40 protein-coding genes and 6 tRNA genes are annotated in these 42126 nt (G+C 69.0%); 37 read left to right on the forward strand and 9 right to left on the reverse strand.

What is annotated here, in order from left to right; translation table 11 throughout:
* Positions 1-56: 56 nt before the first annotated feature.
* The gene (locus tag D7W82_RS15510; RefSeq protein WP_120619101.1) at positions 57-854 is read right to left on the reverse strand and encodes a TatD family hydrolase; all 798 of its coding nucleotides are present in this window, start codon (positions 852-854) and stop codon (positions 57-59) included.
* A 139-nt stretch (positions 855-993) separates the two neighbouring features.
* Between D7W82_RS15510 and D7W82_RS15515 the strand changes: the two genes are divergently transcribed.
* The gene (locus D7W82_RS15515) at positions 994-2451 is read left to right on the forward strand and encodes a PD40 domain-containing protein (protein ID WP_120619102.1); all 1458 of its coding nucleotides are present in this window, start codon (positions 994-996) and stop codon (positions 2449-2451) included.
* Between the two features lie 350 nt (positions 2452-2801).
* Here D7W82_RS15515 and D7W82_RS15520 read toward each other — a convergent pair whose 3' ends face one another.
* A complete protein-coding gene (locus D7W82_RS15520) occupies positions 2802-3050 on the reverse strand; it encodes a hypothetical protein (RefSeq protein ID WP_120619103.1) in 249 nt (82 codons plus the stop codon).
* 366 nt (positions 3051-3416) lie between these two features.
* On the opposite strand from D7W82_RS15520, the gene D7W82_RS15525 reads away from it, so the two are divergent.
* A complete protein-coding gene (locus D7W82_RS15525; RefSeq protein WP_120619104.1) occupies positions 3417-4379 on the forward strand; it encodes a bifunctional oligoribonuclease/PAP phosphatase NrnA in 963 nt (320 codons plus the stop codon).
* 11 nt (positions 4380-4390) lie between these two features.
* On the opposite strand, the gene D7W82_RS15530 is transcribed toward D7W82_RS15525, so the two are convergent.
* Positions 4391-4984: a nucleoside triphosphate pyrophosphatase gene (locus tag D7W82_RS15530; protein ID WP_120619105.1), complete on the reverse strand. Its 594-nt coding sequence runs from the start codon at positions 4982-4984 to the stop codon at positions 4391-4393.
* A 105-nt stretch (positions 4985-5089) separates the two neighbouring features.
* On the opposite strand from D7W82_RS15530, the gene D7W82_RS15535 reads away from it, so the two are divergent.
* Both D7W82_RS15535 and D7W82_RS15540 read left to right on the forward strand, forming a co-directional pair.
* Entirely contained in the window at positions 5090-6355 is a 1266-nt protein-coding gene (locus D7W82_RS15535; protein ID WP_120619106.1) for a metallopeptidase family protein, read from the forward strand.
* Between the two features lie 9 nt (positions 6356-6364).
* A complete protein-coding gene (locus D7W82_RS15540) occupies positions 6365-7543 on the forward strand; it encodes a class I SAM-dependent rRNA methyltransferase (RefSeq protein WP_120619107.1) in 1179 nt (392 codons plus the stop codon).
* A gap of 33 nt (positions 7544-7576) precedes the next feature.
* Here the strand turns inward: D7W82_RS15540 and D7W82_RS15545 are convergent, their stop codons facing one another.
* Together D7W82_RS15545 and D7W82_RS15550 are read right to left on the reverse strand one after the other, a co-directional pair.
* On the reverse strand, positions 7577-8074 hold the full coding sequence (locus D7W82_RS15545; RefSeq protein ID WP_120619128.1) for a caib/baif family protein: 498 nt from the start codon (positions 8072-8074) through the stop codon (positions 7577-7579).
* Positions 8075-8102: 28 nt separating this feature from the next.
* The gene (locus D7W82_RS15550; protein ID WP_233587605.1) at positions 8103-8663 is read right to left on the reverse strand and encodes a hypothetical protein; all 561 of its coding nucleotides are present in this window, start codon (positions 8661-8663) and stop codon (positions 8103-8105) included.
* 34 nt (positions 8664-8697) lie between these two features.
* Between D7W82_RS15550 and D7W82_RS15555 the strand changes: the two genes are divergently transcribed.
* The 4 genes from D7W82_RS15555 (at position 8698) to D7W82_RS15570 (ending at position 13356) form a co-directional block, all read left to right on the forward strand.
* A complete protein-coding gene (locus D7W82_RS15555) occupies positions 8698-10764 on the forward strand; it encodes an ATP-dependent helicase (protein WP_120619108.1) in 2067 nt (688 codons plus the stop codon).
* A 167-nt stretch (positions 10765-10931) separates the two neighbouring features.
* Complete coding sequence (rplM, locus tag D7W82_RS15560; protein ID WP_043321175.1) at positions 10932-11378, forward strand: 50S ribosomal protein L13; 447 nt, start codon at positions 10932-10934, stop codon at positions 11376-11378.
* A gap of 8 nt (positions 11379-11386) precedes the next feature.
* Positions 11387-11788 (forward strand): 30S ribosomal protein S9, encoded by a 402-nt coding sequence (gene rpsI, locus D7W82_RS15565; protein WP_120526842.1) that lies wholly within the window; start codon positions 11387-11389, stop codon positions 11786-11788.
* A 143-nt stretch (positions 11789-11931) separates the two neighbouring features.
* Positions 11932-13356: a type IV pilus twitching motility protein PilT gene (locus D7W82_RS15570; protein WP_120619130.1), complete on the forward strand. Its 1425-nt coding sequence runs from the start codon at positions 11932-11934 to the stop codon at positions 13354-13356.
* A 30-nt stretch (positions 13357-13386) separates the two neighbouring features.
* Here D7W82_RS15570 and D7W82_RS15575 read toward each other — a convergent pair whose 3' ends face one another.
* Positions 13387-14124, reverse strand: coding sequence for a hypothetical protein (locus D7W82_RS15575; protein ID WP_120619109.1), 738 nt, complete (start codon positions 14122-14124; stop codon positions 13387-13389).
* A gap of 36 nt (positions 14125-14160) precedes the next feature.
* Between D7W82_RS15575 and D7W82_RS15580 the strand changes: the two genes are divergently transcribed.
* The 14 genes from D7W82_RS15580 to D7W82_RS15645 all read left to right on the forward strand — a co-directional run bounded on the left by D7W82_RS15580 (position 14161) and on the right by D7W82_RS15645 (position 23155).
* Positions 14161-14667: a regulatory protein RecX gene (locus D7W82_RS15580; protein ID WP_120619110.1), complete on the forward strand. Its 507-nt coding sequence runs from the start codon at positions 14161-14163 to the stop codon at positions 14665-14667.
* 12 nt (positions 14668-14679) lie between these two features.
* Positions 14680-15450 carry an outer membrane protein assembly factor BamD gene (locus D7W82_RS15585; protein WP_120619111.1) on the forward strand — a complete coding sequence of 257 codons (771 nt, stop codon included), beginning with the start codon at positions 14680-14682 and terminating at the stop codon, positions 15448-15450.
* Positions 15447-16151, forward strand: coding sequence for a hypothetical protein (locus tag D7W82_RS15590; protein ID WP_120619112.1), 705 nt, complete (start codon positions 15447-15449; stop codon positions 16149-16151). Before D7W82_RS15585 ends, D7W82_RS15590 begins: the two co-directional genes overlap by 4 nt.
* A gap of 37 nt (positions 16152-16188) precedes the next feature.
* Positions 16189-16911 (forward strand): lipopolysaccharide assembly protein LapB, encoded by a 723-nt coding sequence (locus D7W82_RS15595; RefSeq protein WP_120619113.1) that lies wholly within the window; start codon positions 16189-16191, stop codon positions 16909-16911.
* 37 nt (positions 16912-16948) lie between these two features.
* Entirely contained in the window at positions 16949-17893 is a 945-nt protein-coding gene (locus D7W82_RS15600) for a DUF4388 domain-containing protein (RefSeq protein WP_120619114.1), read from the forward strand.
* Between the two features lie 12 nt (positions 17894-17905).
* On the forward strand, positions 17906-18970 hold the full coding sequence (gene selD / locus D7W82_RS15605) for a selenide, water dikinase SelD (RefSeq protein WP_120619115.1): 1065 nt from the start codon (positions 17906-17908) through the stop codon (positions 18968-18970).
* A 63-nt stretch (positions 18971-19033) separates the two neighbouring features.
* On the forward strand, positions 19034-19840 hold the full coding sequence (locus D7W82_RS15610; RefSeq protein WP_120619116.1) for an N-acetylmuramoyl-L-alanine amidase: 807 nt from the start codon (positions 19034-19036) through the stop codon (positions 19838-19840).
* Positions 19841-19888: 48 nt separating this feature from the next.
* The gene (rph, locus tag D7W82_RS15615) at positions 19889-20593 is read left to right on the forward strand and encodes a ribonuclease PH (RefSeq protein WP_120619117.1); all 705 of its coding nucleotides are present in this window, start codon (positions 19889-19891) and stop codon (positions 20591-20593) included.
* Complete coding sequence (gene rdgB, locus D7W82_RS15620; RefSeq protein WP_120619118.1) at positions 20590-21180, forward strand: RdgB/HAM1 family non-canonical purine NTP pyrophosphatase; 591 nt, start codon at positions 20590-20592, stop codon at positions 21178-21180. Before rph ends, rdgB begins: the two co-directional genes overlap by 4 nt.
* Positions 21181-21251: 71 nt before the next feature.
* Positions 21252-21325: transfer RNA gene (locus D7W82_RS15625), tRNA-Pro, on the forward strand.
* A gap of 39 nt (positions 21326-21364) precedes the next feature.
* Positions 21365-21438 (forward strand) — tRNA-Arg (locus D7W82_RS15630).
* 94 nt (positions 21439-21532) lie between these two features.
* Positions 21533-21606: transfer RNA gene (locus D7W82_RS15635), tRNA-His, on the forward strand.
* Positions 21607-21621: 15 nt separating this feature from the next.
* Positions 21622-21695: transfer RNA gene (locus D7W82_RS15640), tRNA-Arg, on the forward strand.
* 236 nt (positions 21696-21931) lie between these two features.
* Positions 21932-23155 (forward strand): serine protease, encoded by a 1224-nt coding sequence (locus D7W82_RS15645; RefSeq protein ID WP_158617670.1) that lies wholly within the window; start codon positions 21932-21934, stop codon positions 23153-23155.
* 93 nt (positions 23156-23248) lie between these two features.
* Here the strand turns inward: D7W82_RS15645 and D7W82_RS15650 are convergent, their stop codons facing one another.
* Positions 23249-24529 (reverse strand): hypothetical protein, encoded by a 1281-nt coding sequence (locus D7W82_RS15650; RefSeq protein ID WP_158617671.1) that lies wholly within the window; start codon positions 24527-24529, stop codon positions 23249-23251.
* Positions 24530-24824: 295 nt separating this feature from the next.
* Positions 24825-25907 carry a phage recombination protein Bet gene (gene bet, locus D7W82_RS15655; RefSeq protein ID WP_120619121.1) on the reverse strand — a complete coding sequence of 361 codons (1083 nt, stop codon included), beginning with the start codon at positions 25905-25907 and terminating at the stop codon, positions 24825-24827.
* Positions 25908-26240: 333 nt separating this feature from the next.
* Here bet and D7W82_RS15660 point away from each other — a divergent pair.
* The 15 genes from D7W82_RS15660 (at position 26241) to D7W82_RS15730 (ending at position 41937) form a co-directional block, all read left to right on the forward strand.
* A tRNA-Lys gene (locus tag D7W82_RS15660) sits at positions 26241-26313 on the forward strand.
* A 130-nt stretch (positions 26314-26443) separates the two neighbouring features.
* Positions 26444-26525 (forward strand) — tRNA-Leu (locus tag D7W82_RS15665).
* A 104-nt stretch (positions 26526-26629) separates the two neighbouring features.
* Positions 26630-27907 carry a trigger factor gene (gene tig, locus D7W82_RS15670; protein ID WP_120619131.1) on the forward strand — a complete coding sequence of 426 codons (1278 nt, stop codon included), beginning with the start codon at positions 26630-26632 and terminating at the stop codon, positions 27905-27907.
* Positions 27908-27954: 47 nt separating this feature from the next.
* Entirely contained in the window at positions 27955-28575 is a 621-nt protein-coding gene (gene clpP / locus D7W82_RS15675) for an ATP-dependent Clp endopeptidase proteolytic subunit ClpP (RefSeq protein ID WP_120619122.1), read from the forward strand.
* A gap of 232 nt (positions 28576-28807) precedes the next feature.
* A complete protein-coding gene (gene clpX / locus D7W82_RS15680; RefSeq protein WP_014394869.1) occupies positions 28808-30091 on the forward strand; it encodes an ATP-dependent Clp protease ATP-binding subunit ClpX in 1284 nt (427 codons plus the stop codon).
* A 185-nt stretch (positions 30092-30276) separates the two neighbouring features.
* Complete coding sequence (locus D7W82_RS15685; protein WP_233587607.1) at positions 30277-32463, forward strand: prolyl oligopeptidase family protein; 2187 nt, start codon at positions 30277-30279, stop codon at positions 32461-32463.
* A gap of 194 nt (positions 32464-32657) precedes the next feature.
* Positions 32658-35111, forward strand: coding sequence for an endopeptidase La (gene lon / locus D7W82_RS15690; RefSeq protein WP_120619123.1), 2454 nt, complete (start codon positions 32658-32660; stop codon positions 35109-35111).
* Between the two features lie 53 nt (positions 35112-35164).
* Positions 35165-36946 carry a peptide ABC transporter substrate-binding protein gene (locus D7W82_RS15695; RefSeq protein WP_370451003.1) on the forward strand — a complete coding sequence of 594 codons (1782 nt, stop codon included), beginning with the start codon at positions 35165-35167 and terminating at the stop codon, positions 36944-36946.
* A 102-nt stretch (positions 36947-37048) separates the two neighbouring features.
* Complete coding sequence (locus tag D7W82_RS15700) at positions 37049-37933, forward strand: ABC transporter permease subunit (protein ID WP_120549145.1); 885 nt, start codon at positions 37049-37051, stop codon at positions 37931-37933.
* On the forward strand, positions 37930-38742 hold the full coding sequence (locus tag D7W82_RS15705; protein WP_120619124.1) for an ABC transporter permease subunit: 813 nt from the start codon (positions 37930-37932) through the stop codon (positions 38740-38742). The genes D7W82_RS15700 and D7W82_RS15705 overlap by 4 nt, the downstream gene beginning before the upstream one ends.
* Before the next feature lie 65 nt (positions 38743-38807).
* Complete coding sequence (locus D7W82_RS15710) at positions 38808-39257, forward strand: response regulator (RefSeq protein WP_014394875.1); 450 nt, start codon at positions 38808-38810, stop codon at positions 39255-39257.
* A gap of 60 nt (positions 39258-39317) precedes the next feature.
* Positions 39318-39863, forward strand: a complete 546-nt coding sequence (locus tag D7W82_RS15715) for a YqgE/AlgH family protein (protein ID WP_120619134.1) — start codon at positions 39318-39320, stop codon at positions 39861-39863.
* On the forward strand, positions 39863-40120 hold the full coding sequence (locus D7W82_RS15720) for a BolA family protein (RefSeq protein ID WP_120619125.1): 258 nt from the start codon (positions 39863-39865) through the stop codon (positions 40118-40120). The genes D7W82_RS15715 and D7W82_RS15720 overlap by 1 nt, the downstream gene beginning before the upstream one ends.
* A gap of 17 nt (positions 40121-40137) precedes the next feature.
* Positions 40138-40455: a Grx4 family monothiol glutaredoxin gene (grxD, locus tag D7W82_RS15725; protein WP_120619126.1), complete on the forward strand. Its 318-nt coding sequence runs from the start codon at positions 40138-40140 to the stop codon at positions 40453-40455.
* 81 nt (positions 40456-40536) lie between these two features.
* Positions 40537-41937, forward strand: coding sequence for a DUF2914 domain-containing protein (locus tag D7W82_RS15730; RefSeq protein ID WP_233587608.1), 1401 nt, complete (start codon positions 40537-40539; stop codon positions 41935-41937).
* On the opposite strand, the gene D7W82_RS15735 is transcribed toward D7W82_RS15730, so the two are convergent.
* Positions 41918-42126 (reverse strand): 16S rRNA (uracil(1498)-N(3))-methyltransferase (locus tag D7W82_RS15735; RefSeq protein WP_147439348.1); only part of this gene is annotated, 209 nt, incomplete at its 5' end. The two genes, D7W82_RS15730 and D7W82_RS15735, sit on opposite strands and share 20 nt — an antisense overlap.

The raw sequence follows: 42126 nt of genomic DNA on the forward strand, positions 1-42126 counted from the left end.
GGGGGTGGGGGCGGGCTGCGGGTTCATGAAGGGCTCCTCTATCACGCGACGCTCGCCTACCGCGAAGGGGAGGGGAAAGCTTCCCGGAAGAGGCGCCGGGCGTTCTCGGTCGTCCGCTGGGCGAGCGCCTCCACCGGCTCCCCCAGCGCCTGCGCCATGCCCGCGAGGATGTGGGGCAGGTAGCCGGGTTCGGAGCGCTGCCCCCGGAAGGGCGTGGGCGCCTGGTCCGGCGAGTCCGTCTCCGCCACCAGCCGGTCCGCCGGAATCACGCGCAGGGCGTCCAGCGGCTTGCGCGCCTCCGCCCAGGTCACCGGGCCCGCGAAGGAGAAGTGGCAGCCCTTCTGGATGTAGAAGCGCGCCAGCTCCGCGCCGCCGCTGTAGCTGTGCATCAGGATGCCGGCCTCCGGCCAGGCCTCCGCCTTCAGGAACTCCATCAGCGCCGGGTGCAGCCGGTGGCAGTGCATCAGCACCGGCAGCCCGTGCTTGCGCGCCAGGGCCAGGTGCCCGCGCAGCACCGCCAGCTGCCGCTCCAGCGGGGCGCCGGGGAGGGACGGCCCGTCCAGGCCGCACTCGCCCACCGCCACCGCGCCGCCCCGTGACAGCAGCGCGTCCAGCCGCTCCAGGTGCGCGCCGTCGTCCTCCGGCGGCAGGTCCGGCAGGAACTGGGGATGGATGCCCAGCCCCACCTGGATGCGCGCGTCCTTGCGCGGCAGCGCGAGCAGGGGCTCCCACGTGTCCGGGCCCACCGCGGGGATGATGATGCCGTGCAGCCCCGCGGCCCAGGCGCGCGCGACAACGCTGTCGCGGTCCGGGTCGAAGCGCGAGGCGTCCAGATGGCAGTGCGTGTCGATCATTGAGCACCCTTCTTCGCAGACCCGTTCAATCACTGACAGCCCTGGATGCCGTGCCCTTCGAGGCGCCCCGGCACCCGTGAGCGCGAAGCTAAGACGCGCCCACTGACTTTGGATCCATCGCGATCGTGGAGGTGTGGGAATGACCAGGCGAGTGGTGTTGGGGGCGTTGTTCGGGGCGCTGACGGTGCTGGGCACGGGCTGTGGCGACGAGTGCGTCGACCAGTTCGACTGCCGTGACAAGGGCGCCCCTCCGGCGGGCCAGCAGTGGACCTGCAACGCGGACAACACGTGCGAACTGCAGAACCTCACGCCCCAGCCGGAAGAGGACGCGGGCACGGAGGTCGACGCGGGCACGGAGGTCGACGCGGGCGCGGAGGTCGACGCGGGCACGGAGGTCGACGCGGGCACCGAGGACGCCGGGACGGAGGTCGACGCGGGCATGAACGTGGCCAAGGGCGATGCGTGCACCGCGTCCACGGACTGCATGGCGGGCCTGCGCTGCGAGGCCGCCACCTGTCAGTCGCTCCACATCGCCGTGACGGGCAACGACGGCGGCACGCGCGCGCTGGTGACGGAATACGACGTGCCGGGGATGACGTCGCTCAGCGCCGACGGCGTCGCCAGCGCCTACCCGCGCTTCGGCCCGGACGGCGCCCAGGTGGCCTTCGTGCAGGGTGACGTCACCGGCGCCGCGGGTGAGCTCGCGGTGCGCCCCGTGCCGCTCACGGCCGCCGCGCCCACCGTGCTGACCACGGGCACGGCCGCCGGCGGTGCGCGCATCCGCTACATGGAGTGGGAGCCGGGCAGCCTCATCGCCTGGGTGCGCGGCAGCACGGGCATCTCCACCATCGCGGCGACGGGCGGCTCGCCCGCGCAGGCCACCGTCAACGGCACCTTCCCGGACTGGGCGCCCGACGGCACGAGCTTCGCGTACAGCGCCGCGAGCAATGGCATCTCCATCTCCACGGGCAGCGGCACGCCGACTCCGCTGGCGGGCTCGCCCACCTCGGGCGAGCAGCCGCACTACAACCGCACCACCTCGCAGCTGCTCTTCCTGGCCAACCCCGAAGGCACCACCGTGAACTTCGGCGCGGAGGCCACCCCGGTGCTCAAGCTGTACTCGCTGCCGGTGACGGGCGGCGGCGACCCGAAGCTGCTCGCGGGCACCTCGACCCGGCCCGTGGAGGGCGGCTCGGTCGACTCGTACATCGCGAACCCGAACTGGTCGCCGGACGGCAAGTGGGTGGCGTACGTGCGCGCGAACTTCCTGCTCGTCGGCAACGCGGCCACGCTGTGCGGCAACGTTGGCGCGGAGCTGTGCGGCACCGACCGGGGCAACGACATCTACGTGCAGGGCGTGGACAGCTCGGGCGCGAAGGTGGGCGAGCCGGTGCTCTTCGCGGAGAACGCCACGCTGCCGTCGTTCTCCCCGGACGGCAGCCTCGTGGCCTATGTCCTGGGCGGTCAGCTCGTCGTGAGGGGCATCGACCCGGCCACGGGCCAGCCCGCCGCCACGGCCATCACCCACCCGAAGGACACGTACACGGTGCTGACGAGCGAGGGTGACGACCACCGCCCGCGCTGGCAGCCCCGCTAATCCCAGCCGTCCCAAGCCCCGCGAACCGGGGCTTCCCGGCCCGTGTTCCCCGTTTCGCAAGGGAACACGGGCCGTCGTGTTTCAAGGGCGAAGCGCGCCGCACACCCGGCGCGAAGTGACGAACGCGGGCAGTCCAGGGTCCGGATGAACCCCGAGCGGATCCATTACCCGGTCCAGCCAATCCAGGTTCCAGGACGAAAAGGGAGGGAGAAGGGCTCCACCCGCGCTCACGCGAAACGCGGCACCTGGTGGAGGAAGGCTGACAGCCGTGTCGCGACGGCTCCGCGCCCGCGCGCTCCAGGGTGATGGAGCACGGCCTGGGCTTCGCGGGCCGGGACGCGAGCGCTCTTTCAGCCCACGACGACGATGCGGCGGCCCAGCGCGCGGGTCATCTGCGGGGACGTGACGAGCTCCAGCACGCCGCTCATCTCTCCGCCCGCAGTGTCGAACGCCGCCGCGATGACCTCGCCCACGGTGAGCTGGGCCTTCTGGGCCGCCACCCGCGCGCGCTTCGCCGTGCGACGCAGCGCGGGCATCACCCGCCGACCCTGCCGCCGCACCGTGCCACCCTTCGCCTTGCCTGCGGTCCGCTTCGCCATGGTTCCTCCCGCCACTGCCGACACGCGGGTGAGTACCTCGTCGGTCTGACACCATGCAGGCGGGGTGCCAGGGCTCAGCCTCCCCGTCAGGTTCCTGAATCCAGGGGTTTTCCTCGCGGGTAGCGGGTTTCCGAGGGGCGAGCGGGCCTTCCTTTTTTCAGCCCTTCAGGGTCGTTCCTCGTTCTGTCGAGTTTTTCGTTCATCCAGTGCGGTGATTTCCACGCATCGTTCAATGGCGCGCACCTCCCTGCGGTCATGCGACGACAGGGCTGGGTCGGGTGTCACCCCCTGGCCACAGCCCCTGCGGGCAGGCGACCACGGTGCGGTTGGGACGCGGCGGGGCTTTGGGGTAGAGGGCGGGCGCCCATGCGAGTCCAGGTCCTCTTCCACGACAACTGTTTCGACGGCGCGGCCAGCGCCGCGGTCTTCACCCGCTTCTACCGGGAGCGCGTGCGCGCGGACGCGACGTTCAGCTACCGGGGCCTCGCCCACAAGCCGGGGGCGGAGGGAATCGACCCGGCCGTCTTCACGGGCGACGAGAACGTCATCGTCGACTTCCGCTACAGCCAGGATGCGCGGCTCACCTGGTGGTTCGACCACCACGCCTCCGCCTTCCAGCAGCCCGGCGACGAGCCCCACTTCCAGCGCGACACCAGCGGCAAGAAGTTCCACGACCCGCATCGCAAGAGCTGCACGCTGTACCTGGCGGACGTGGCGCGCGAGCGCTTCGGCTGGGACGCGTCCCCGCTGAAGGACCTGCTGTACTGGGCGGAGATCATCGACGGCGCGCAGTTCCCCAGCCCCCAGATGGCGGTGGCGCTGGAGGAGCCCGCGCTGCGCATCATGACGGTGCTGGAGGCCACGAAGGACGACACGCTCATCCCGGAGGTCATCCGGCGCATGCAGACGGAAGGCCTGGCGGACATCGCCGCGTCGCCGCTCATCGCCGCCCCGCTGGAGCCGCTGCTCTTCCGGCACCAGCGCAACATCGACCTGGTGCGTGAGAAGGCCCGGTACGAGAACGGCGTCGTCCACTTCGACCTGGTGGACGAGGGCGTGGACAGCCTCAACAAGTTCATCGCGTACGCGCTCTATCCGGACGCGCGCTACACGCTGTGGGTGGGCAGGGGCGCGTCGCGCGCCAAGGTCTCGCTGGGCTCCAACCCGTGGAAGCCCCAGACGCGCAAGCACGACCTGTCCGCCATCGCCGGCCGCTACGGCGGGGGCGGCCACCCGGTGGTGGCCGCGGCGAGCTTCAAGGCGGACCAGGCGGACAAGGCCCGGGCCGCGTACCAGGAGATTCTGGCGGAGCTGTCCGGCCCGCGCTGAAGCGCCAGGGCCTAGGCCGGAGCCTGACGGCGGGCGAAGAGGTCGAAGCCCGCCTGCCGCAAGAGCCGCACCACCGACAGCATGGGCAGCCCCTGCACGTTGGTGCGGTCGCCCTCCAGCTTCTGGAGCAGCGCCTGCCCGCGGCCCTCCACGCGGTAGCTGCCCGCGCAGCCCTCCCACTCGCCGGTGTCCAGGTAGCGCTCCAGCTCCTCTGGCGGGACGGGGAAGAACGTGAGGCGCGCGTCCTCCAGCGTCTCCGAGTGATGGCCGCCCGGCCCCAGCAGGCACACGGCGGTGTGGATGACGTGGGTGCTCCCCAGCAGGCGCTGAAGCTGGGCGCGCGCCGCGTCCCGGTCCTGGGGCTTGCCCAGCACGTCGTGGCCCACCTCCACCAGCTGATCCGCGCCCAGCACCCAGGCCTCCGGGTGGCGCTCCTGCACCGCGCGGGCCTTGCGCACGGCGAGCATCCGCACGGCCTCGTCGGCGGGCAGGCCGGCGGGGACCTGCTCGTCCACGTTGGGGGCCTCGGTGCGGTAGGGCACGCCCAGCCCGTCCATCAGGGCCCGGCGCGCGCTGGAGGTGGAGGCCAGGATGAGTTCGCTCATGGGAGGCCAGAGGGTAATGCAGCCGGGGAGGGGATGGGACCCCTCGGGCGGGCAGGCACGTCCCCGCTTCCTGTGCATGGGGTGGATGCCATAGCCTCCCTGGCCATGTCGCGGCGCGGTCTGCTCGCTGTCTGTCTCCTCCTGCTCGCCTCCTGCAAACGACCCCCTCCGGCGGACGCCGACGCGGGCACGGATGCGGGCACTGCCACGTCCGCCGTGGCGGCTGACGCGGGCACGGATGCGGGAGCGCTCGCGGAAGGCCCCCTGGACGCGGGCCCCCATCCTTCCGTGAAGCGCCCGGACGACGCGGTGGCGGAGGTGCACCCGCTGGCGGTGTGTGACGCTCGGGGCGGAGCCCCCCTGGACGCGGCCCGCGACTACTACGACGCGGGCCACTACGAAGAGGCGCTCTCCTGCGCCGCGCAGGCCGCCGCGCTGGAGCCGGACCTCGCCGCGGCCCACGCGGAACGGGGCTCCGCGCTGGCCGCGCTCAACCGCGAGCCGGAGGCGCAGCTCGCCTACGCCCGCGCGCTGGCCATCGACCCGGGGGACGCGGACGCGCTCCTGGGCGCCGCGCACCTGTACGCGGTGCAGCTGCCCTCCACGCGCGAGCGGGACGAGCTGGGCGCCCTCTACGCCGAGCGCGGCCTGTCCCAGCCCTCCACGCCCCCGGAGCTCGTGCCGCCGCTGGCGCTGGTGGCCGCCATGGCCTTCAACGACCTGGGGCAGGCTGACCAGGCGTTGGATCGCGCCGCCATCGTGCTCGCCCGCGAGCCGGGCAACGCCGAGGCGAAGTACGAGAAGGCCCTGGCCCTCTTCGAGCTGTGCCGCTTCCGCGAGGCGAAGGCGGCCTTCGTGTCGCTCCTGAAGGACAAGGACCGCGCGGCGCACGCGTACCAGCACCTGGGCCTGCTCCTGGAGCGCGAGGGCCAGTGGGCCAGGGCGGACGAGCACTTCCAGAAGGCCCGCGCGCTGGAGCCCGAGGACTTCCCTCCGCCGCCCCTGCCTTCGGCGGACGAGTTCAAGGCCCAGGTGAAGCGCGCGCTGGCGGACCTGCCCGCGGACATGCGCCGGGACCTGGAGGGCGTGCCGGTGGCCACGGAGGAGATTCCCTCCGAGGACGACCTGCTCGCCAACCAGCCGCCCCTGTCGCCCACCATCCTGGGCCTGTTCCGGGGGCCGTCCCTCCAGGAACCGTGCGACGGCTCGGAGACGCCCTGCCGCTCGGTGGCCCTCTACCGGCGCAACCTGGCCCGCGCGGTGCGCACGCCCGAAGAGCTGCGCGAACAGATTCGCGTGACACTGCTGCATGAAATCGGGCATCTGCGCGGGGAAGACGACGAGGAACTGGCCGCGCGCGGCCTGGAGTGAGCTCAAGACATGCCTTCTCTTCCCACCGCCCGGGTCAGCCTCAAGGGCGCCAAGACGCTGCGTCGCGGCACCCCCTGGGTGTACCGCACGGAGCTCACCGAGGCCCCCGCCACCGACACGCCAGGCGCCGTGGTCGCGGTGGTGGATCCGCAGGGAAACCCCATCGGCCAGGCGCTCTACGCCCGCCGCTCCCCGCTCGCCCTGCGGCTGCTCACGCGCAAGGGGCCGAATGAGGAGAAGGTGGACGACGCCTTCTTCATCCGGCGCCTGGAGGCCGCGCTCGCCCGCCGCGCCGTGCTGCCGGGGCGGGACGGCCTGCGCCTGGTGCACGGCGAGGCGGACCTGCTCCCCGGCTTCTTCGTGGACCGCTACGGCCAGGGCCTCACGGTGCAGACGCTGTCGGAGGGCATGGACGCGCGCAAGGAGATGCTCGCGCGCGCCCTGGTGGAGAGGACGGGCGCAAGCCATGTCGTATGCCGCGACGACGCCTCCGGCCGCGACTTCGAGAGCCTGCCCCGCGAGGTGCGCCTGCTGCACGGCGAGGGCGCCGCGCGCTTCACCTACCACGAGGGCGACAACCGCTTCGAAGTGGACCTCTTGGGCGACATGAAGACGGGCGCGTTCCTGGACCAGGTGGACAACCACCTGCGCGCGGGCGAGCTGGGCCGGGGCGAGGCGCTGGACTGCTTCAGCTACCACGGCGGCTTCGCGCTCGCGCTCGCGAAGCACTGCACGTCGGTGCTCGCGGTGGAGCAGGACGCGAAGGCCGCCGCGCGCATCCAGACCAACGCGGAGGCCAACGGCCGCGCCAACGTGAAGGTGGAGAACGGCAACGCGTTCGACGTGCTGCGCCGCTTCGACCAGGAGGGCCGCCGCTTCGACACCATCGTCCTGGACCCGCCCGGGCTGGCCAAGCGCCGCGAGGGTCTGGCCACCGCGCTGCGCGCCTACCACGAGCTCAACCTGCGCGCCCTGCGCTGCCTCAAGCCGGACGGCCTGCTCGTCACGTGCTCGTGCTCGGGGAAGCTGGACCGGCAGGGCTTCGAGTCCATGGTCCTGGACGCCGCCGCGGACGCGAAGCGCCCGGTGCAGATTCTGGAGCGGCGGGGCGCCGGCCTGGACCACCCGGTGCTCGCGGGCCTCGCGGAGACGGAGTACCTCAAGGCCCTCTACGTGCGCGCCCTGTAAGGCCGGGCGCGGCGGGGCGGGGGGCTGGACTGCTTACGGGATGCCCAGCTCCTTGCGCAGCCGGCCCACGACCTTGAAGTACTCCGTGCGGGAAAAGCCCACGTTGAGGATGTGGAAGTCCTTCTTGGACAGCCCCACGCACCCGAAGCAGTAGTTGCAGTCCTGCAGGTTCTTGCTCATCACCACGTACGCGCTGCTGGAGCAGTTCTCGCTCTGCACGCAGTAGGCGCACGCGTGGCAGTTCTTGCACTCCACGCAGTGCGAGCAGTTGGTGCACAGCTCGCACCGCGTGCAGTGCGTGCACTGGTGGCAGCTGTCGCAGTCCTTGCAGAACATGCAGTTGGCGCAGCGCTGGCAGCCCTCGCACGCATAGGAGCCGGGGTTGCCCGGGTCCACCGCGTAGCTCTTGGACAGCTTCTGGAACTGATCCATGAACTCGCGCTTGCCCAGCGACGACACGCCCAGGCGCGCCGCCTTCTCCTGCTCCAGCAACTCCTGGGTCGTCTGGGGCCGTGACCCCTTGTCCTTCACCGCCACAAACGCTCCTTGAAGTCTTGAATCACTGCAGCCGGGCCAGCCCGGCCAGGTCGATGCCTCGCGCCACCCGCCGCACCTCCACGGTGCTGGGGAAGCCGCGGCTGGTGACGGCCACCACGAACCGCTCACCCACCAGGAGGTTCGCCTCCGCGACGGCCTCGTCCGCGTCATAGCGCACGAAGCCCACGGCCTCCTTCCACTGGATGGGCGCCGTGGGGTCGCTGGCTGCCCGCCCGCGTGCCTTCTGCGCCGCCTCGCGGATGGCCTGCCCCAGCTTCAGCCCCATGGTCGTGTCCACGATGCGCACCTTCACCTCGCGGCCTTCGCCTCGGGTGTAGGTGCGCTCCGCCTCCGACACGGACACCTCGCCGTACTTCCCCGTGGAGCCCGCGGTGGCACCCACCGTGAAGCCCTCCAGCGACTCCGGCAGGAACGGCGCCAGGTCCTTGAAATACACGCACGGTGCGGCGGTCGTCACCACGTCGCGCGGGGTGGGAGAGGTCGTGCGTTCGTCGTCAAGGCATCCGCCGCCCACGCCGAGCGCGAACGATGCGATGGCCAGCCGGAGGAAATAGTCGCGCACGAGCGAATCAAAGGGTATCCCTGGCCCGCGCGCAATGGACCTTTCGAAGCTCAATCCTCCTCAGCGCGAGGCCGTGGTGACGCTCCAGGGCCCCCTGCTCGTGCTGGCAGGCGCTGGCAGCGGGAAGACGCGGGTCATCACCCACCGCATCGTCCATCTGCTCAACGAGCGGCCGAACCACATCATGGCCCGCAACATCCTCGCGGTGACCTTCACCAACAAGGCCGCCACGGAGATGAAGGAACGCCTCATCCACATGGCCGGGCCGCGCGCCCAGGGCGTGCTGGTGTGCACCTTCCACGCGTTCGGCGCGGAGGTGCTGCGCGAGGACATCCACCGGCTGGGCTGGCCCAAGAAGTTCGCCATCGCGGACATGGGCGACCAGCTCTCCATCATCCGCCGCGCCATGCGCGACAAGCGCATCGACGACCGCGCCTTCGACGCGCGCAAGGTCCTCACCCTCATCTCCAAGGCGAAGAACTCCGGTGAGGCGCCCCAGCCCAAGCCGGAGGGGATGGGGGACGACTACGACCTCATCACCTCCATGGTCTTCGCGGACTACCAGCTCGCGCTCAAGGCGCAGGGCTCGGTGGACTTCGACGACCTGCTGGTGCTGCCCGCGCGCCTCTTGCGCGAGCACCCGGACCTGCACCGCAAGTACACGGCCCGCTTCCAGTACCTCCTGGTGGACGAGTTCCAGGACACCAACCACGCGCAGCTGGACCTGCTCAAGCTGCTCGCGGGCGAGTCGCGCAACGTGTGCGCGGTGGGCGACGACGACCAGTGCATCTACTCCTGGCGCGGCGCGGAGGTGCGCAACATCCTGGACTTCGACCGGCACTTCCCGGGCGGCAAGGAGGTGCGGCTGGAGCAGAACTACCGCTCCTCCCAGCGCGTGCTGGACGCGGCCAACGCCGTCATCGCCAAGAACCCGGAGCGCAAGGACAAGCGCATGTGGACCGACCGCAAGGGCGGCCCGCTGGTGAAGGTGGTGGCGTGCCCCAATGATGAAGAGGAGGCCCGCTTCATCGCGCATGAAATCCAGAAGCACATCTCGCTTGGCGTCCCCGCGGACGACATCGCGGTGCTCTACCGCACCAACGGCCAGGCCCACCCGGTGGAGGAGATGCTGCGCGAGAAGAACATCGCCTACGAAGTCGTGGGCGGCAGCGAGTTCTTCGACCGCAGCGAGGTGAAGGACGTCATCGCGTACTTCAAGGTCCTGGCGAACAAGCTGGACGAAATCTCCCTCATGCGCATCGTCAACGTGCCCTCGCGCGGCATTGGCGACGTCACCATGGAGCGGCTGCACGCGCACTCGCGCGCGGAGGGCGTGACGCTCTGGACGGTGATGCGCCGCGCGGACACCTATGACGACCTGCCCGCGGGCGCGGGCGGCAAGGTGCTGGAGTTCGTGGAGATGGTGGAGCGCTACCGCGACGCCTTCGCCCAGACGCCCCGCCTGTCGGAGGCCACGCACAAGCTGCTGGAGGAGATTGGCTTCCGGGAGGCCACCCGCGCCAAGGCCGTCTCCGGCACCGCCGCGGACAAGAAGCTCAAGGGCGTGGATGGGGTGCTCGCGTCCCTGGAGAAGTTCGAGAAGCGCGAGGGCCCCAAGGCCAGCCTCCTCACGTACCTGAACCGCCTCAGCCTGGACACGCGCCAGGAGGAGGAGGACGTTCCGGGCCAGAACAAGCGCGTCACGCTGATGTCCCTGCACGCCTCCAAGGGCCTGGAGTACCGGCTCGTCTTCTTCATCGGCATGGAGGAGGACCTGATGCCCCACGGCGGCATGCAGGGCGAGGCGCAGAACCTCGAGGAGGAGCGCCGCCTCTGCTACGTGGGCATCACCCGCGCCAAGGAGCTGCTCTACCTCACCCGCTCCACCGTGCGCGTGAAGCGCGGCAAGGAAGTGCCGCGCACGCCCTCCCGCTTCCTGGAGGACCTCCCCCCGGACGCCTTCGAGATCGTGGACATGGACGCGCCGCGTCAGGGTCCTCCGGATGAGAAGGAGAAGAACTTCTTCGCGAACCTGAAGGAGCGCTTCAAGAAGCCTGGCGCCGGCAGCCCGGGCCCTGGCACCCCTGGCCGGGCACCGTGAGGGGTCCCCCGTACGCCCAACCTTGACTTGATCCCGCCGTCCTACTAGGAGGGTCAGCCTTTCCGGGCTTCTGTCGGAGTTCAGGCGGAGGACCCGCGGTTGGTTCGCACGAGCACGCGACCCCTGGCATGCACCTGGGCGTCGCGCCGAAGTCTGGAGTGCACGAAATGTCGCAGAAGACCTACAGCGCCAAGGCTGGGGACATCAAGCGCCAGTGGCACGTCATCGACGTGTCCGACAAGGTGCTTGGTCGCGCCGCCAGTCAGATCGCCACCCTCCTGAAGGGCAAGCACAAGCCGACGTACACCCCGTCCATCGACACGGGTGACCACGTCATCGTCATCAACGCCGAGAAGGTGAAGGTGACGGGTACGAAGGAGACGGACAAGCAGTACTACCGTCACCCGTACGCCGGTTTCCCGGGTGCCCTGAAGATCACCAACCTCCAGAAGCTGCGCCAGCGTCACCCCGAGGACATCATCCTCAACGCCGTGCGCCGCATGCTGCCCCGCAATGCCCTGGGCCGTCAGATGATGACGAAGCTCAAGGTGTATGCTGGTGACACCCATCCGCACACCGCGCAGAAGCCGGTGGCGTTCAAGGTCGAGGCGTAAGAACAACCATGGCGATCAATCCTGAACTCGGTTTCTACGCCACGGGCCGCCGCAAGGAGGCCACCGCTCGCGTCTGGGTGCGTCCTGGCAACGGCGCTGTCGTCATCAACGGCCGCGACATCAACGAGTACTTCGGCCGTGAGACGTCGAAGATGGTGCTCAACCAGCCGCTGGAGATCCTGGAGCAGAAGGGCAAGCTCGACGTCACGGTCAACGTGCGCGGCGGCGGCCTCTCCGGCCAGGCCGGTGCCATCCGTCACGGCATCGCGCGCGCGCTGTGCGCCTTCAACCCGGAGTTCCGTCCGGCGCTGAAGAAGGCCGGCTTCCTCACCCGCGACGCCCGCGCGGTCGAGCGCAAGAAGTACGGCCAGCCCGGCGCCCGTCGTCGGTTCCAGTTCTCCAAGCGCTAATCACGCTTGCCGGCCAGTTGTCCGGCCGTTCGTCGGCGGGGGTTTCCTTCGGGAAGCCTCCGCCGTCGTGCTTTGCGGGCAAGCGGGTGGGCGTCGCCCCGTCGCGACGCGCGGGGGCGTTCTGCTACCATCCGGACACCCTCATGGAACTCAACGAAATCCTGCAGATCGCCCTGCGCGGCGGAGCCTCCGACATCCACCTGAAGGCGGGCCTGCCGCCCATGTTCCGCGTGGATGGTTCGCTGGTGCCGCTCAAGGACGGCCGCCGCCTGCCCCCGGAAGAGGTGGCGCGCATGGCGTTCGGCATCATGAACGAGTTCCAGAAGGAGAAGTTCAAGGTCAGCAACGAGGTGGACCTGGCCTACGGCGTGCCGGGCCTGGGCCGCTTCCGCGTGAACGTCTTCCAGCAGCGCGGCACGGTGGGCGCCGTGCTCCGCGTCATCCCCTTCAAGGTGATGACGATGAAGGACCTGCTGTTGCCCACGGTGCTGGAGAAGGTGTGTGGCGAGGAGCGCGGCCTGGTGCTGGTGACGGGCACCACGGGCTCCGGCAAGTCCACCACGTTGGCGGCGATGATCGACTACATCAACTCCAACGAAACCAACCACATCATGACCATCGAGGACCCCATCGAGTTCCTCATCCGCGACAAGCGCTCCATCGTGAACCAGCGCGAAGTGGGTGTGGACACGATGAGCTTCTCGCAGGCGCTGAAGTCCGCGCTGCGCCAGGACCCGGACGTCATCCTGGTGGGCGAAATGCGCGACCACGAGACCATCGAAACGGCGCTCCACGCCGCGGAGACGGGCCACCTGGTGATGTCCACGCTGCACACGCTGGACGCCACGGAGACCATCAACCGCATCGTGTCCGCGTTCCCCCCGCACCAGCAGAAGCAGGTGCGCCTGCAGCTCTCCAGCGTGCTTCGCGGCGTCGTGAGTCAGCGTCTGGTGCCGCGCGCGGACGGCAAGGGCCGTGTGGCGGCCGTGGAGGTGCTGCGCGTCACCGCGCGCGTGCGCGAGCTGATTGAAGACAAGGACCGCACGAAGGAGATCCACGACGCCATCTCGCAGGGCACGGACTCCTACGGGATGCAGACGTTCGACCAGTCGCTGATGAGCCTGGTGCGCAACGGCCTGGTCACCTACGAAGAGGCCCACCGCCAGGCCAGCAACCCGGACGACTTCGCGCTGCGCTTCTCCGGCATCAGCGGCACGTCCGACTCGAAGTGGGACGCCTTCGACGCCAAGGCCGGCGACGAGCGGCCCATCCCGGGCTCGCAGTCCTTCGCGCAGAAGGGCGCGCCCACCCAGGCGGCCCCGATGGCGCCCACGCCCACGCCCGCGCCGGTGCCCCAGGCCCCGCGTCCCGGAGCGCCCATGGCCGCCCGGCCCATGACGCCTCCGCCCGGCGTCGCGGCGCCGCGTCCCGCCACCCCGCCGCCCGGCGTCGTCCAGGGCCGGCCGCTGCCTCCGCAGGTGGCGGCCCGTCCGCCCACGCCCGCCCCGGTGGCCGCGCCCGCTCCGGCGGCCGGCGGCGACGACGACTTCCAGATCGAACGCTTCTAGGAATCCCGGCGCGAAGGGGGAGGGCGCCGCTCAGGCGTCGTCGTCCCCCAGCTGCGCGCGCAGCCGGGTGAGGCGCATGGGCCCGATGAGCCCCTGGTGCGCCAGCGTCTGGAGCAGCGACACGGTGGCGCGCACGCGCGCGTCCTGCACCTCGTCGGACTCCTGGATGACCTCGTTGTCGAGCAGCGTCTCCAGGTGCTCCGGGTTGATGGACGTGGGCCCTTCCGACCAGGCGATGTCGAACAGCGCGCGCGCCATGTGCTCGCGCGCCTTGCGGTCCGCGTCGTTGGGCGCGGCCTTTGCGAACGCGAGGAACAGCGCGTCCACGGACTCCTTGGACAGCGCGGCCAGGGCGGGCACCTCACCCAGGGACTCCTTCACGTAGTCCGCGTCGAAGCTGTCCACCTCCTGCTCGTAGCCGAAGGCCTCCTCCAGCAGGATGGACGCGAGGAAGGCGTCGGACTCCTCGTCGCTCGCGCCTTCTTCCTTCAGCGCCTCGCGCGCCTTCTGCGTCGCGGCGGACAGGGACTCGTCCTGAGTGAGCGCGCGGGCGGCGGCGTGCGCGGCCAGGAGCACCAGCGCGGCCTGGGCGTCGGAGGACAGCGCGCGTCCGCTCACGCCCAGCAGCATGGCCTTCTGCTTGGGGTTGGCGTCCGAGGCTGTCACGAAGTGCTGCTCCTCTGGAGTCAGCGGTTCACCCGCCTTCTCCTTGCGGAGCGTTTCCCTGGCGGCGTCTGCGGTGAGGAAGCGGGCGAGGATGGGGTGCATGGCGAAGGCCTGTTACCACATGGTAGGGACTCCGCGATGGTTGACGAGCCCGAAGGCCCCGAGGCTGTCCAGCGCGCCACCGACGCCTGCCTGCGCCTGCTCAAGGCGCGTGGCCGCAGCCGGCATGAACTGACGCTCGCGCTGGAGCGCAAGGGCTACCCCGGATCCGTGCGCGACGCGGTGCTCGCCCGCCTGTCGGAGTGGGGCTACCTGGACGACGCGAAGTTCGCGCGTGAACGCGCCCAGGCCCTGCTGGGCAGGGGCAAGCTGGGCCCCCGCGCCGTGCTCCAGCGGCTCCAGGCCCACGGGCTGGAGGGCACGCAGGCGCGGCGCGCGCTGTCGGAGGCGAAGGACGCGGTGGGCTTCGACGCGCTGGAGGCCGCACGGCAGGTGCTGGAGCGCCGGCGCCTGGCAGGCCGCCCGCTGGACGCGAAGGAGCAGGCCCGCGCGGGGCGGCTTTTGCTCAGCCGGGGTTTCGCGCCGGACATCGTGACCCGGCTGGTGGGAGAAGCTTCGCTGGACCCCTCCGGGCAGGACGAATAGTTTGGGGGCGTGATGCGCTCCGTCGTCCTCGTCCTGTCCGCCCTGATGTTGTCCGCCTGTGCCGCCCTCTCCGCGGGGCCCGCGGGCGAGCCTGACTACGCCACCATGGCCGCGGAGAACCTGGCGCTGGGCGAGGCCGCGCTGGAGGACAACGACTACTTCAAGGCGGAGAAGTACTTCGACCACGTCCGCACCAAGTTCCCCTACCTGGAGGCCGCCCGCGAGGCGGAGCTGAAGCTGGGGGACCTGGACATGGCCCGGGAGATGTACCCGGAGGCGCGCGAGAAGTTCGACTCCTTCATGCGACTGCACCCCACGCACCCCAAGGTGGACTACGCCGCCTACCGCGCGGCCTTCTCCTACGTGCAGGAGTTCCCCTCGGAGTTCTTCGCCCTGCCGCCTTCCTACGAGAAGGAGCAGAAGCCCATGTACGACGCGCTCCGGGCCATGAACGTCTTCCTGCGCGAGTACCCGGATTCGCAGTACGTGAAGGACGCCACGGTGCACCGGGATGATGCCAAACAGCGCCTGGCGCGCCATGAGCTGTACGTCGCGTCCTTCTACGCGAAGCGCGAGCGCTGGAAGGCCGTGGCCCAGCGTCTGGAGGGGCTGCTCAAGAACTATCCGGGCACGCCGCTGGAGGAGGAGGCCCTCTTCGACCTCCACAACGCCTACGTGAAGCTCAACGACACGGAGCGCGCGCAGAACACGCTGAAGGAAGTCCTCAAGCGCCTGCCGGGCACGCCCGCCGCCCAGCGTGCCCAGAAGATGCTGGGCTCGTGAGGCGCTCGGAGGACTGGGGCCGGCTGGGGGGCATCGGCATCGCCGCGCTCGCCGCCGCCTGCGTCCTCCTGTTCCTGGGCTCGCGCCTCCTGGGCGCCGCGGCCGGGCCGGAAGCGGAGATCATCACCACCCTGAAGCAGGCCGAGCACGACGGCGTGTCCCTGCCCGTGCCCGGTGCCCAGGCTCCGCTCGTCTCGCGGAAGCTCCAGTACGCCCGCATCTCCGTCTCCGTGGCGCCGGACGGCCAGCGCGCGGAGGCCTTCGCCACGCTGGACTTCGAGGGCGTGCTGGGCGCCACCACGGTCAGCACCGCGGGCGTGGAGGTGGTCCCCTTCACCCGCGCGTCCGGCCGGTGGAAGCCCGAGTCCTCGGTGGCGCCCCGGCTGGTGGCGATGGTGGCGGCGCTGGAGGCGCGGCGGCAGGCCCTGGCGCAGGGGCGGCCGGAGGCGCTGTCACGGCTGGCGGGCCCGGGAGGGGACGGCGGGGCAGGCCGGACGTGGGCGGAGGTGGCCCCCTTGAGCAAACGGCGGCTGACGGCCCAGGCGTGGTACGCCCGGCTGGAGCGGGACGAGGTGACGGTGACGGAGCACTACCGGGTGGAGGGAGACCTTCCGGCCCGGCCGGTGGACACGCGGGGCGAGCGGCCGCTTTTGCTCGTGCGCGAGGGCGATCAATTCTTGTTTTCGCCCGGGCTGATGTAGGCTTCCCGAGGAGGCAGGGGCCCGCGCGGGCCGAGTCATGGACGAAGCCCTCAAGCAGCTACTGACCCTCGGGCGCGGCTCCTTCGAGAAGAAGCAGTACGCCCAGGCCGAGCAGTTCTTGACGAAGGTGGTCGAGCAGAATCCGACCTTCGCCGACGTCTACAACATGCTCGGCATCATCTACCACGACCAGGGCCAGTTCGCCCGGGCGCAGCGGGCCTTTGAGTCCGCGCTGCGGCTCAACCCCGCGTACACCGAGGCCGCGCTCAACCTGGCGGTCATCTACAACGACATGGGGAAGTACGCGGAGGCGAAGGAGGTCTACCAGGCCGCCTTGTCCCGCCAGAAGGGCGCCCCCGGCGAGCTGGACCCCTACGTCATGAAGAAGGTGGCCAACATGTACGCCGACATCGGCGACGTGTTCGCCTCCAGCGGCGTGTGGCAGAAGGCCATTGAAGAGTACCGCCGCGCGCTGGCCCACTTCCCGGAGTTCGTGGACATCCGGCTGAAGCTGGGCAACGCCCTGCGTGACGCTGGCGACAACGCGGCGGCCCTGGCGGAGTACGAACAGGTCATCGCGCAGAATCCGTCGTACATTCCTGGACGGATCAACTATGGAATCGCCCTGTACTCGGCGGGACGCCGTGACGAGGCGGTGAAGGTCTGGGAAGACGTGCTCGTGCGCAGCCCCGGCAACAAGAGCGCGCAGATGTACCTCAACCTGGTGAAGGACCCGGGGAAGGCGGAAGTGACGGGTTGAGCACCATGGCAACTTCCATCATCGAGGTCGCGGCACCGTGAGCACTCCTGGCGGTACGGCGAAGTCCTTTGCCCTCAAGTTCATCTCCGGGAAGTACCAGGGCGGTGAGTTCCCGCTGAAGGCCAACAAGCAGATCGTCGTCGGACGGTCGAGCGAGTTGGACATGGTGCTGGTGGAGGACATGGTCTCGCGCAAGCACGCGAAGATCTTGTTCTCCGACGGAGCCATCACCATCGAGGACCTGGGGTCCACCAACGGCACCTTCGTCAACGGCGAGAAGGTCAAGCAGGCCAAGCTGAAGGAGGGGGACCGCATCCTCATCGGGACCTCCATCCTCAAGCTCGTGCACCAGGGCGCGGAGAGCGCCCCGGTGGACGAGAGCGTCGTGAAGCAGAAGCTGGAGGAGGCCGCCGCCGCCCAGGCCGCGCGGACCACCAAGGCCAGCTCCATGACGGGGAAGATTGAGGAAATCCCCCTCCCGGACCTGCTCCAGCTCTTCCACACGTCCAAGAAGAACGGCGTGCTCGTGGTGAACAACGCCCACGAGGGCCGCATCTATCTGCGCCAGGGCCGCGTGTACTACGCGGTCATCGACGACAACCACAACCTGGGCCCGCAGAAGAGCTTCAACCGCATCGTCACCTGGGAAGAGGGTGACTTCGAGCTGCGCCCCGCGGACACGCAGGAGTTCATGGTGGAGCTGGACTCCTCCACCGAAGCGCTCCTGATGGACGCCCTGCGGCAGCTGGACGAGTTCAAGCGCCTGCAGCCGAACCTGCCGCCCATGGCCACGGCGCTGCGCATCGCGCAGCCGCTGACGGCGCCCTTGAAGGAACTGACGCCGGAGCACCTGGACGTGCTGCAGCTGGTGCACAACCACGGCTCGCTGGGCGGCGTGCTGGACCACTCGGACGGCGACGACGTGCTCACCGCCGAAACGGTGGTGCAGCTCATGAAGCGCGACTACGTGCGCGCGGAGTAGGGCGGGAACACCATGGCGGGCAAGAAGCCGGCGGCGCCGAAGAAGCGCCTCACGGAGATGAGCCACTGCGCGGGCTGCGCGGCGAAGCTCAAGGCGGGGGACCTGGCCACGGTCCTGGGCGGGCTCAAGGGGGCAGGGGCCCACCCCCGGGCCCTGGTGGGCTTCAACACGAACGACGACGCCGCCGTGTACCAGGTGGCGCCGGGCATGGCCGTGGTGGAGACGGTGGACTTCTTTCCGCCGCTCGTGGACGACCCGTTCCAGTTCGGCGCCATCGCCGCGGCCAACGCGCTGTCGGACATCTGGGCCATGGGCGCGAAGCCGCTGTTCGCGCTCAACCTGGTGTGCTTCCCGGACGAGCTGCCGCTCAAGACGCTGCAGAAGATTCTGGCGGGCGGCCAGTCCAAGGCGGACGAGGCGGGCATCCCCATCCTGGGTGGCCACAGCATCCGCGACCCGGAGCCCAAGTTCGGCATGGCCGTCACTGGCGTGGTGCACCCGAAGAAGGTGCTCACCAACGCGGGCGCGAAGCCGGGGGACGTGCTGCTGCTCACCAAGCCCGTGGGCACGGGCATCGCCACCACCGCCATCAAGCGGGGGCTCGCGTCCAAGGCGCTGACGAAGCGCGTGACGGCGCAGATGGCCACGCTCAACAAGGCTGCCGGTGAGGTGTTCGCGTCGGGCGCCTTCAAGGTGAACGCGCTCACGGACGTGACGGGCTTCGGCCTGTTGGGCCACCTGCTGGAGATGATGAACGGCGCGAAGACGCGCGCGGCGGTGGACCTGGAGCGCATCCCGCTCATCGCGGAGGTGCCCGCGCTGGCGGAGGCCGGCGTCATTCCGGGCGGCACGAAGACGAACCTCGCCCACGTGAAGAAGCAGGTGACGTTCCCGGAGGGGCTGCCGGAGCACATCCAGTGGCTGCTCGCCGACGCGCAGACCAACGGCGGCCTCCTGGCCAGCGTTCCCGCGCGCCACGCGCTCAAGGCCCTCCAGGCGCTGGAGAAGGCGGGCGTGGACGCGGCCCTCATCGGTGAAGTGCAGGCGGGCCGCCCCGGCATCGACGTCATCGGCTGAAGCACACTCGCCCGGGAGCGGATTTCGCCTCCGGGCCGGGCCTCCGCTAACATCCCGGCGCGAATGTCGCCGCGCCGCTTCCCCCTCTACCTCCCCCTGCTCGCGTGCCTCCTGCCGGCCCTCGCCGGAGCGGGGGAGCGCGGCGCGCGCATCGTCATCGACCCGGGACATGGCGGAGCGAAGGAGGGCGCGAAGGGGCCCGGGGAGCTCTGGGAGAAGGAGGTCGCGCTCCAGATTGCCCAGCGCCTGCGCGAGAAGCTGGAGGCCGCGGGCAGCGAGGTGTTCCTCACGCGCGAGCGCGACACGCTGATGGCGCTGTCGGAGCGGGTGGAGTTCTCCAACATCCAGCGGCCGGACCTCTTCCTCTCCATCCACGCCAACTCCATGCCCACGAAGCGGCTGCGCGAGCGCACCGAGGGCATCGAGACGTACTTCCTCTCCGCCAACGCCTCCGGTGAGGCGGCGCGCGCGGTGGCGGACCGCGAGAACGCGGAAGCACCCACGGCCCGTGCGGCGCGGGGGCACTCCACGCTGGCCTTCATCCTGGATGACCTGGCGCGCACGGAGGCGCACACGGATGCGTCCCGGCTGGCCTACGCCATCCACCCTCGCCTCATTTCCAAGAGCGGCGCGGCGGACCGGGGCGTGCAGCAGGCGCCCTTCTTCGTGCTCACGGGCGTGGAGGCGCCGGCGGTGCTGATTGAAGTGGGCTTCATCTCCCACCCGCAGGAGGGCGCGCGGCTGGGGAAGGCCGCGTACCAGGAGACGCTGGCGGAGGCCATCGCGGACGGGGTGTTGGCCTTCCTCCGGGAGACGCGCCGGCGGGACTCCTCGCCCTCGCAACCGGTGGCTGGATCCACCGCGCCCTGATAAAGCGTGGGGGCTTCGCCTGTCCCTCCCTGTCAGGAGCCTTCCCTCGTGCGTTCGTTCAACCGTGGTGCGCTGGACCTCCGGCCTGTCACCCTCACGCCCAACGTCAACCGCTACGCGGAGGGCTCCGTCCAGGTGGAGTTCGGCCACACCAAGGTGCTCGTGACCTGCTCGGTGGAGGACCGCGTCCCGCCGCACCTGATGGGCAAGGGCAGCGGCTGGGTGACGGCCGAGTACGGCATGCTCCCGCGCGCCACGCACACCCGCGGCGCGCGCGAGGCCGCCAAGGGCAAGCAGTCCGGCCGCACCATGGAGATCCAGCGGCTCATCGGCCGCGCCCTGCGCGCGTCGGTGGACCTGCAGGCGCTGGGCGTGCGCACGTTCACGCTGGACTGTGACGTCATCCAGGCGGACGGCGGCACGCGCACCGCGTCCATCACCGGCGCGTACGTGGCGCTGGTGCTGGCCATGCGCTCGCTCAACAAGCCGGGCATCCTGAAGGGCCTCACCCCGCTGGCCGCGGTGTCCGTGGGCGTGGTGAACGGCGAGGTGCGCGTGGACCTGGACTACGACGAGGACTCCACCGCGGAGGTGGACCTGAACCTCGTGGCCACGGGCGACGGCCGCATCGTGGAGGTGCAGGGCACCGCCGAGCACAAGCTCTTCGACCGCAAGTCGATGGACGCGATGCTGGACGGGGGCCTGGCCGCCATCCAGCAGCTCGCCGCCGCGCAGGCGAAGGTGTTGGGATGAAGCCGAAGCTGCTCTTCGCCACCGGCAACGCCGGCAAGCTGCGCGAACTGCGCGCGCTCGTGGGCGACGCGGTGGAGGTGGTGTCCCTCAAGGACCTGCCCCCCGTGCCGGAGCCCGTGGAGGACGGCGCCACCTTCGAGGAGAACGCGGTGAAGAAGGCCCGCGCCTACTCGGAGGCCACCGGACTGCCCGCGCTGGCGGACGACTCCGGGCTGTGCGTGGACGCGCTGGACGGGCGGCCCGGCGTGCACTCCGCCCGCTACGCGCCGGGGGACGACAAGGACCGGTACGAGAAGCTCCTCGCCGACCTGGCGGACGTGCCAGAGGAGAAGCGCACCGCGTCATTCCGCTGCGCCCTGGCGCTGGTGACGGGGACGGGGGACGCGCCCCGGGTGGAGGTGGGCCGCTGCGAGGGCGTCATCCTCCGGGCTCCGAAGGGGACGAACGGCTTCGGCTACGACCCGGTGTTCCAGGTGGAGGGGGAGGGCGGGCGCTCCATGGCGGAGCTGGCGCCGGAGGAGAAGTCGCGGGTGTCGCACCGGGCCCGGGCCTTCCAGCTGATGCGGCGCCATTTGTTGGCGCTCTGACCGGCCGGGCGGGCGTCAGGAACAGCAAGCTTGCGCGTCCGTCCGCGTTAGGCGAAGAATGCGGCACTTCTCGGGGCGTAGCGCAGCCTGGTAGCGCACCTGCCTTGGGCGCAGGGGGTCGGAGGTTCGAATCCTCTCGCCCCGATTTGAAGTGCTGTGATGTTTCAGCAGTGAGGACCGGCCAGCTCCAGTAGCTCAGCTGGATAGAGCACCGACCTTCTAAGTCGGGGGTCGCAGGTTCGAGCCCTGCCTGGGGCGCTAATCTGCTGGCCGGTGGTTTTGGGCCTTGAACGGCCCCGGTTTCCACGGTAGGAGACCGCCGCAGCAACGCCGTGCGACGTGCGAAGTGACGGCGAATGTAGCTCAACTGGTTAGAGCGCCGGACTGTGACTCCGGAGGTTGCCGGTTCGATCCCGGTCATTCGCCCTTCTTTGCTTCCCCGCGCCTATAGCTCAACTGGATAGAGCATCGGCCTTCGAAGCCGAGGGTTGGGGGTTCAAGTCCCTCTGGGCGCACTGTCTCAACCCCCTCGAAGCCGCGTCCGATGCCGCCTCCCGGCTCCGCGCTTCGACTTCCCCCCAGTCAAACGCAGCCACCATACTCCGTGTGGTGCTGGAATTGTTCATGGGGAAATAATTCCTTTCATTCGTGTCTTGCTTGTCTAAAAGCCCCCGCGCTTTCCGTGAAGGGGACTATGACAAACAAGACGAACGTGGCGCGTTGGGGCGCCTCGCGAAGTGTGGCGATGTGGATGGCCGTCGTGTCCGGGCTTTCGGCCGGTGCGTGTGGATCCGCGGAGGATGCTCTCGATACCGTCGAGCTGCGCACCCGCAAGGACCACGCCTATGATTGGACCGACGACCGCACGGATGTCTACGCCCATGCGGATCCCGCGTTGGTGGACCTCGCGCTCCACTCAACTCCAACCTACGGGTCCGCGACACCTGCGGCCGTCGCGGCGAGCCAGACGCTGGGGGCCAAGTTCAACCTCTGCCCCACCGAGCGCTTCCTCAACGACCCGACGCTGGGCTCCTGCTCGGGGGTGCTCGTGGATGATGACCTGATCTTGACGGCAGGGCACTGCCTCAACAACGGTTCGGTCGTCGGGAGCAAATGGTCGTTTGGCTATTACAAGACCTCCGCGACGACAGTGGCGACCGTGACCAGCGAGGATATCTTCACGGTCAGCGAGCTCGTTCTGAAGGCAGGGTCCACCGGAGCGAATGACTACGCGTTCCTGCGGCTGGATCGGCCTGCCACACCGCGCTTCACCCCTGCAAGGGTGGCCTTCGGTACCTATCCGCTCTCGTTCGGGGCCCCTGTTGCAACGATTGGATCATCTTCAGGGATGCCATTGAAGATTGATTCGGGGGGGACCGTGCGGTCGACCACAACCAGTGGCTCTTATTATGACGTGAGCCTGGATGTCTTCCGGGGCAACTCGGGAGGCGCGATCTACGCGCGCGGAGGCAATACTGTCGCTGCCCTGGTGACCACCGCGACTGGTGGGGAGTACGTACCGGGTCCCACTGGAACATGCAATGTGGCTGCCCAGTGGACTTTGACCCCGACAGCGCAAGGAACCGTGATCCACCCCATGCTGGATGCCCTCTGTGCCACGCCGGGCTTCACCAGCAGCCGGCTGTGCTTCAACTTCAAGGGCGCGATCGAGGGCATCGACAGCGCGGGCTGGGTGACGGGGTGGATCTTCGACCGCAGGACGCCGGAGGCCCAGGTCACGGTGACCGTGAACCTCGTCCGGACGTCATTCCCTACCATCGGCACGACCTTTACGGTCCAGACCGACCGGCTCCGGCCGGACATCAACCAGCAGTTCGGGCTCACGGGGACCCATGGCTTCCGCTTCCAGATTCCCTCTTCGTACTTCAATGGCTCAGGCTTCGTGGGGGGCACCGTGCCTGATACGTCATTCCCGTATGTCTACAACCTGCCAGGCGGCCCGATGACCTTCTAGGTGCCCTGTCATTGACGGGACCGCCCGTCTGGGCATGAAGACGCCCGCGCCCCTCTTCGGGACGCGGGCGTCGTTGTGCTCAGCGAACGCCGTCTACTGAATCAGCGCCGGCCACCACCGGACGCGGCACGCGGTCGAGTTGATGCTGTGCCTGTTCCCCTCGGAGTCGTAATACCCATCCGTGCGGGACCTGCTGGGGAGTGTCTCGGTCACCGTCCCATCCTTCGCCAGTTTCAGGGGGCCGCAGGCCTGTTCTGGAGCGCCCTGGGAGGGGAGCTGGAACTGCGCGCATGACTGTCCTGACGGTGCGATGAGCTCCACCTCATGCCGGCAGTCCCAGGAACTTCCCCCGCCGCGCGCGTACCGGAGGTAGCCGGTGCCAGCCGGAAGCCGGAGCAGGGGTCGCCCCGCATCCTGAGCAAGCCAGGTGGGAGCAGGACGGCTGGAGCGCTGCAGCGACTTGAATGCCGCCACCCAGCTCTTCACCCCGCTCGCGACCCCCAGGAACAGTCCCTCCTGCGCTCGGGGAACGAGCTCGTAGGTTCCCGCCGGGGCCTGGCCCAGCGCGAGGAAGGGGAGGCCGGGCTGGCCTGCGACGTCCACCCAGACGCCTTCCACCGTGGAGGCTCCGAAGCGGGTGTCGCCCGCGGCCAGCAACAGGGTCTGTCCCTGTGCGTCGACTCCCAGGGCCTTCAGTGGGGCGCTCAAGGACACAGGGACGCTCCAGCGGAGCTCACCGGTCGCGCTGTAGGCCTTGAGGGTGCCATCCGCGAGGAAGGCCCGGAGCCCGCCTGTGGGATCCACCGCGGTCATCACGACCCGCGCTGTTTCGGCGGGGAGCGTGGTGAACTCCAGGGAGGTGGTGTCCAGGTACGTCATCCACGGAAGGCCTCCGTCCGCGGGCGTGCTGAAGCCCAGGACGCCACCGGACTGGGAGGTCGGCGTGAAGGTGGCCCCGCTGCCCGACAGGTCCCAACCATCCCGGGCTCCGACATAGAGGTCCTGTGAGCCGCCGCTCCATCTCAGCGGGAGGACCACGTTGCCTGCCCCGTCCGGCACCGGCTCATCGCACGTGATGGGTGAAGAGTATTGGCCGTACTCCTCCCACATGGTCCCCATGAACCGCCACGCCCCGAGCGCTTCCGGCGTGACCTGGGGTATGGACTCGCACTCCGCGGGGTCGGGGAGGGGATCCGGTTCTTCTTCTGGGGATGTGCCCGGATCCGGATCCTCGACGGGGCCGCCCGTGTCCGGCTCTTCAGGAAGTGTTCCCGGATCCGTTTGCTCCGGCGGCGGAAGCACCTCACCGGAGACCGGCGCTTCGTCCGGGACATCCACGTCCACGACTTGAGGGGCCGGGGCGGGCTCCTCCATTCCGTTCCCTGCGGGCTGCGCTGGCGCGGAGTTTCCGCACCCCGCGCCCACTCCTCCCACGAACAACCCCGCCACGATGAACCGCCATGCCCTGCGCCCGACCATGTCCCCAGCTCCATCCCGGTCAGTGTCCTTGACCGAGAGTGCAGGTGGAGACGCACCACATGGAATGCCAGGGGCCGCACCAACATGACCCGGAACATGTCGAGCGGATGTTGAACGCAGGAAAACAAGACGCCCGCGTCCCCTCTTCGGGAACGCGGGCGCCTTTTCAACTCAGCGAACGGCGTGGGCTTCAGGCCTCCGGGTTCGTCCCGGCGCGGTCCTTGGGGGCCGGCACCTGGCAGCGCAGCTCCGTCTCCGCCTCCAGCGCGGTGAGGTTCTCGCGCATGGCCTTCGCCCACTTGGCCCGGGGCTGCTCCATCAACTTCTCGTGCGCCAGGTCGATGGTCTCGCTCAGCTCGTCGTCGGACAGCTCGGACGTCGTCTTGCCCTTGTGCGGACCGAACGCCACCACCACCGCGCTCGCCCTCGGGCGCTCGGGCGTCTGGGACACGGGCACCGCCGCCACCGTCGTGGCCGGCGCCAGCGGCACGTCCACGTCCAGCCGCGCCTCCTCCTTCTCCGGCGCACGCGCCGCCTTGGCGGCCTCCGCGGAGGAGGGGGCCGGAGCGAGGGTGGGGAAGGACGCCTTCACCGGGCCCGGTTTCGAGCCCAGCACCTCGTAGGAGCCGGAGGCGGGCGCGGGCTCGTCGTGCGCGTCGTACTCCTCCGCCGGCATCTCCTCGCGCACGTACAGTCCTCCGAAGGCCTCCGGGTACGCCTTGCGCAGCGCCGCCACGCGCGCGCACTTCTCGATCATCGTCGTGGGAATCTTGGCCCACAGCGGCGTCTGCTGGACGTAGCCGGAGAAGTCCAGCCAGACGACGACCGGCAGCTTCCCCTCGCGCACCACGCGCGACCAGGCACCCACCAGGGCGCCCTTGCGCTTGGCCGGGTTGAAGCGGTGCACCACCTCGCCCTTGCCCTGGTCCACGACGATTTCGTCCTCGGCGAACACCGCGCTCGCCTGGATGCCCTTGAAGTCCGGGAAGCGCTCCGCCCGGGCGAGCATCCCCGCCTCGGAGGGCTGGAACTCGTACTTCGTCACCCAGTTGGGCCGCTCGCGGTTGCCCACGTTCTGGCGGCGCGCCACGCAGAACGCCTCCTTGAGGAGCGGATCCAACCCGCTGCGCTTGCACTGCTCGATGAAGAGGGCGAACTCGTCCTCGCTGATTCCCCGGGGGCAGATGGTCCGCTTCACCAGGTCCACCCGCTCCCGGTTCCAGGCCGCGCCCTGCGGCGACGTCGTTCCATCCGCCTTCACATTCGCATCCATCACTGTGTCTCCAGCACCGCTCGAAAAGGCGGACGACCCTCGCCCGCCCACATGGTCGCCGCGGGAGCACGGCGCACGACCCGTGGAGCAGGGGCCTGGACGGGACCCTGCTACAGGCCTGCAGCGCGAACCGCGGCGTGGATCAACATGCGAGCCGGGCCGGCCCTTCGCATCGCTTCCCGGTCGCGGGGACGGCCGGCCGCACGCCGGGCATCCGGTTCCGACGCGGAGAATGTGAGGGGGGTGCAAAAACGTTTTGACAGAGCGGGCGGCGCCCGGTATTCACCGCGCCACCTCGGACGTCGCGCAGCCAACGCGGCCGAACGCAAAGCCGGGAGCGTAGCTCAATTGGCAGAGCAATGGACTCTTAATCCATAGGTTGTGGGTTCGATTCCCTCCGCTCTCACTCGCAGGGCCCCTTCTGGAAACGGAAGGGGCCCTGTGTCTTTTCCGGCACTCCCTGACGGGGAGGTTGCGCACGGGAAAGGCCCTGTCCCCCACGGACGTTTCGCGGTAGGACGGTCGCACGACGCGTCGGGCGGGTGGCGAAACTGGTAGACGCGCCAGACTTAGGATCTGGTACCGCAAGGTGTGAGGGTTCGAGTCCCTCCTCGCCCATTTCGCGTTGACCCGTTCGTGCCTATCCCCTAAAGCCGCACGTCCCACTTTCCGGTTGCCGCCCCGGGACGCGAAGGCCCGTGGAGGCGGCGAGCGAGGCCCGCATGAAGGTCCAGGTCGAAGAGCTCTCTCCCATCGAGAAGAAGCTCTCCATCGAGGTCGACTCCGCCCGCGTCGTTGAGGAGCTCAACCGCGCGTACACCGCGCTCAGCGGCCAGGTGAAGATGCCCGGCTTCCGTCAGGGCAAGGTCCCCCGCCGCATCCTCGAGCAGAAGTACCGCGAGCAGGTGGAGGACGACGTCATCCAGCGCGTCGTGCAGCGCGCCTACCTGGACGCCGTGCGCGAGCACAAGGTGGAGGCCGTCGCCTCTCCCCAGGTCACCAACTCCGGCCTCAAGCCCGGCGCCCCCTTCAACTTCGAGGCGCGCGTCGAGGTGAAGCCGAAGGTGGAGGCCAAGGACTTCGAGGGCCTGGCGCTCACGAAGGTGGACACCGCCGTCGCGGACGACGCGGTGAACCAGCAGATCGAGAACATGCGCCAGAACCTGGGCCGCATCGAGCCCGTCACCGACCGCGACACCGCGGCCCAGGGCGACCAGGTCACCATCGACTTCGAGGCGAAGGTGGACGGCAATGCGTTCCCCGGCAGCAAGGCGGACGGCATTGGCGTGCGCGTGGAGGACGGCGACCTCATCCAGGGCAACATCCCGCAGCTGGCGGGCGTGAAGGTCGGCGAGTCCAAGGACGTGGAGTACACCTTCTCCCAGGACTACCAGGCCGAGGAGGTCCGCGGGAAGACGGCCGTCTTCCACATCACCGTCAAGGAGCTGAAGAAGGCGGTGGTGCCGGAGCTCAACGACGACTTCGCCAAGCAGACGGGCGTCGCGCAGACGGTGGACGAGCTGCGCGCCAAGGTCCGCTCGGACCTGGAGAAGGCCAAGAAGAACCAGGCCACCGTGGACGAGCGCGACGGGCTCATCAAGGCGCTCCTGGAGAAGAACCCGTTCGACGTGCCCCGCGCCATGGTGGAGCGCGCCATCGACTCCATGATGGAGGGCGCCTTCCGCCAGATGCAGCGCCAGGGCATCGACCCGCGCCAACTGGGCCTGGACTTCAACCGCCTGCGCGACGAGATGCGGGAGAAGGCCACCCTGGAGGTGAAGGGCACGCTGCTCTTCGAGGCCATTGCCCAGCAGCAGAACATCCAGGCGTCCGACGAGGACGTGGAGAAGCGCATCGAGGACCTGGCCATCGAGGCCAACCAGCCGGTCGCCCAGGTGAAGAAGTACTTCAAGGGCCCGGACGAGCGCCTTGGGTTGTCTCTGCGACTCCGCGAGGAAAAGACGATTGAATTCCTCAAGGGCCGGGCGAAGTATTCTTGAGGTCTTTTCCTCAAGCCTTCTGAGTTCCTTCTAGAGGTCCATCCGACATGCCCTTCATGCCCGTCCCCTACGTCATCGAGCAGACCCACCGGGGTGAGCGCTCGTACGACATCTACAGCCGGCTCCTGAAGGACCGCATCGTCATGCTGGGAACGGAGATCGACGATGACGTGGCCAACGCCATCGTCGCCCAGCTCCTGTTCCTGGAGTCCGAAGACCCGGACAAGGACATCAACCTCTACATCAACTCGCCCGGTGGCTCGGTGACGGCCGGTTTGGCCATCTACGACACGATGCAGTACGTCAAGGCGCCCGTCTCCACCATCTGCGTGGGGCAGGCGGCCTCCATGGGCGCCGTGCTGCTGCTCGCCGGCGCGAAGGGCAAGCGCTACTCGCTGCCCTCCAGCCGCATCATGATCCACCAGCCGTTGGGCGGCGCGCGCGGCCAGGCGACGGACATCGAAATCCAGGCCCGTGAAATCCTTCGCATGAAGGCCAAGCTCAACGAGCTCATCGTCAAGCACACCGGCCAGACGATCGAGCGCGTGGAGAAGGACACGGACCGCGACTACTTCATGGGCGCCTCGGAGGCGAAGGCGTACGGCATCATCGACTCCATCCAGGACCCGCGGAAGGTCGTGGGTGTGAAGCCGGAAGAGAAGAAGTAGACACCGCGATACGCGTGGCGGCCGGGGTGTCAATCACCCGGTCGGCGGCCGGGGGTGCTGGGAATCTTCTCCCGCGCCTCCGGCCTTCGCGTTTCTCCCCTCACCGGCATTTTCCCCTTGTTAAGTACCCGGAAGGTGCGTGGACGTTCCGGATGGGGGCTGACTAGATTGGGCAGGGGCAGGGGACCGGTGCGAAGCGGGTTGGGGCCTTTCAGGCGCAGCGAGGGATTTCATGGCGGGTAAGAACGTGGAGAAGCGAGACAACCAGACCCTCTGCTGCTCCTTCTGCGGCAAATCGCAGAAGGAGGTGAAGAAGCTCATCGCGGGCCCGACGGTCTACATCTGCGACGAGTGCATCGGGCTGTGCAACGACATCATCGCGGAGGAGATCGACCGCGAGGAGACCAAGGACACCAAGCTGCGCATCCCCCGGCCCTCTGAAATCAAGGCCGTGCTGGACGAGTACGTGGTGGGCCAGGAGCGCGCGAAGAAGACGCTCTCCGTGGCGGTGCACAACCACTACAAGCGCATCGAGTCCAAGGTCGCCATGGACGACGTGGAGCTGCAGAAGAGCAACATCCTGCTGCTCGGCCCCACGGGCTCCGGCAAGACGCTGCTCGCGCAGACCCTGGCGCGCATCCTCAACGTCCCCTTCACCATCGCGGACGCCACGTGCCTCACGGAGGCCGGCTACGTCGGTGAGGACGTGGAGAACATCATCGTCAACCTGCTCCAGGCCGCGGACCACGACATCGAGCGCGCGCAGCGGGGCATCGTCTACATCGACGAAATCGACAAGATCGCCCGCAAGTCGGAGAACCCCTCCATCACCCGCGACGTGAGCGGCGAGGGCGTGCAGCAGGCGCTCCTCAAAATCATCGAAGGCACGGTGGCCAACGTCCCGCCCAAGGGTGGCCGCAAGCACCCGCAGCAGGAGTTCCTGCAGGTGGACACCACCAACATCCTCTTCATCTGCGGCGGCGCGTTCGGCGGCCTGGAGCAGGTGATTGAGCGGCGCCTGGGCGGCCGCAGCCTGGGCTTCGGCGCGGAGATCCAGTCGCGCAAGCAGCGCAACCTGAGTGAGCTGCTCAAGCACGTGGAGCCGGAGGACCTGCTCAAGTTCGGCATGATTCCGGAGTTCATCGGCCGCCTGCCCATCATCACCGCGCTGGAGGAGCTGGACGAAGGCGCGCTCGTGAACATCCTGGGCGAGCCCAAGAACGCGCTCACCAAGCAGTACCGCAAGCTCTTCGAACTGGACGGCGTGTCGCTGAAGTTCACCGACGGGGCCCTGAAGGCCATCGCGTCGGAGGCCATCCGCCGCAAGGCGGGCGCTCGCGGCCTGCGCTCCATCCTGGAGACGGCCATGCTGGACGTGATGTACGAAATCCCGTCCCGCAAGACGGCCCGCGAGGTGCTCATCTCCGAGGAGGTCATCCTCAAGAAGAGCGAGCCCGTCGTCCTGCACTCGCAGGACAACAAGGAGACTCCGGAGCCGAAGAAGGAATCGGCTTGAGCGAACTCATCCTCTAGGGGCTCGCAAGGGCCTGACGGGGATGACGGGGCGCGTCACGGTCATTGGACCGGGGCGCGCCCTTCGTCTTTCCAAAGGGGCCTTGCGGGCGTGGGGGCGGGCCCCACTTTTTGCGGGCCGGGGCCGGGGGCTTCTTGTATCTGCTGTTACCCATGAGAAAGCTCCTCATGCCTGCCCTGTTGTCGCTCGTGGCCTGCACCTCCGCGAAGGAAGCCACGCGTGATGAAGCCCCCGCCGCGTCCCAAGCGACGCAGAGCGCTCCGGCCCAGGAGGGCCCCTCCCGCATGGCCTACCCGGCGACCCGTTCCGACGCGGTGGTGGACACGCTGCACGGACAGCAGGTGGCGGATCCGTACCGCTGGCTGGAGGACGAGAAGGCCCCGGAGGTCCAGGCCTGGATGAAGTCGCAGGACGGCTTCACCCGCGACGCGCTGGCGAAGATGCCGGGCCGCGACGCGCTGGCGAAGCGCTTCACGGAGCTGTTCTACGTGGACTCGGTGACGGCGCCCTTCCGCCGGGGCAACCGCTTCTTCTTCATGCGGACCCACAAGGACAAGGAGAAGGCCATCGTCTACTGGAAGGACGGCGAGTCCGGACAGGAGAAGGTGCTGCTGGACCCCAACGTCATGAGCAAGGACGGCCCGGTGTCCCTGGGCCGCTGGGTGCCGTCGTGGGACGGCAAGCGCGTGGCCTTCCCGGTGCGCCCCAACGCCGCGGACGAGGCCACCCTGCACGTCATCGACGTGGACACCGGTGAGTGGTCCAAGGTGGACGTGATTGAGGGCGCGAAGTACGCCAACACCCACTGGATGCCGGACGGCAAGGGCTTCTACTACGAGTGGCTGCCCACGGACCCCTCCATCCCGGTGGACGCGCGCCCGGGCTACACCACGCTCAAGTTCCACAAGCTGGGCGAGGATCCGAAGAAGGACGTCGTGGTGCACGAGCGCACCGGCGACCCGACGACGTTCCTCCAGGGCGACCTGTCGCGTGACGGCAAGTACCTCTTCGCGTCCATCCTGCGCGGCTGGAGCGAGAACGACGTCTACTGGAAGCACCCGGCGGAGAAGGACTGGCGGCTGCTCGTGAAGGGCAAGGGCGCCAAGTACAGCGTCATCGCCTGGAAGGACCGCTTCTACGTCGTCACCGACGAGGGCGCCCCGCGCCAGCGCGTCTTCGCCGTGGACCCCAAGAAGTCCGAGCGCGCGAACTGGAAGGAGCTGGTGCCGGAGGACCCCAAGGCCACGCTGGAGAGCGTGTCGCTGGTGGGCGGCCACCTGGCGCTGGAGTACCTCAAGGACGTGACGACGGAGCTGCGCATCACCACGCTGGAGGGCAAGCCGGTGCGCACCGTGCAGCTGCCGGGTGTGGGCGCCGCCAGCAACCTGATGGGCCTGGAGGACCAGGACGACGCCTACTTCTCCTACAGCTCCTTCACCACGCCCCGGCAGGTCTACCGGACGTCCGTGAAGAGCGGGAAGGTGGACCTGTGGGCGAAGGTGGAGGTGCCCATGGACCCGGACGCGTACACCACGGAGCAGGTCTTCTTCACGTCGAAGGACGGCACGAAGGTGCCCATGTTCCTCGTCTACAAGAAGGGCCTGAAGAAGGACGGCACCGCCCCCACGCTGCTGTACGGGTACGGCGGCTTCCTGGTCAGCATGCAGCCGGGCTTCCGCGCGAGCATCCTGCCGTGGCTGGACGCGGGCGGCGTCTACGCGGTGGCCAACCTGCGCGGCGGCGGGGAGTACGGCACCGCGTGGCACGAGGCGGGCCGGGGCGCGAACAAGCAGAACGTCTTCGACGACTTCGCGGGCGCGGCCGAGTACCTGGCGAAGGAGAAGTACACGCAGGCGAAGAAGCTGGCCATCTACGGCGGCAGCAACGGCGGCCTGCTGGTGGGCGCGGCCATGACGCAGCGCCCTGAGTTGTACGGCGCGGTGGTGTGCGGCGTGCCGCTGCTGGACATGGTGCGCTTCCACCTGTTCGGCAGCGGGCGGACCTGGGTGCCGGAGTACGGGTCGGCGGACGACGCCGGGCAGTTCAAGACCCTGTACGCCTATTCGCCCTACCACCACGTGCGTCAGGACGTGCAGTACCCGCCCCTCTTGATGATGAGCTCGGACCACGACGACCGGGTGGACCCCATGCACGCGCGCAAGTTCGTGGCGGCGGTGCAGAACGCGAAGGGCAATCCGGCGCCCACCCTGCTACGCATTGAGGCGAACGCGGGCCATGGCGGGGCGGACCAGGTGGCCAAGGCCATCGAGTCCAGCGTGGACATGTATGCCTTCCTCTTCCAGGCCCTGGGCGTCGCATGGCCGGATGCCGGGCTGGCGGCCGAGAGCCGCTAGAATCGGGGCAGGACACACTCCTGCCTCCCGGTGTTCCCTTGAAGGCAGGGTGCGGACCCCCAATCTTGAGCGGGGAACGGGTCCTGCGACCGGCGTGTTATAGAGCAGCGTTTCACCCTGCATGCGCGCTTGGGCGGCATGTGGGCAACTCTTGAAGGGCCTGCCTGTACGGCAGGCCAGCGGGTGGCGGATACATGTTCTTCGGACGTGACGACAAGAAGGAAGCCCAGAAGCGGGGCCTCACCATCCCGCTCTTGCCCCTTCGGGACATCATCGTGTTCCCGCACATGGTCGTTCCGCTGTTCGTCGGCCGGGAGAAGTCCATCGCGGCGTTGAAGGACGCGATGGCCCACAAGGGGCCGGATGACAAGGCGGTCATCCTGCTGGCCGCCCAGAAGAAGGCCAAGACGAACGACCCCTCGCCCGACGACATCTTCCACTTCGGCACCATTGGCCACCTCATCCAGCTCCTTCCGCTGCCCGACGGCACGATGAAGGTCCTGGTGGAGGGCGTGCGCCGCGCCAAGGTGAAGAAGTTCCACCCGAACGACGCCTTCTTCATGGTCGAGGTGGACGAGGTCGAGGAGACGCTGGAGAAGAGCGTGGAGCTGGAGGCGCTGGTTCGCTCCGTCCACTCCGTCTTCGAAGCCTTCGTGAAGCTCAACAAGCGCATCCCGCCGGAGATGCTGATGCAGGTCGCCAGCATTGACGACCCTGCGCGCCTGGCGGACACCATCGTCGCGCACCTGTCGTTGAAGCTGAACGACAAGCAGGCGCTGCTCGAGACGGAGTCCCCGGCCAAGCGCCTGGAGAAGCTCTACGAGCTGATGCAGGGCGAGATCGAAATCCTCCAGGTGGAGAAGAAGATCCGCACGCGCGTCAAGAAGCAGATGGAGAAGACCCAGAAGGAGTACTACCTGAATGAGCAGATGCAGGCCATTCAGAAGGAACTGGGTGAGCGCGACGAGTTCAAGAACGAGATCCAGGAGATTGAAGAGAAGCTGAAGAACAAGCGGATGAGCAAGGAGGCCACGCTCAAGGTCAAGAAGGAGCTGAAGAAGCTCCGGATGATGAGCCCGATGAGCGCCGAGGCCACGGTCGTCCGCAACTACATCGACTGGATCATCAGCCTGCCCTGGTACGACGAGACCCAGGACCGGCTGGACGTCACCGAAGCGGAGCGGGTGCTCAACGAGGACCACTACGGCTTGAAGAAGCCGAAGGAGCGCATCCTCGAGTACCTGGCCGTGCAGCAGCTGGTGAAGAAGCTCAAAGGGCCCGTGCTGTGCTTCGTCGGCCCCCCGGGCGTGGGCAAGACGTCGCTGGCGCGCAGCATCGCTCGGGCCACGGGCCGCAAGTTCGTGCGCCTGTCGCTGGGTGGTGTGCGTGACGAGGCGGAGATCCGCGGCCACCGCCGCACGTACATCGGCGCGATGCCGGGCAAGCTCATCCAGTCCCTGAAGAAGGCGGGCAGCAACAACCCCGTGTTCCTCCTGGACGAGATCGACAAGATGTCCACGGACTTCCGTGGTGACCCGAGCGCGGCGCTGCTGGAGGTGCTGGACCCGGAGCAGAACCACAACTTCAACGACCACTACCTGGACCTGGACTACGACCTGTCCAAGGTGATGTTCATCTGCACCGCGAACACGATGCACAACATCCCCGGTCCGCTGCAGGACCGCATGGAGGTGATCCGCATCGCGGGGTACACCGAGCCGGAGAAGCTCTCCATCGCGCGGCGCTACCTGATTCCGAAGGAGCAGGAGGCCAACGGCCTCGCGGACCTGAAGATCGACATCACCAACGACGCGCTGAAGACCATCGTGCACCGGTACACGCGCGAGTCGGGCGTGCGCTCGCTGGAGCGTGAGATTGGCGGCGTGTTCCGGAAGATCGCCCGCGACGTGCTGAAGAACGGCAAGCGGGACCTCATCGAGGTGGACCGCAAGCAGGCGATGAAGTTCCTGGGCACGCCCCGCTTCCGCTACGGCGTGGCGGAGCGCGAGGACCAGGTGGGCATCGTCACGGGCCTCGCGTGGACGGAGCTGGGCGGTGAGATCCTCACCACGGAGGCCACGTCCATGCCGGGCAAGGGCAAGCTCATCATCACCGGCAAGCTGGGCGAGGTGATGCAGGAGTCCGCCCAGGCGGCCATGTCCTACGTGCGCAGCCGCGCGGAGCGCTTCGGCATCGACCGCAAGGTGTTCGAGAACTACGACATCCACGTCCACCTGCCGGAGGGCGCGATTCCCAAGGACGGTCCGTCCGCGGGCGTCACCATGGCCACGGCGCTGGTGAGCGCGCTGACGCGCGTGCCGGTCCGCAGGGACGTGGCGATGACGGGTGAAATCACGCTGCGTGGCCGTGTGCTGCCCATTGGCGGTCTGAAGGAGAAGACGCTGGCGGCGCACCGCGCGGGCATCAAGACGGTCCTGATTCCGAAGGCGAACAAGAAGGACCTGAAGGACATCCCGCTGAAGATCCGCAAGGCGCTGCGCATCGTCCCGGTGGAGTTCGTGGACGATGTGCTGCGTGAGGCGCTGCTCCTGGAGAAGCCGGAGGAGTTCGGCCGCAAGGGAGCGGGGGACAACCTGAAGACGGGGCTGTCCGTGACGGAGTCGGTGTCCACGCCTTCGCAGGCCTGAAACCCGCTTGAGTCCTGGCCCTCTTGAAGGGGCCGGGCAGTGACGAAGCCAGGATGCCGGCCGACCAGGGGTCGCCGGTCTCCTGGCTTCTCTCTTTTTTACGAGCCGGTCGGGGTACAACGCGGGGAGTGGCTCCGCGCGCGCGAATCCTGTCCTACTCCCTGGTGCTGGTGATGGCTGCGGCCTGCGGGCCGTGCGGCTTCCAGCCGGAGCCGGGCGTGAAGGTGGTGGTGCCGGCGATGCCCACCACGCTGGACTGGAGCCACTCGGATCCGCAGAGCTGGGTGAACTACCCGGTGATGCTGGCCACGCAGAAGGGGCTCACCACGTTGGGGGCGGACCACTCGGTCCAGCCGGGCCTGGCGGCGCGGTGGGAGCGTGAAGCGGACGCGGCTGGCCATGAGGTCTACACGTTCCACCTGCGCGAGGACGTGACGTGGTCGGACGGCTCGCCCGTCACGGCGCGCGACTTCGTCTTCGGGTGGCACCGGGCGCTGCTGGGCCGCGAGCGCGGCGAGATGGCGGACCTCCAGGGCGCGGAGGAGGTGCTCGCATTGCAGGAGCGCGGGGCGCCGGAGGCGGACGTGAAGGCCGCGCTTGCTCGCGTGGGTGTGGAGGCGGTGGATGCCCGGACGCTGCGGGTGACGCTGGCGCGGCCCCGGAGCTACTTCCTGGCGCGGCTCGCGAACGTGTACCTGTTCTTTCCCGCGCCTTCGGCGGACCTGGAGGGCAAGTCGGACGAGGCGGTGCGCGACTACTTCGACCGGCCTCGCGACGGGCGACCGCTGGCGGTGGGGCCTTATCGCGTCGAGCGCTGGGACCGCGCGGGCGAGCGCGTGCGGCTGGTCTACAACCCTCGCAGTGCGTTCCTCCCGCCGATGGGGCCCGGTGAGACGCCGGCGCCGGTGCTGACGCTGATGAAGTCGGAGATCGGCCCTGCGCTGTACGAGCGGGGCCGGGTGGACTTCGTGTTCGTGGACAGCGCGGCGGCGCTGCGCGGGATGAAGGCGGCGGACCTGAAGCGGGAGCCGCTGTTGTCCACGTACTTCCTGGGCTTCAACACGGAGCGTCCGCCGTTGGACCGGCCGGAGGTGCGCCGGGCGCTGGCGCGGGCGTTGGACCGGGAGGCGCTGCTCGCGGGGCTCTTGCCGGCCGCTCGCGCGACGAACGTGTTGCTGCCTCCGGAGCTGCCGGATGCTGCGACGCCGGAGCAGGCGGCTTTGCTGCCTCGCTATGAGCCGGAGCGGGCGAAGGCGGAGCTGGCGGGAGTGAAGGGGTTGGACCGGCCGCTGCGGCTGGTGGTGAAGGCGGGGGATTCGTTCGTGCCGGAGGAGGCGCTGGCGGAGCGCATCGCGGCGCAGCTCGCGAAGGTGGGCGTGCGGGTGGTGGTGGATTCGCGGTCGGACTTCTCCGCGGAGGTGGCTCGCAGGACGCCGCAGGGGCCGCGCGCGTATGACCTGTTCCTGCGGCGGTTGGGCGCGGACTACGCGCACCCGAACACGTTCTTCACGCTGTTCGAGCGGCAGGGCAACCACCAGACCGGATGGGAGACGCAGGGCGGCGGCGAGCCGATGCGCCGCTTCGAGCAGCTGCTGGAGGAGGCGGACGGCGACCCGGATCCGGCGCATGCGCGCGAGCTGTACGCGAAGGCCCAGGAGGTGCTGGTGGGGGAGGAGGCCGTCATCGCGCCGCTGTACCACCCGGACCGCTACTTCCGGGCGCGGGCGCGGCTGCACGGCCTGGACGTGGATCCGTTCAACTTCCTCGCGCTGCGCGCGCTGCGGCTGGGCCCGGATGAAACGCCCTCGGCCCGCGCGGAAGGGCAGGGGCCCTAGCGCATGCGCATGGACTCCGTGATGCGAGGTGTGGCGCCTCCGCGTGAGTGGCTGTCACGAGGCGAGAGGCCGCGTGCTTCAGCAAGGCAGGAGCCGTAGCGCATGCGCCTCATCGCGACGCGCCTCGTGCGCCAGCTCGTGCTCGTGCCGGTGGTGGCGGTGGCCTCGTACTTCCTCATGGCCGCATTGCCGCTCACCACGGAGAGCGACAACAAGCGGCAGGTGTCTCCGGAGCTGGCGGCTTCGTATCAACGCGACCTGGGCATCGGTGAACCGCTCGGGTTCCTGCGGCCCTGGGAGAAGCTCTTCGCCGGGGAACGTCTGGGCACCAGCGCTCAGGGCATCACCGGCGATGAGCTGCTCCAGAAACTCTCTGGCAGCGTGGGCGTGGGCCTGGTCGCGCTTCCCCTCGCGCTCGCCTGGGCGGTGGGCTTCGCGCTCCTGCGCACCCGGTGGCGGCGGGGACGCTTCGCCGTGCTCGGGGACGTGCTCCCCGCCATCGCGTTCGGGACGCCCGTGTTCATCCCCGCGCTGCTGCTGGCGCCCGCAGTGGTGGAGCGCGGACACCTGCTGCCGGAGCTGTGCGCCGCGGTCGTCATCGCCATCTGGCCCGGGACCTTCCTGGGCACGCTCGTGGGCGACGCGCTGGAGACAGAGCTGTCCCGTGACTACGTGCGCACCGCGCTCAGCAAGGGCCTGGACCCCGGCACCGTGCTGCGCCGCCATGTCCTCCCCAATGTGTGGCCCGCGCTCCTGGACGCCGTGACGCCCGTCGCCACCGCGCTGCTCGCGGGCTCGTTCGCCGCGGAGCGCGTCTTCGGCCTGCCGTACTTCGGTCAGCTCTACGTGCTCGCCGTCCTCAACAAGCAGGTCGCCGTCGTCGTCGTGTCCACCACCACCTTCGCCACCGTGCTCGTCGTCGTGAGCCTCACCGTGGAGCTCTTGCGCATGCTCGTGGATCCACGCGCCCGGGAGGCCCGCGCTTGAGCCGCATCCCCCTGCGCGCCTGGGTGGGGCTGGTGCTCCTCGTGGGCCTGGGCGCCTTGAGCCTCGTGGCTGGCCGCCTGTTTCCCGAGGCCCTCACGAACACCTGTCCGCTCGGCTGGGACCTGAACCGCCCGGACCGCAGCGTGTGCGAGCTGGCCTTCGGCGGCCTGTGGGTGTCGCTGGCAATCGGGCTCGCGGCCGGCGCGCTGTCCACCGTGCTGGGGCTGGCCGTCGCGGCGCTCGCGCGGCTGTCCGGCGGGGTGACGGAGCAGGTGCTCCTGCGTGCGGTGGATGCCGTGTTCGCCCTGCCGGATGTCCTCGTGGTGATGGTGCTCCAGCTCGCGGGTCAGTCCCTCATGGACGCGGGCATGGGCGGGGGCCTGGGGCCCTTTGGCTTGATGGTGACGTCCCTGGCCCTGGTGGGCTGGGCCGGTCCCGCGCGCATGTTCCGCGACCGCCTGGCCACGCTGGAGGGCCAGGAGTACGTGGCCGCCGCTCGGGCCCTGGGCGGCGGGGGGGTGCACATCCTTCGCGTGCACCTGTGGCCGCCGTTGCGCCCCTTCGTGCTGGCCGTGTTCCTGAGCCGCCTGCCGAGCGCCATCCTCACCGAGTCCACGGTGAGCTTCTTCGGCATCGCCCGCATGGAGCCCATGTCCCTGGGCCGCTACCTGGGCACGTCCTACGCCGCGCTCATCTACGAGGGCGGTGGCCGCGTGGTGATTCCCGCCTGGGGACTGCTCGTCCTGCTGGTGCTTGGCGCCTCGCTCGCTTCCCAGGCGTTGGGGGGAGGTACCCGTCGCGAAGTGTGAGGAATGCCGCACATTGAGGCAACGGTTTCACACGGACGGAAACCCTTTGCCCTCAGGTGAACATCATGTCCCTCCCGACGGAAGAAATCCCCCTCTCGCCTGCCCGTGATGAGCGTCCGCGTGACGACGGTCTGCGCAAGGAGACCGTCCGGGGTTCGGTGCTGGTGGTCGAGGACGACGCCGCGCACCGCGAGCTCCTGGTGGAGCTGGTGAGCACCTGGGGCTACGACGCCATGCCCGTGGGCAGCGCCGAGGAGGCCGAGTTCGCCGTGCGCAACAAGCGCATGGACGCCGCCATCGTGGACGTGTTCCTGCCCGGCCGCAGCGGCACCACGCTCATGTCCAAGCTGCGCGAGAAGTTCCCGCAGGCCGTGCTCATCGGCGTGAGCGCCATGAGCGACGCGGCCACCGCTCGCAAGTGCAAGGGCCTGGGCGCGGACCTCTTCATCGGCAAGCCGTTGGATCCGGAGAAGCTGGCCAAGGCGCTGAAGTCCAAGCACCAGAGCTGGCACTGAGCGCAGCAGGGGAGCGGGTTCCGGTTGCACACCCCCGCCGGACGGCCGATGCTCCCTGGCGTGAAGAACCTCGCCTCCGGCTTCCTGCTGGCCATGCCCCAGCTTGGAGACCCGAACTTCTACCGGTCGGTCATCCTGATGATCGAACACGGGGAGACGGGCTCCATGGGGCTCGTCGTGAACCGGGGAGCGCCCCTGACGCTCGGTGAGCTGGCGCGCGGTCAGTCGATGGACATCTCGACGGACCGCGTGTCGCAGCCGGTGTTCGTGGGCGGCCCGGTGGAGCCCCAGCGGGGCTTCGTCCTGCACGATGATGACTCCGTCGCGGAGAAGCACTCCGTCCTGCCCGGCCTCTACCTGAGCGTCACGCTGGACGCGCTGGGCCCGCTGCTGCAGCGGACGAGCCCGCGCGTGCGCTTCTGCCTGGGGTACGCGGGCTGGGGCCCCAAGCAGCTGGAGAATGAGATCGCCGCGGGCTCGTGGCTGTACGCCGACGCCACCGCGGACGCGGTGCTGGGCCAGGACCCGGCGAAGTTGTGGGATGCCACCCTGCGCGGCCTGGGCGTGGACCCGGCCATGCTGGTGATGGGAAAGGGGATGAACTGATGCTCGACGCAGAGACGCTTCGCCGTTACCTCCTGGACGCCCTGCCGGGCTCGGAGGTGGAGTTGAACGACACCACGGGGACGGGAGACCACTTCGAGGCGCGCGTCATCTCCCCCGCCTTCACCGGCAAGACGATGGTGGAGCAGCACCAGCTGGTGTACGCGCCGCTGCAGCAGTGGCTGAAGTCCGGCGAGCTGCACGCGCTGGCGCTCAAGACCTATTCGCCCGAGCAGTGGAAGAAGCTCGGGCCCCGCTGAAGAAGGAGCAACGATTCATGGATCCGACCCTCAAGGCCCAGTTCGACGAGACGGTGAAGTCGCACCCCATCGTCCTCTTCATGAAGGGCAACGCCCTGTTCCCCCAGTGCGGCTTCTCCGCGCGCGCGCTCCAGCTGCTCCAGCCGCTGGGCCCGGTGCACACGGTGGACGTGCTGGCGGACCCCACCGTGCGCCAGGGCATCAAGGACTACTCCAACTGGCCCACCATTCCGCAGGTCTACATCCACGGGAAGTTCGTGGGTGGGTCGGACATCCTGATGGAGCTGGCCGAGCGCGGCGAGCTGCAGGACCTGGTCGCGGCCGGCGGCAAGTAGGCGCTTCAAGAGGGAGCGGGGCCGGGGGGAAGACCCGGGCCCCGTCCCCCGCGTAGACTGGGCGGCGGTCGCCAAGAGGGGTTGAAAGCCGCCGTGCTCACCGTCACACCGCCTGAGTCGAAGCCGCAGGACGCGTCCAACGAAGTGCCCGGAGTGCCGGTCGAGGGTGGCCCCCTTCCTCCCGGCGCGAACGTCGCGGTCGCCACGCCCGGCGCCGCGGTCGCGGATCCGGACGACCTCGTCAGCACGGAGAAGACGCCCAAGCTGGTGGACCGCGTGCAGGCCTTCCGCGCGAAGTACGAGAAGCAGGAGATGGCCCTCTTCTTCTTCGCGGGCTTTCTCTACGACGTCCTCACGCTGAGCCCCGTCGACGACGCGCTCACGGAGGTGCAGAACTTCGTCTACCTGGCCATCCTCGCGGGCCTGCTGGTGCTGGAGCAGCGCTACCCCGAAGGCGTGGAGCCGCCGAAGCTGCTGGCGAAGGTGTGGCGTTTCCGCGAGGACGCGCTGCACTTCTTCATGGGCAGCCTGCTCAGCGCGTTCACGCTGTTCCTCTTCAAGAGCTCGTCGGGCTTCACGCCGCTGCTGTTCATGGCGGGCATGTTCGGGCTGCTGGTGGCCAACGAGCTGCCGCGCTTCCGGCAATTGGGCCCCGTCATCCGCGTGGCCGTCTTCAGCCTGTGCGTGACGCTGTACTTCGCGTCGCTGCTGCCGGTGCTCTTTGGCCGGGTGGGGTGGTGGATCTTCACGCTCTCCGTCGTGCTGGGCTGCGGGAGCGTGTATGGGCTCTTGCGCGTGCTCAAGCGGTGGCGGCCGGATGAGAAGGCGCTGCTGCGCACGGTGGCGATTCCCGGCTTCGGCGCGCAGGCGGTGCTGCTCGGGTGCTACTTCCTGGGCGTGATTCCGCCGGTGCCCCTGGCGGTGCAGTACAGCGGCATCTACCACGCGGTGGAGAAGGTCCCCCAGAGCGTCTATGGCACCACGGGCGTGTATCGCCTGACGTCGGACGCGCAGCCCTGGTGGAAGGTCTGGACGGCGTTCCACCGCGGTGACCAGGAGTTCACGGTGCGCAACGGCGAGCAGCCCGTGTACTTCTTCCGCATCTTCGCGCCCAAGGGCTTCGAGAGCTACCACGTGGTCGTGCGCTGGTTCCAAGACCACCCGGAGAAGGGCTGGACGGCGCTGGGCAAGGGCTATCGTGCCTCGGTGAGCAGCAATGGCTCGGAGGGCGGCTTCCGCTACTACGCGCGGCCGGGCATCCCGCTCAAGCCGGGCGACTGGCGCGTCGTGGTGGAGACGGAGGCCGGGCACGAAATCAACCGCCTGAACTTCACCGTCATCGACGGCACGGGCACCGAGAAGCCCGAGGCGAAGGTGGACGTGTCCGTGCTCAAGACCACCAAGCCGCTGCCGCTGGAGGTCTGGGAGAAGGACCATCCCCCGAAGGCCACGGCCCCCGCGGCTACGGCGCCGGCGCCTTGAGCAGCGTCACCTGACCCAGCAGCACCGGCACTGCCGTCTCCACGCGCAGGATGCGGGGGCCCAGCGAGAAGGGCAGGAAGCCGTGGGCTTCCAGCAGCTCCGCCTCGAAGGGCACCCAGCCGCCGTCCGGGCCGATGGCGAGCACCACCCGCGTGGCGCGCGTGATGTCCCGGGCCTGGAGGGAGAGGC

It is taken from the genome of Corallococcus sp. CA049B, from assembly GCF_003611685.1.
Classification (GTDB): domain Bacteria; phylum Myxococcota; class Myxococcia; order Myxococcales; family Myxococcaceae; genus Corallococcus; species Corallococcus coralloides.

Coding starts and splice junctions, on each gene's coding strand:
- clpX (WP_014394869.1), top strand. CDS start 28,808: ATGGCGGGTAAGAACGTGGAGAAGCGAGACAACCAGACCCTCTGCTGC.
- clpP (WP_120619122.1), top strand. CDS start 27,955: ATGCCCTTCATGCCCGTCCCCTACGTCATCGAGCAGACCCACCGGGGT.
- selD (WP_120619115.1), top strand. CDS start 17,906: ATGGCGGGCAAGAAGCCGGCGGCGCCGAAGAAGCGCCTCACGGAGATG.
- D7W82_RS15720 (WP_120619125.1), top strand. CDS start 39,863: ATGCTCGACGCAGAGACGCTTCGCCGTTACCTCCTGGACGCCCTGCCG.
- D7W82_RS15510 (WP_120619101.1), bottom strand. CDS start 854: ATGATCGACACGCACTGCCATCTGGACGCCTCGCGCTTCGACCCGGAC.
- D7W82_RS15685 (WP_233587607.1), top strand. CDS start 30,277: ATGCCTGCCCTGTTGTCGCTCGTGGCCTGCACCTCCGCGAAGGAAGCC.
- D7W82_RS15535 (WP_120619106.1), top strand. CDS start 5,090: ATGTCGCGGCGCGGTCTGCTCGCTGTCTGTCTCCTCCTGCTCGCCTCC.
- lon (WP_120619123.1), top strand. CDS start 32,658: ATGTTCTTCGGACGTGACGACAAGAAGGAAGCCCAGAAGCGGGGCCTC.
- D7W82_RS15585 (WP_120619111.1), top strand. CDS start 14,680: ATGCGCTCCGTCGTCCTCGTCCTGTCCGCCCTGATGTTGTCCGCCTGT.
- D7W82_RS15520 (WP_120619103.1), bottom strand. CDS start 3,050: ATGGCGAAGCGGACCGCAGGCAAGGCGAAGGGTGGCACGGTGCGGCGG.
- tig (WP_120619131.1), top strand. CDS start 26,630: ATGAAGGTCCAGGTCGAAGAGCTCTCTCCCATCGAGAAGAAGCTCTCC.
- D7W82_RS15540 (WP_120619107.1), top strand. CDS start 6,365: ATGCCTTCTCTTCCCACCGCCCGGGTCAGCCTCAAGGGCGCCAAGACG.
- D7W82_RS15695 (WP_370451003.1), top strand. CDS start 35,165: ATGCCGGCCGACCAGGGGTCGCCGGTCTCCTGGCTTCTCTCTTTTTTA.
- D7W82_RS15515 (WP_120619102.1), top strand. CDS start 994: ATGACCAGGCGAGTGGTGTTGGGGGCGTTGTTCGGGGCGCTGACGGTG.
- D7W82_RS15575 (WP_120619109.1), bottom strand. CDS start 14,124: ATGCACCCCATCCTCGCCCGCTTCCTCACCGCAGACGCCGCCAGGGAA.
- bet (WP_120619121.1), bottom strand. CDS start 25,907: ATGGATGCGAATGTGAAGGCGGATGGAACGACGTCGCCGCAGGGCGCG.
- D7W82_RS15710 (WP_014394875.1), top strand. CDS start 38,808: ATGTCCCTCCCGACGGAAGAAATCCCCCTCTCGCCTGCCCGTGATGAG.
- D7W82_RS15580 (WP_120619110.1), top strand. CDS start 14,161: ATGGTTGACGAGCCCGAAGGCCCCGAGGCTGTCCAGCGCGCCACCGAC.
- D7W82_RS15700 (WP_120549145.1), top strand. CDS start 37,049: ATGCGCCTCATCGCGACGCGCCTCGTGCGCCAGCTCGTGCTCGTGCCG.
- D7W82_RS15595 (WP_120619113.1), top strand. CDS start 16,189: ATGGACGAAGCCCTCAAGCAGCTACTGACCCTCGGGCGCGGCTCCTTC.
- D7W82_RS15645 (WP_158617670.1), top strand. CDS start 21,932: ATGGCCGTCGTGTCCGGGCTTTCGGCCGGTGCGTGTGGATCCGCGGAG.
- D7W82_RS15530 (WP_120619105.1), bottom strand. CDS start 4,984: ATGAGCGAACTCATCCTGGCCTCCACCTCCAGCGCGCGCCGGGCCCTG.
- rpsI (WP_120526842.1), top strand. CDS start 11,387: ATGGCGATCAATCCTGAACTCGGTTTCTACGCCACGGGCCGCCGCAAG.
- D7W82_RS15650 (WP_158617671.1), bottom strand. CDS start 24,529: ATGGAGGAGCCCGCCCCGGCCCCTCAAGTCGTGGACGTGGATGTCCCG.
- grxD (WP_120619126.1), top strand. CDS start 40,138: ATGGATCCGACCCTCAAGGCCCAGTTCGACGAGACGGTGAAGTCGCAC.
- D7W82_RS15555 (WP_120619108.1), top strand. CDS start 8,698: ATGGACCTTTCGAAGCTCAATCCTCCTCAGCGCGAGGCCGTGGTGACG.
- rplM (WP_043321175.1), top strand. CDS start 10,932: ATGTCGCAGAAGACCTACAGCGCCAAGGCTGGGGACATCAAGCGCCAG.
- D7W82_RS15525 (WP_120619104.1), top strand. CDS start 3,417: ATGCGAGTCCAGGTCCTCTTCCACGACAACTGTTTCGACGGCGCGGCC.
- D7W82_RS15610 (WP_120619116.1), top strand. CDS start 19,034: ATGTCGCCGCGCCGCTTCCCCCTCTACCTCCCCCTGCTCGCGTGCCTC.
- D7W82_RS15570 (WP_120619130.1), top strand. CDS start 11,932: ATGGAACTCAACGAAATCCTGCAGATCGCCCTGCGCGGCGGAGCCTCC.
- rdgB (WP_120619118.1), top strand. CDS start 20,590: ATGAAGCCGAAGCTGCTCTTCGCCACCGGCAACGCCGGCAAGCTGCGC.